Here is a 56,160-nt window from a genome sequence, read left to right as displayed (position 1 = left end):
CGCAGGGCGAGATTCAATGGCGTGGACTGTCCTGCGGACGTCTCTACCAACCCACGTTGCAGGCGCGCGCGCCGGATGGCCGCAGCGCCATCGAATTGACTCCCGGCGAGGCCTGGATCGGCAGCGGGCCCAATCCCTCAGTGCCGTGCCTGCGTGCGTCGTTCGCCAATACCGAAAGCTATCTGAAAGCCTGGGTAGGCAGACACCGGCCCGGCGCGCAGTGGCTCGACTACCGCATCCGGCCCGAACGCGGCCGGCCGCCCACGGACATGCCGTTCCCGGGCGGCGGCGGCACGCGCAGCTGGGCCGAAGTTGGCCAGGCGCTGATCGGCTATGAGCAGGGCGGCCAGGCGATACGCGAATCGCTTGCGGTCGCGATTTCGTTCAGCGTCACGCGGATGGCCCTGCCCGGCATGGCGCCGATACAGACGTCGCAGGGCGAATCGTTCGGCGTGCTCAGCTGGCGTGCGCCCGACGGCCAGCTCGATTTCCGCCAGTTCGATGCGATGTGGCAGACGCTGCGTAGCGACGCGGGCTGGCAGGCCCGCATCGACCAGGGAACGGAAGCCACCAACCAGGCCATCGCGCGCGACAACGCGATCACCGCCGGCAAGATCGCGGCGATCAATGCCGAGACCTCGCGCCAGACGCTGGCGGCGATCAAGCAGCGCGGCGAGATCGCCCGCCAGTCGCGCGAGGAGGTGGCCGCCATCAACAACGGCGTGGTGCGCGACCGTGCCGCCAGCATCGACCGCACCCACATCGCCAACGTGCGCAGCGTGCGCGAGGTCGAGCTGTACCGCGGAAGCAGCGTCGGCGGCAACGGCACGGTCGAGCTGCCGAACCACTACCAGCATGCCTGGCGGTTGCGCGACGGCACCTACGTCATGACCGACAGCCCGAACTTCGACCCCAATCGTGAGCTCGGCGTGCCCGGCGAGCAATTGCAGCGCACCCGATGAGGCAGGCCACGATGAGATTTCCTCTGCAAGCGCTTTGCCACTGCGTGCTGTTTGCGCTGGCGTCGCTCGCCGGCACGGCCGCGTCGGCGCAGAACAGCTTCGGCAGCGCCACGCCGCCGCCACCTCAGCCTTCGCCGAACAGGGTCGATCCTCGGCGCGCCGCCCCGGCCGCCGAAGGCCAGGCGGGCCTGCCGCGCACCGACCCGCAACGCCTGGCCCAGCTCGAAGGCAAGGAGCGCGCAGATCACGGCGTGCCGGCCAGCACTGCGTTGCACAGCGGCGCGATGCACGGCGCGACACCAGCTTCGATCCCGGGCGGTCAGGTTGTGACCACGCGCCAGCTCGTCGCCACTCTCGACGCTCGGCGCGAGGGCGGTGCGAATGCCCTGCCGCCGCTGCTGTTGTTCGACGTGCTGGGCGGCGTCGAACGCCTGCCCGGCGCGCTCAATGCCGTGCCTGCGCACCAGGCCGGCAGCTTCGACGACCATGTGCAGCGTGAGTTCGGCGCCTATCTCAAGCAAGTGACGCAGGGACGTCAGGACCTGCCGCTGGTGTTCTATTGCGCGAGCACGATGTGCTGGATGTCGTACAACGCGGCGCTGCGCGCGATCCGCATGGGCTACCAGAAGGTCGGCTGGTACCGTGGCGGCGTCGAGGCCTGGAAGGAGGCCGGACTGCCGATCGAGCGCGCCGGCGCGCCGGGCCAGCGGCCCGGCAACTGAGCGGGGCCGCGACCGGTGTCGCGTCCTTACACTGAACTGCGTCGTCCGCCCATTTCCGTTGGTGCAGCAACGGGCTTCCGACCCGTTGGGCGCGCCCCTCCAATGCTGTCGCCGTCCAGCTTCACTACTACCAAGGAACGACCATGACCAGTCCGATGTATACCTTCGCCGTTCCCGTCTTCAAGCAAATGCTGCTGGCGCTCAAAGCCGAACTGGCGCAGGCCAGTACGCACGCCTCGGCCCATTCGATTGAGCCCGACGCCTTGTTGCAGGCTCGCCTGTATCCGGACATGTTTGCGTTGGCCAAGCAGGTGCAGATCGCAGCCGACTTTGCGCGCGGCGTATCGGCACGCCTGGCGGGTATCGAGGTCCCCACCCAGGAGGGACAAGAGAAGAGCTTCGCTGATCTTGACGTGCTGTTGGCCCAGACAGTGAGCTTTCTGGATGGCCTGAGCGCATCGCAGTTCGAAGGCAGCGAAAGCAGAGAGATCATTCTGCGTCCCGGTACACCCAAGGAGAAGCGGCTGATCGGTCAAAGCTATCTGGCCAACTACGGCCTGCCGCAGTTCTTCTTTCATGTCACCACTGCCTATGCCATCCTGCGCCACAACGGGATCGCCATCGGCAAGCGTGACTACATGGGCGTGTATTGACCGGAGCTGCTACTGGGTCATGCTCCCTTGGTATGCACTGATCCTGGGCTATGCGCTGATCGGCAGCCGGCTCAGGAATTGGTGAGGCCCTGCAGCAGCGAGCCTATTGTTCCGATGATCCCTTGGCCAGCAAGGCCTTGATGACCACGGGGCGGGTCGACGAGGCGCTCGCCGTCATTTGAGATTTGCCCGCTCTCAAGGCCGCGCTGTCGGACATGATGTTGACGGCCTCGTTCAGGAGGACGTCGTTGACGGCGTCCCTGGCCTTTTCTGCGGCGAGATCCTTGCCGAGCTTGCGTTCATTGAACTGCAGGCCATCGTCTGCCAATGCACTGCCCGCGCCCGACGCAGCGCCGGTTCCGGCGCCGCCCGCCATCGCGGCCAAGCGCTTCTCCAAAGCGGCGCGTTCCTTGCGACGAACCCCTTCGTTGAGTGAAATGACATTGTTCTTGCGCAGGTCCCGTGCCTTTGCAACGTCCTCCAGCAGGCCCTGGTAGTCACGGTCGCCCCGGACGCGGCTCTCGTGCCATGCCAGCAGGCGTGGCAGCTGTGGGGTCATGTCGCCCACGGGCGTGTAGTCGGCCGCCTTGACGCGGGTCCACGGCAAGGCGTTGCCGTAGCTCGCCTCGCCGAACTGGTTGTCGTCGCCGGTGGTCGGGTAGCGGATGTCCGGCGTCACGCCACGCAGTTGCGTCGTCCCGCCGTTCACCCGGAAAAACTGCGCGATGGTCATCTTCAGGTCGCCAAACACCGGCGTGGCGTTCTTGGCGATTCTGTCGAGGCTGGCGACGGTCTGGACCGTGCCCTTGCCGAAGCTGGGCTCGCCGATGACCAGGCCGCGCCCATAGTCCTGAACCGCCGCCGCGAAGATTTCCGACGCTGAAGCCGACCCCCGGTTGATCAGCACGCCCAACGGTCCGTCCCAAGCCAGGCCGGTGTCGACGTTTGTCGCCACGCTGATCTCGCCTTTGGCATTGCGTGTCTGAACCACCGGCACCTTGCCGATGAACAGGCCCGTCAGGTCCACTGCTTCGCGCAGCGAGCCCCCGCCGTTGTTGCGCAGGTCCATCAACACGCCCTCCACCTTTTGGGCCTTCAAGTCCTGCAGCAGCCTGGCCACGTCGCGCGCCGCGCTGCGGTAGTCCTTGTCGCCCTTCTGCAGCGCGCCGACATCCTCGTAGAACGAGGGCAAGGTAATCACGCCCACCAGGCGTTTGCCCTCGCCCGTCGTCACCGAATAAACCTTGGCCTTGGCCGCGCTGTCCTGGATCGCGATGGTGTTGCGGACCAGGGTCACGGTCTTGATGGAGGGGTCAGGCCCGCTGTCGGCCGGCAGGATGTCCAGCCGAACCGTCGAAGCCATCGCGCCGCGAATCAATGCCACCACGTCGTCCAGGCGCCAGCCGACCACATCGTCCACCGGGCCCGCCGCGCCCTGGCCGACGCCCACGATACGGTCGCCCACCTTCAGTTGTCCCGACGCGATCGCGGGCCCGCCCGCCACCAGCTCCCGAATGGTGGTGTAGCCGTCAATCTCGGTCAGAAGTGCGCCGATACCCACCAGCGACAACCGCATCGCGATATCGAAGTTCTCTGCGGCGCGTGGCCCCATGTAGTTGGTTTTGGGGCTCGATCGCCATCGTGTAGGCGTTCATGAATGCCTGGAAGGCGTCGGCGCTGGAGATCTTGCCGATGCGCTTGGCGGTGCTGTCGTAGCGCTTGTCGAGCACCTTCCTGATGGCCGCGTCGTCCTGGCCCGCGAGCTTGAGCCGCAACCAATCATTCTTGACGCGCTTGCGCCAGAGGTCGAGCGACTCGGCTTCGGTAGCTGGCCAAGGCTGGTCCTTGCGGTCGATCATCAGCGTCTCGTCGCGCTCGAAGTCGAACCCCTTGGCCAGCAGGCTGCGGGCAAAAGCCATGCGCTCGACCGCCCGGCGTTCGTACAGGTTGAAGATCGCGAACGGCGCGCGCAGGTCCTCGGTCAGGATTGCATCGTCAAGCCGGCTGCGGTCCACCGCCAGGCGGTCGATGTCGGACTGCAGGAAGTACAGCTTCTCGGGGTCGAGCGACTTCAGGTACTGGTTGAACACCTTGCCCGACAAGGCATCGTCGAGGGGGACGGCCTTGTAGTGGTAGCGCGAAAGCAGTTCTGCAGCCAGGCGAGCCGCCTTGGCCTCCTGCGCCGTCGGCTGCAACAGCGGCGGATATGCAAGCTCCGTGTCCGCCTTGGCAACCTGCAGTGCGGCCGCCAGGACCCACACGAACCCGATCAGCTTCTGTCTCAATCTCACTCCACCACGGTTGAACGGCCCATGAATGCTGGGCAGGCGTGGATGGTGCCACGTCACGGGCCAAAGCCCGTCAGATGACTGCGGTGGGAGCCGAATGCCCGCGCCATCTGGTTCAGGCGCTCCTTGGCCTGGGCGGCCGTGACGGCCTGAGGCGCCGCGCGCAGCTCCGCCGGGAAGCGGCCCATGCCGGCAAACAGGCAATACCAGGACGGGCGCAGATACATCAGCCCGGCGCCATGGCGTTCCAGCTCGGCTTCGAAATCGCCGCCACGGTCCCAGACATCCAGCAGGCTGGCTAGACGGTCGGAGATGTTGCGGTTGGCGCGGTTGGCCCGCCAATAGTCGGTGTCGCGCCGCGTGTTGAGCTGGTAGTGGGCGACGACATAGTCGCGCACGCCTTCGAACATCGCGTTGACGCGCTCGTTGTAGGCCGCCTGGCGTGCGCGGCCGAAGCCGTCGCTTTCGCAGTCGGTGATGAACTGCTCGACGCTGAGCTGGATCAACATCAGCGCCGTCGCCTCCAACGGCTCGATGAAGCCCTGGGCCAGGCCGATGGCGACGCAGTTCTGGCGCCAGTGCTGCTTCACACGGCCGACGCGCATACGCAGCCGGCGCGCGGTTGCGCCTTCAGCTGCGGGGCCCAGCTGCTCGCGCAGTTCGCGCTCGGCCTCGTCGTCGCTGACGAAGTCCGAGCTGTAGACATAGCCATTGCCATAGCGCGTCGTCAGCGGGATCTGCCAGGCCCAGCCGTGGCGCAGCGCCGTCGACACGGTCTCGCAAGGGATGTCATCACCGTCGACCAGCGGCGTCGGGATGGCGATGGCGCGGTCGTTGAAAAGGTTGTCGCGATAGGCGTGGAAAGGCTCGCCGAGCGTCTCGGTGATCAGCAGGCCCTTGAAACCACTGCAGTCCACAAAGAGATCGGCATCGATGCGGGCGCCGCTCTTCAGGTGTACGGCCGCGATATCGCCGTTCTCGCGCTGTTCCACACGCGCCACCGTGTCGACGACGTGGCGCACACCCAAGCCGACGGCGTGCGCTCGCAGGAAGCTGCCCAGCTTGCCGGCGTCGAAGTGATAGGCGTAGTCCGTGCCCAGCGGCGCACGGCGCTGGCGGGCCAGCTCGGCCGCGAGGAAGAAGTCCTGCGGGTTGGCGTCCGCGGCCTGGCCACGTCGGCGCAGGCAGGCATTGGTGAAGAAGAGGTTGCCCAGCTCACGGTCCGCTTCGCTGAAGAAGGGGTGGACATAGCTCTCGTAGCCGGCCACGCTGCTCCAGCCGGGGAAGCGGATGCTGCTCTTGTAGGTCGCGTCGCAGGCCGGCATCCAGTCGCGCTCTTCAATGCCTAGCGTGCGGAAGAAGTGGCGCAGGAAGGGCGTCGAGCCCTCGCCGACACCGATGGTCCCGATATCGGCCGACTCGATCAACGTGACCTCGACGCCGAGCTTGGCCCAGCGGTGGCGAAGCAGATTGGCCGTCATCCAGCCGGCCGTGCCGCCGCCGACGATGGCGATGTGCTTCGGTGTGGTCATGCAGCGGGCAAAGCGAGGCGGACTTCAAAGCCGCCGTTGGGGTGATTCCGGAAGCGCACGCTGCCGCCATGGTCGGCGACGATCTCGCGCACGATGGAAAGGCCCAGGCCGAGGCCTTCCTTGCGCAGCGCGGCACCGTGGTCCAGGCGTGTGTAGGGCTGACCGAGCTTGGCGAGCGCACCCTCAGGCACGCCGGGTCCATGGTCGCGCACGGTCACCAGCACCAGGCCGTCCTCGTCACTGCCCACGCTCACTTCGACCGGCCGCTCGGCGTCGCCGTAAAACATCGCGTTGTCGAGCAGATTGCCGATGGCACGCTTGAGCGCCAGCGGCTTGCCGAACACGGTCAGCGGCTCGTTCTGCAGTTCGATCTTGTGCCCGCCCATGCGCGCGTCCCGCACCATCTTCTGCAGCACGAGATCGATGCGCAGCGGCGCGCGGTTCTCGTGGATATCGGTGTCCTTGACGATCTGCAGCGCCGTCTTCACCATCATGTCCAACTCGTCCAGGTCCTCGTGGAACTCGTCCTGCACGGCGGTGTCGTCCAGCAGTTCGCTGCGCAGCCGCAGCCGCGTGATCGGCGTTCTCAAATCATGAGAAATGGACGCGAACAGCCGCTCGCGGTCCCCTATGTAGCGGCGGATGCGCTCCTGCATGTCGTTGAAGGCCTCGATGGCCTGCCTGACCTCCTGCGTGCCGCTGACGCGCAGCGGCTTGGGCGCCACGCGCCTACCCACGCGCGCCGCCGCCTGGCTCAGGCCGGCCAGCGGCCGCGTGATGGCGCGCACGGCGATCAGCGTCAGCAGCACGGCCAGGCCCAGGGCCAGCAGTTGCGGCGTCAGGCGCTGCCAGGTGAAGAACTCCAGCTGCTCCAGGAAATAGGGGTCGGGCAGGGTGCTGCTGAGGTAGAGCCATTGGCCCGGTTCGGTCTCGGCCTGGATGACGAGGAAGGGTGCAGGCCGCTCGGCGGCGATCAGGGACGGCTCGACCCAGCTCTCGGGCAGATCGCTCAACAGCGCGCCGCCGGGTGACACGGCCAGGCCGATCGGCGAGGCAAGCACGACGCGCACCGTCGTTCCCTTGGGCAACTGGGCCGTCAGCTCCTGGGTGACCTGCTGCTCCAGCATGCGGGCCATCGGCTGGTCGGGCAGCGGCGCCACGGTCACGGCGGCGCCGTTGAAGAAGACGAGGAAGCGCGTGCCTCCCATGGTGCGAAGTTGCTCGATGAGCAGCGGTCGGTAGGCCGCCGGCAGCTCGCGCAGCGCGCGCACCGCGCCGATGGCGCCGCTGGCGACGTGGTGGGCCGCCAGCTCGGTCTGGCGCCGCACGCGCTGCTCTATCTGGCTGTACCAGACCAGGTTGACGGCGAGTTGGACGAGCGCCAGGCCGCCCAGCATGGCCAGCACGAAGCGGCCTTGCAGGCTGTCGAACAGGAAGCTGCCAAAACGCTGCGGCCAGCTGCGCATTCGCGCAGGCGGCCCCACGTCCTCGGCCACCTCAGAGAGCATGCCGCGGCGTCACGGTCGTGGAAAAAACATAGCCGGAGCCGCGCACGGTCTTGATCAGCGCCGGCTGTTTGCCGTCGTCCTGCAGGCGCTGGCGCAGGCGGCTGACCTGCACGTCCAGCGACCGGTCCAGCGGGCCGAGGTCGCGGCCGCGCGTGACCTCGGCGAGGCGGCTGCGGTCCAGCACCTCGCCGGGGTGCTCCACCAACAGCTTCAGCAGCTGGAAGTCCATGCCCGAGAGCGCCGTCGCCGTGCCGTCGGGGTCGATGAGGCTGCGCTCCAGCAGGTCCAGCGTGAAGCCGTTGAAGGCGTAGTAGCGCGGCTCCTTGGTCTTCTCCTGGCCGGTGCGGCGCGTGATGGCCTTGATGCGCGCCAGCAGCTCGCGCGGGTTGAAGGGTTTGCCGAGGTAGTCGTCGGCGCCCAGCTCCAGGCCGACGATGCGGTCGGTTTCATCGGCGCTCGCCGTCAGCATGATGACCGGCACCTCGGAGCGGCGGCGCACCGACTGGCACAGCGTGAAGCCCTCGGTGTCGGGCAGCATCACGTCGAGGATGCACAGGCTGATCTCGTCGCGGTGGCGCTCGAACTCGGCCATGAAGCTTGCGCCGTCGTGGGCCAGCAGCACCTCGTACTGGTTCTTCTCGAGGTAGGTCTTGAGCAGGCTGCGGATTTTCTGGTCGTCGTCGACGATCAGGATCTTGCGCGGGGTCATGGTGTGGCCTTGGAGTTCTTGGGGGCGAGGGCGCGCAACAGGCCCTGCAATTTGCGCTGGGCGGCGGCGGGCGTCTGGCTCGGGTCCAGCGCAAAGCGGTGGACGGTTTCGATGATGGCGTTCTTGCCGATCTCGCCAAAGGCCATGCGGTGCACGAGGCTGGGCACGCGCGGCGTGTTGGGGTTGGCGAAGAGATGGAAGGAGGCCTGCGCGCAGGGGTCCAGCTCGTCCACCGGCACGTCGCGGCGCACGGGGATGGAGCCCTTGATGCGGTTGTAGCCCAGCTGCAGCGTGGCGCTGCCGAGCAGCTCGGCCATCTTCTCCTGGTCGGCCTGGCTGCCGCCGTTGCCGGCCAGCATGGCCAGGGTGTCGATGCTGTAGAGATGGGCCTGGGCGGTGCCGGGCACGGCCTTGCAGCTGAAGTCGCGTTCGCCCTCCAGCCCCATGGCACCGAGCTCGCCGCGGGCCCAGTCGCCCATGATCATCATGGCGGCGCGCTCGTTGGCAAAGTCGGCGACGACGTCGGTCCAGGGGCGCTCGCCCGGTGCGGCGCCCCCTGCCGAGTTCGCGGGCAAGGCGAGATTGCGCCAGTTGCGCAGGCGCTTGAGTGCGCGCTCGAGCGCCGGGTCGTCGAAGGCGCTGAGGTCGCGCTGCTCAAGCATGCGGCGATACAAGGCCGGGCCGGCCTCGCTGAGCAGCATGGCCTCGAAGATGGTGGCCACCTGCCAGGGCTCGTCGCTGAAGGCCACCGGCGTGATGCCGGCCGCGCGCAGCTTGACGGCGGCGCGCTCCAGGCCGTCCCAGTCGTTCGGCGGCTCGATGCCGAGGCGCTTGAACAGCGCCTTGTTCAGGTAGAGGTTGTTGATGCGCTGGATGCCCAGCGGCGCGGCGACGATGTGGCCGTGCACGGTGACCTGGGCCATGACCTGCGGGAACATGACCTTGGACCAGTTGCGCCTGGCTGCGACGCCGTCGAGTTCGAGCAGCAGGCCCATGTCGGCCCACTCGTTCATGGACGCGCCATTGAGCTGGGCCACCTTGGGCGCCATGCGGCGCAGGATGCGTTCGTTCAGCACCTTGATGGCCGGGCCGCCGCCGCCGCCGGCCACGGCACCGTCCACCCACTTCAGGCCGTTCTCGGCCATGCGTGCGGCCACATGGTTGGCCGCGGCGCGTTCGCTCGCCGACGTCCACCAATGCAGCACATTCAACTCACCGGCGCCCTCGACCGCGGGCGTGGCCGCCGCTGGGCCGGCCGCCATGGCCGCACAACTCCAGGGCAAGACCGCCAACGCCAACATGCGACGCATCTTGCGGGCCGCCCGGCAGCGCCAACCTTGCGTTGTGTACGACTTCTGTAATGTTGTGTGACTCAAGGACAACCGCCACCTGCCGGGAGGCGGAGATTGTCTTGTTCAGCGTCGCAAAAGGCGATTGGGGCTTACCGTGACTCTCAGTTGTAAGCGAGGGCTTGCGCAGCCGGAATCCGCAGCGCGCGACGCGCAGGCAGGGCGCAGGCGATGAGCGAAATCAGCGCCATCAAGCCCAGCCATCCGAAGGCCACGCCAGCGCTCGGCACCAGCCGCCACGGCACGCTGAACATGATGCGGCCGAAGGCCACCTCGAGCAGGGCGCTGATGGGCAGGGCCAGGGGCAGCGATGTCAGCCAGGCGAGGGCGACCAGCGTGAGGCCTTCGACCTGCACCATGGCGAGGATGGCGCCATCGCGCGCGCCGATGGCACGCAGCACGCCGATCTCGCGGCGGCGCTCCAGCACGGCCAGGCCCATGGTCGAGGCCAGGCCCATGGCGCCGACGGCGATCATCACCAGGCCCATGGCGCCGAGGAAGTCGACGACCATCAGCAGGTGGTCCTCGACGACGCGGCGGCTCTCGGCCTGGGACTGTGTGGCGGCGACGCTGATGCCGGCTTCGGTGAAGGCCTCGCGCAGCTGGCGCGCGGCGTCGAGCAGGGCGACGGATGATTCGGGGCGGTCCAGGCGCAGCACAAGGCTGGTGGCGAGCTCATTGCCGGCCAGCGCATCCAGCGCGGCACGCGATGCATAGGCCAAGGCCTGCGGGCCGGCTTCGACAATACCGACGACGGTCCAGTCGCGCTCGGCGATGCGGTGATGACTGCCGACGCTCAATGCGGGCTGCTGCCTGAGCAGCAGGCGGCTGACGACGAGTTCCTGGGCGGCCCCGTCGCCCAGCCAGCGGCCTTCGACCAGGTGCGGTGCTAGCAGCCGGCCGGCGGACGGCACGCCGAGCAGCGTCAGGGGTTCGGCCCCCAGGCTGGTACGCAGACCGCGCCAGGCTTCGGCGCCTGCAATGCCGGGCACGTCGGCAGCCAAGGCCTCCAGCCGGGCCGCCGGCGTCGGCACGCCGACGCGCACCTGCAGCTGATAGCGCTGCGCATCGAAGAGATCGTCCACCGAGCCGCGCACGGCGCTGCGCAGATTGGCCGCACCCAGGTACACCGCGCCGCCGCTGGCCAGGGCCAGCATGGTCAGCAGCATGCGCTGGCGGCGGCGGAAGGCATTGCCGATCGACAACAGCAGCGGCCGCGCCCAGCCGCCCAGCAGCGGCACCATCCGGGCCGCGAGGGCGCCGCGCTTCAGACCCAGGGCCTGGCCTTCGCGGGTGATGCCGATGTCGCGCAGCGCCTCGCCCACGGGCCGGCGCAGGGCCGCGCGCACCGGCAGTGCGGCCGCCGCCAGCGGCAAACCGACGCCGACCACCAACTGCAGCGCGACCGCCCAGACGGGCGTCGCGACGCCGTCGAGCGGAAAGTTCAGCAGCTCGGCCTTGAGGCCGCCGTAGATGCGGCCGAGCCAGAGCGCGGTGGGCAGGGCGATGGCCGACGCCAGCAGACCCAGCGCCCCGGCCTGCGCCAGCACCATCGTGCCGATCTGCGCGGGCGAGCCGCCCAGCACCTTCATGACGCCGATCTCGCGCGTCTGCCCGGCCAGCATCGCGCTGACGAGGTTGACGACCAGGAAGCCGCAGGCCAGCAGCGCCAGCAGGCCGAAGGCGCCTTGCGTCATCAGCAGCGAGTCCATCTGCGCGGCGTGGATGTGCTGGCCGGGCTCTGGCACGTCGATGCTCTTGACCGTGTAGCCGCCTGCGGTCAGCGCGGCTTTCAAGGCATCGACGGCGCCACGCACCTCTGCGCGCGTGGCGTGCTCGTCGCGCACGCGGAACTGCAGTTCGTTGAAGCCGGCCGGCGCACCAAGCCGCGTTAGCACGGCCTCGCTGCCATAGAGATAGACGAGGTTCTCCATCCAGCCCGGCGCCTGGCTGACGTCGCGCACCAGGCCCTTGATGTCGACCGATGCGGTCTCGGCGCCGGCCAGGCGCAGCGACACCGGCTCGCCGACACTGGCACCCGAGAAGTCCAGCGAGGAGCGCTCTATCCAGAGCCCGCCGTCGGTCGGTGGCGTGTCGAGCTGCAGCCGCCCGATGTCGGCGCGCTGGAAGTCGTCCATGGCGATGACGACGGCGTTGCGCGAGCGGCCATTGGCCTGCACGGCCGCCATCACGCTGCGCCGCAGCCGCGCGGCGGCGACCTGGGGCAGTGCCTTGGCAAGGGCCAGGGCCTGCCCATCGGCTTTATCCAGCACCAGCGTGGCCGAGACCGGCATGCTGGCGCGATAGCCCTGGTCGGTGGCACGCTCAACCAGCGCCCAGGCGTTCAGGATGATGCCGGCAGCGGTCAGGCCGAGCGCGACTGCAAGCACGACGAGCAGGCTGCGTGCGCGGTGCTGCCAGAGGTCGCGCCAGCTCTTGAGCGCAGGGGAGCGCTGGATGAGTCTCCGCGATGCGGCGCGCCCCGGTTCGGGATGAGCTGCAAGGCGCAAACCGGAGTCATAGCTCTGGCTATGGCGAGGATTTGCAACGCGGCAGATCGCCCAAAGCAGGGATGCGCAGCGCGCGAGGGACTTGTTCAGCGCTTCCCTAGTCATGACGGCGGTCCTCGACGAGGCGGCCGTCGCGCAGGCGCAGGCTGCGCTGCACCTGGCCGAGTGCGGCGGCTTCATGCGTGACCATGACGATGGTGACGCCCTGTTCGCGCGCCAGCTCGGCCAGCAAGGTCAGCAGCGCCTCGGCGTTGACGGAGTCGAGGTTGCCGGTCGGTTCGTCGGCCAGGATCAGCGCCGGTGCGTTGGCCAGCGCCCGCGCCAAGGCCACGCGCTGCTGCTGGCCACCCGACAGGGCCGCCGGGAATTTGTCGGCCTGGTCGGCGACGCCCAGGCGCTCGAGCAGGGCCCGCGCCCGCTCGGGCCGCTCGGCGGCGGGCCATTGGTCGCAGAAGTCCATGGGCAGCATGACGTTCTCCAGCGCCGTCAGCGTGGGCAGCAGCTGGAAGAACTGGAAGACCACGCCGACGGCCTTGCCGCGCCAGCGTGACAGGGCCCGTTCGGGGAGGGCGCGCAGGTCCTGGCCGGCGACGCTGAGCTCGCCGCTGCCGGCGCGATCGATGCCGGCGAGCAGGTTGAGCAGGGTCGACTTGCCGCTGCCCGAGGGGCCGACGACGGCGACGAATTCGCCGCCCTGAATGTCGAGGTCGAGGCTGCTGAGGGCGTGGAATTCACCGCCCGCGACGGGGTAGCTCTTGCCGACGCCGCGCAGGCGGATGAGTGAGGTTGGGGTGTCCATGGCGGCCAATGTAGGAAGCGGTGGGGCCGGTGGCGCGCCGTTCGACGGCGTGGTTCTGCCACTCGGCGAATCGCCCCTCGCCAGGCGTCGCGCGTGTCGCGATGCTGGCGCCATCCCTTACCTGGAGACACCATGAAAGCCCTTGTTCTCTCGCTCGCCCTTGTCCTGACCGGCGTCGCCCATGCCCAGCATGGCGGTGGCGCGCCTGCCGTGACCGCCGCCGTGCCGGCCGAGGCCGCGCAGTTCGATTTCCTCGTCGGCCAGTGGGAGCTGGAGGTGAGCCCGAAGGTCAACGGCCTGGCCGCGATGATCCACGGGGCGCCGAAGCTGGTGGGCAGTTGGAAGGCCTGGAAGGCCTTCGACGGCTATGGCCTGGACGACGAGTTGCGCATCCTCGACGCCTCGGGCAACCCGGTGTCGCTGAACCACAGCCAGCGCATCTTCGACAGCAAGACCAAGCGCTGGCTGGTCAACGGCCTGGATGTCTATCGCGCCCGCTTCGGCAGCAGCACGGGCCAGTGGCAGGACGGTGAGATGCGCCTGGAGGGCAGCAGCCAGAACGCCGAGGGCAAGACGGTGACGACACGCACGCGCTACCTCGAGATCACGGCCGACCGCTTCAAGATGCGCCAGGACCGCTCCTATGACAATGGCGCAACTTGGGAGGAAGGGACGCTGACGGTGGTAGCCAAGCGAGTCTCACGCAAGGCAACTCGATAAGCGAAGCAAAGATGGGGCGAGCCTGGATCTGGGTGCAATGGCTGATCGGCTGGCTGCCGGTGGCCGCGCTGTTTGCGGTGCTGATGATGACGGTGCACGGCGCCGGCATTCATGAGGCGCTGCATTACTCGCTGCGGCTCATGGCGACGGCGGCCGTGCTCGGCCTCGTCGTGCACCGGGTCACCGCTCGCCTGCCCTGGCCGCATCCGATGCGGCTGGCCTTCCTGGCCAAGCATGCGCTGGGTGCAGCCCTGTACGCCGTGGCTTGGGTGCTGGCCAACAGCGCCGTCGAGAGCCTCATGGTGGGCCGCACCGTGCTGGTGATCGGGCCTGGCATCGCGGCCTACCTCGTCACCGGCGTGTGGTTCTACGTGATGATTGCCGGCGTTGCCTATGCCCAGCGCGCCGCCGCCCGCAATGCCGAGCTGGAGGCCCTGCAGGCGCGCAGCCAGCTCGCGGCGCTGCGGGCCCAGCTGCACCCGCATTTCCTGTTCAACGCCCTGCACACGGTGGTGCAGCTGATCCCGCTGGACCCCGAGCGCGCCACGCGCGCGGCCGAGCAGCTCGCGGCCCTGCTGAGGGCGAGCTTCGACAACCCGCGCGAGCTGGTCACGCTGCGCGAGGAATGGAAGGTCGTGCAGCTGTATCTGGACATCGAGGCGATCCGATTTGGCGAGCGCCTGCGCGTCGTCACCGAGTTCGAGGAGGCGGCGCTGAACGAGCTGCTGCCCAGCTTCGCGCTGCAGACGTTGGTGGAGAACGCGGTGCGCCATGGCGCCGCGCCGCGGGTGGAGGCGACAACGGTGCGGGTCAGTGCGCGTGTCGAAGGCGAAACCCTGAGGATCGTCACGGCGGATGACGGCATGGGCGCCGAGCCCGCCGCACTGGAGGCCGGCGGCACCGGCCTGCGCCGGCTGCGCGAGCGGCTGGGTTGGCTGTACGGTGCCAGCGCTTCGCTGACCGTGCAGACGGCGCCCGGCCAGGGTCTGCGCGCCGAGCTTTGCCTGCCGCTGAAGGACGAGGCGTGAGCGCCGCGTCGGGCCGCCCCAAGCAAGCTCGCTCCCGCTTGGCGGAACAGGCCGTAGGCCGAAGGGTGCGCCAATGAGCGAAGCCGCCGTCACCGCCCTGATCGCCGACGACGAACCCGTCGCCCGCGCCGGCCTGCGCCATCTGCTGCGTGGGCTGCCTTGGCTGCACTGCATCGGCGAGGCGGCCGATGGCCCGGCGGCCCTGGCCGAGATCCAGCGCTTGAAGCCCGAGCTGGTCTTCCTGGACATCCAGATGCCGGGTCTGCTGGGCACCGAGGTGTTGCGCCGCCTGGCCGAGTCCGGCACGCCGCCGCTGGTCATCTTCACGACGGCCCATGCCGAGCATGCGATCACGGCCTTCGAGCTGGGCGCGCTGGACTATCTGCTCAAGCCCTTTGGTGCCGAGCGCCTGAACGCCACCTTGGAGCGCGTGCGTGCGGCCCTGGGCGAGCCCGTCCCGCCGGCGCTGGAGCGTCTGGCCGAACTGCTGGGCCGTGGGCCGCTGACGCGGCTCTTCGTGCGCAGCGGCGCGGCCATCGTGCCGGTGGCGGTCAGCGAGGTCAGTCATTTCGAGGCCGTGGGCGACTACGTGGCCGTGCATGCCGGCGGCGCCGAGCATCTGCTGCACCTGGCGCTGGCGCGGCTGGAGGAGAGGCTGGACGCCGAGCGCTGGGTGCGCATCCACCGTGGCTGCATCGTCAACCTGGATGCGGTGGCGCGCTTCCGGCGCCTGGCCAACGGCCAGCTCAGCGCCGAGCTGAAGGACGGCCGGGCGCTGATGGTCAGCCGCAGCCGGTCCCAGGTCTTGCGCGGGCTGGCTGGCTGAATCAAACCGGGGCGCGGCTGGCCCGTTTCCGTGCGCCGACCCGATGCTGCAGTACACCAACGGTGCGAAATGCACCGTGACAGGGCTGTCATGGGCGGTAACCGTGCGACGGGGAGGGCGGTTGCGGGTGTGACGAAGTGCACAAAGCTGGCACGAGGCTTGCGCTCTTGCCTTCCGGCTACTCGACCCCCTCACCCCAAAACCCGGAGGACTCCCGATGCTTCGCCGTTCTGCCCTTGCGCTGGCCGCTGCCGCCAGCCTGTTCGCCCCCACCGCCTTTGCCGCCGACACCATCAAGGTGGGCGTGCTGCACTCGCTGTCCGGCACCATGGCCATCTCCGAGACGGTGTTGAAGGACACCGTGCTGATGGCCATCGACGAGATCAACGCCAAGGGCGGCCTGCTCGGCAAGAAGCTCGAGCCCGTCACCGTCGACCCAGCCTCCAACTGGCCGCTGTTCGCCGAGAAGGCCAAGCAGCTCATTTCGCAGGACAAGGTCGCCGTCGTGTTCGGCTGCTGGACCTCGGTGAGCCGCAAGTCGGTGCTGCCGGTGTTCGAGCAGACCAACTCCCTGCTGTTCTACCCGGTGCAGTACGAGGGCGAGGAGCTGAGCAAGAACGTCTTCTACACGGGTGCCGCGCCCAACCAGCAGGCCATCCCCGCCGTGGAATACCTGATGAGCAAGGACGGTGGCGGCGCCAAGCGCTTCGTGCTGCTGGGTACCGACTATGTGTACCCCCGCACCACCAACAAGATCCTGCGCGCCTTCCTGAAGAGCAAGGGCATCCCCGACGCCGACATCATGGAGGACTACACCCCCTTCGGCCATGCGGACTATCAAAGCATCATCGCCAAGATCAAGAAGTTCGCCGCCGAGGGCAAGAAGACGGCCGTCATCTCCACGATCAACGGCGACTCCAACGTGCCCTTCTACAAGGAACTGGGCAACCAGGGCCTGAAGGCGACCGACGTGCCGGTGGTGGCCTTCTCCGTGGGTGAGGAAGAGCTGCGCGGCGTGGACACCAAGCCGCTGCAAGGCCACCTGGCCGCGTGGAACTACTTCATGTCGATCAAGGCGCCGGCCAACGACGCCTTCATCAAGAAGTGGAGCGACTACGCCAAGGCCAAGGGCATCGCCGGCCACAAGGACAAGCCGCTGACCAACGACCCGATGGAAGCCACCTACATCGGCATCAACATGTGGGCGCAGGCCGTCAAGAAGGCCGGCAGCACCGACACCGACAAGGTCATCGCCGCCATGGCCGGCCAGACCTTCACGGCGCCGTCGGGCATCACGTCCAAGATGGACGAGAAGAACCACCACCTGCACAAGTCGGTCTTCATCGGCGAAGTGAAGGCGGACGGCCAGTTCAACGTGGTGTGGAAGACGCCCGGCCCGGTCAAGGCCCAGCCGTGGAGCCCCTACATCCCCGAGAACAAGGGCAAGAAGGACGAGCCCACGAAGTAAGCCGCAGCGAAGCTGCGGGGCGCCGCCCGACCGGCCAGGCCGGGTTGGGTGGTGCCCGCTGGAGAGGCGCGCGTGCTGTCGCACCGCGCTGGTTTTGACTCGGCTGGGCCTTCATGATCAAGCGACTTCTTTTCGGTTGGCTGCTGGCGCTGTCTGGCCTTCAAGCCTGGGCAGCGCTGCCCCCCGAGCTGCTCACGCGCATCGCAGCGGGCGAGGGCGACGAACGTGTCGCCGCCCTCAACGAGGCCGTGGCCCAGGCTGACCCGGCGCTGGCGGACTATCTGCATGCCCTGCTCGACGGCCGGGTGCGGCTGCGCGAGGGCAAGGCGGTCGTGGCCGCCGAGGGTGCCGCGCCACCTGACGGTGAGGAGCCCATGCTGAACAACCGCCTGCGCCGCGAGATCGACTCGGCGCTGGCGGGGCTGGCCTTGCTGTCCAAGGACCGCGATGCGCGCGCCAAGGCGCTGGTGACGCTGCGTGAAGACGCCAGCGCCGCCAAGCTGCCGCTGTACGAACGTGCGCTGGCTGCCGAGACCGATACGGAACTGCGCAGCCAGTTGAGCGCGCTGGTGGCCGGCGCCAAGCTGTCGTCCACCGATCCAGGTCAGCGCCGTGCCGCGGCGACCGAGCTGGCCGGCAGCGCGGACCCCGCGACGCGCGCCCTGCTGCTGGAAAGACTGGGCGCCGAGACCGACCCCGGCGCCAAGGCCGCGATGCAGTCGACGATAGCCGCGATCGGCGACCGCCTCGCCTGGGGCGAGCGCGCCCAGTTGCTGTTCTCGGGCCTGAGCCTGGGCTCGGTGCTGCTGCTGGTGGCCCTGGGCCTGGCCATCACCTACGGCCTGATGGGCGTCATCAACATGGCCCACGGCGAGCTGCTGATGGTGGGCGCCTACGCGACCTACTGCGTGCAGCAGGGCTTCCGCGCCTGGCTGCCGGCGGCCTTCGACTACTACCTGTGGATTGCGCTGCCGGCGAGCTTCGTCGCCGCCGCCCTGGTGGGTGCCGCCATGGAGCGCACCGTCATCCGCTGGCTCTACGGCCGGCCGCTGGAGACGCTGCTCGCGACCTGGGGCATTTCTCTGGTGCTGATGCAGGCCGTGCGCACGCTGTTCGGCGCGCAGAACGTGGCGGTGGAGAACCCCACCTGGCTGTCCGGTGGCTGGGCCCTGCTGCCCAATCTGACGCTGCCCTACAACCGCCTCGCCATCCTCGCCTTCGCGGCCCTGGTGCTGGGCGGCATGGCCCTGCTGCTGGCCAGGACGCGCCTGGGCCTGATGGTGCGCGGCGTGACGCAGAACCGCCGCATGGCCGCCTGCGTGGGCGTCAACACCGCCAAGGTTGACACGATGGCGTTTGCGCTCGGCTCAGGCATCGCGGGCTTGGCCGGCTGCGCGCTTAGCCAGATCGGCAACGTCGGCCCCGACCTGGGCCAGAGCTACATCGTCGATGCCTTCATGGTGGTCGTGCTCGGCGGTGTGGGCCAGCTTGCCGGCACCGTCTACGCCGGCCTGGGACTGGGGGTGCTGTCCAAGCTGCTGGAGGGCTGGCAGGGCGCGGTGCTGGCCAAGATCGCGCTGCTGATGCTGCTGGTGCTCGTCATCCAGAAGAAGCCGCAAGGCCTGTTCGCGCTGAAGGGCAGGTCGGTCGAATGAAGAAGCCTCTTCTCATCGCGGTGGCCGTCCTGCTGCTGCTCGTGCCGCTGCTGCACCTGGCCTTCCCGCCCGGCCATGCGCTGCATCTCAGCGAGTTCTACGTCGGCCTGCTCGGCAAGTTTCTTTGCTTTGCCATTTGTGCCCTGGCCTTGGACCTCATCTGGGGTTTCGGCGGCATCCTGTCGCTGGGCCATGGGCTTTTCTTTGCCCTTGGCGGCTATGGCATGGGCATGTATCTGATGCGCCAGATCGGCCGCGAAGGTCAGTACCAGTCGGACCTGCCGGACTTCATGGTCTTCCTGAACTGGAAGGAGCTGCCCTGGCACTGGGCGCTCAGCGATTCGCTGGTCGGCCAGATCTTCCTGGCGCTCGCGGTGCCCGGCCTGCTGGCCGCGGTGTTCGGCTACTTCGCCTTCCGTTCGCGCATCCAGGGCGTCTACTTTTCCATCATCACGCAGGCGCTGACGGTGGCGGCCATGCTGCTCTTCTTCCGCAACGAGACCGGCTTTGGCGGCAACAACGGTTTTACCGACTTCAAGCGGCTCGCGGGCATGCCGCTGAACACGCCGGGCATGAAGGTGGGCCTGTGCGTGGCCAGTGGTGTGGCGCTGATCGTTTGCTACCTGATTGCCCGCGCGCTGACGCAAAGCCGCTGGGGCCGCATCCTGCAGGCCATCCGCGACGCCGAAGGCCGCGTGCGCTTCCTCGGCTATGACCCGGTCGCGTTCAAGCTCAGTGCCTACGTCATCTCCGCGCTGATGTGCGCCCTGGCCGGCATCCTCTATGTGCCTCAGGTCGGCATCATCAACCCGGGYGAAATGAGCCCGGCGGCCAGCATCGAGATGGCCATCTGGGCGGCCGTGGGCGGCCGCGGCACGCTGATCGGGCCGGTGCTGGGCGCCTTCTTCGTCAACGGCACCAAATCGGTCTTCACGGCCTGGTGGCCAGAGGGCTGGCTCTACATCCTCGGCGGCCTCTTCATCGCGGTGACGCTGTTCCTGCCGCAGGGCTTGATGGGCTTGGCGCGGAGGTTCAAGAAATGACGCCAGAACTTCTCGAAGCCGGTTCCGAGGCGCGCTCGCGCGCGCTGACGCGCATCGCCACGGCCGGCGAGCCCATCTTCAACCAGGGCGTGGCCCTCTACGTCGAAGACCTGAAGGTCGCCTTCGACGGCTTCCAGGCGCTGGGCGGCCTGTCGTTCACGGTCGGCGTGGGCGAGCTGCGCTGCGTCATCGGCCCCAATGGCGCCGGCAAGACGACAACGATGGACTGCCTGACCGGCAAGACGCGGCCCGACAGCGGCCGCATCTTCTTCGGCAGCAACCTCAACCTGCGCCTGATGAGCGAGCAGCAGATTGCCCGCGCGGGCATAGGCCGCAAGTTCCAGAAGCCGACGGTGTTCGAGGCGCTCACGGTGACGGAGAACCTCGAGCTGGCGCTGGCAGGGGACCGTCGCGCGCGCTTCGCGATGCGTGCCAGGCTGAACGGAGAGCAGCGCGACAGGTTGGATGAGCTGCTGAAGACCGTTCACCTCGCCGAGGAAAGCGGCCGCGTTGCCGGACTGCTGTCGCACGGCCAGAAGCAGTGGCTGGAGATCGGCATGCTGCTGGCCCAGAACCCCAAGCTGTTGCTGCTCGACGAACCCGTGGCTGGCATGACCGACGAGGAAACCGAGCGCACCGCCGAACTCTTCCTGAGCCTGGAAGGCAAGCATTCCCTCGTGGTCGTCGAACACGACATGCTTTTCGTCGCGACGCTGGCCGGCGCGCATCGCACGGTCACCGTGCTGCACGAAGGCCAGACGCTCGCCGAAGGCACCATGGTGGCCGTCCAGTCGGATGAAAAAGTGATCGAGGTCTACCTTGGCCGATGAAATTCTTCGCGTCGAGTCGCTTCACCAGCACTACGGCGGCTCCAACATCCTGCGTGGCCTGAGCTTCGACTTGAAGCCCGGCGAGATCACCGTCGTGCTGGGCCGCAACGGCGTCGGCAAGACGACGCTGCTGAAGAGCCTGATGGGTGTCGTGCCCGTTACCTCAGGCAGCATCACGTTGGCCGGCGAGCCCATCAACAAGCTCAAGACCCACCAGCGCGTGCGCGCCGGCCTCGGCTACGTGCCGCAAGGCCGAGAGATCTTCGGCCGGCTGTCGGTCATCGAGAACCTGCAGATGGGTTTGAGCAGCCAACCCGCCGGCACACCACTCTCGCCCGAGCTGTTCGAACTTTTCCCCGTGCTCGCGAAGATGCGCTCACGCCGCGGCGGCGACCTGTCGGGCGGCCAGCAACAGCAGCTCGCCATCGCCCGCGCGCTGGCACCGGGGCCGAAGGTGCTGCTGCTGGACGAACCGACCGAGGGCATCCAGCCCAACGTCATCCAGGACATCGGCCGCGTCATCAAGCACCTGGCCCACGACAAGGGACTGTCGGTGGTGCTRGTCGAGCAGTTCTACGACTTTGCCGAAGAGCTGGCCGACCAGTATTTGCTGATGCAGCGGGGCGAGATCGTCATGCGCGGGCGGGGCAAGGACATGGCGGCGGATGGGGTGAGGGAGAGGTTGGCGATCTGATGCTGGCCGATGCGTGCCAGGTTCAGGCAGGTGTCACACGCTCGGTGGAACCCTGTGATTGCCTACCCCGATATTGCGCTCGGTTCGCCCACAATTCGGTCTGAACAAGTAGGCGTCGACCTGAGTTGACCGAAGCGGGAGGAGCGCAATGTCTGAAGAGAATGGCACGGTGGCATCGCCAGCGGAGATCACCAAACCTCTGGCGGTCTCGGACGCGGAGTTGCCTGGCGCCAACACAGCGCTGAATCACGCCCGGAACTGTTTTGCGGCATGCCTTGTCAGCTACTTCGGTGCTGCCTTTGTCGGGGCTGGTTGGGCTGCGCTGGTGCCGATCGTCATCTTGGTGTTGCTGGTGTTGGCCTATGTCTTCCTCGGCGTGGCGGCTGCACGCGCCGGGAAAAGTTGGGTTGTTTACGCCATCCTGCCGCTGCTGGTTCCAGGCCTCGGTGGACTCATTTCATTCGGCGTCTTGCGCAGCAAGGTGCCGCATGTTGACGACTGATCAAAGGCAGCCCGGCGCGACGTGAGATCGTCATGCGCAGGGCTAGCATGGCCACTGATGGCATGCGGCGGGGCCGGCGATCTGAGCATCGCCGCCAGTGAGCCCCCGCGGGATGTCCTGCAACTCAGAGGTGCCATGCGAATCACTGCTGCGACCCCGTCCGACATCGAGCCCGCCGTGAGCTGCCTGGCCACGGCCTTTGCGGACGACCCGATCACTGGTTTTCTGCTCCAGACGGGGGCGGGCTATCACGAGCGCGTGAGCTGGTTCTTCGCGCTGCTGATGGGGGCGCGCCTCGCTCTCGGCATGCCGGTGCTCATGGCGCGAGATTCGATCGGCATTCACGGCGCGGCGATGGGCTACACCACAGCCCGGCCCGAATGGCCGAAGCGCTTTGCGGATGACTGGGACCGTTTCGAGAACACTATTCCCGGCCTGAGCGAGCGCATGGCAATCTACGACGAGATCGCCGACAAGAGCAAGCCGACCGTGCCCCACTACTACCTCGGCGTGCTCGGCCTGGACCCGGCCCTGCAGGGGCGAGGCGTCGGGATGCAGTTGCTGCGGTCCTTCTGCGAACTCTCGGCTGCGGACCCGCTGTCTGCCGGCGTCTACCTGGAGACGGCAAATCCAACGAATGTCAGCTTCTACGAACGCGCTGGCTTTGAGCAGACCGGCCGAGGCCGCCTGGGTGACGCGACGTTGTGGTGCATGTTCCTGCGCCACAACGTCTAGGCGCTCTATTCGCCGCCTTGCGCCGCCTCCAGCCACAGCACCRCAAACCACCCGTTCGCGTCTGTCCACACCTTGCCCGGCCTGAAGCCCGCGCGTTCGGCCAGGGCCTGGAAGCCTGACACGGTGTATTTGTGCGAATGTTCGGTATGCAGGGTCTCGCCCTCGCTGAACGCGTAGACCTCATCACCCAGCCGCAGCTCCAGCGGCCGGGTCGCGCGCAGATGCATCTCGATGCGGCGGTAGGCGGGGTTGTAGAAGGCCAGGTGCTCGAAGCCGTCGGGCGGGTACTCGGCGCCCAGTTCCTGGCGGGCACGCTTCAATACATTGAGGTTGAAGGCCGCCGTGACACCCGCTGCGTCGTTGTAGGCCGCGTGCAGCACATCGTGGTCCTTCACGAGATCGACGCCTATCAGCAGGCCGCCACCGGCCAGCTCGCCGGCGGCCAGGCGCAGGAAGGCGTCGGCCTCGGCCGGTGTGAAATTGCCGATGCTGGAGCCCGGGAAGAAGCCGACGCGGCGGCTGCCGTCGGGGCAGGGCGGCAGCGTGTGTGGCCGCGTGAAGTCGGCCACCAGCGGCTGGATGGCCAGGCCCGGGTAGTCGCCCGCCAGGCCGTCGCAGGCGGCCAGCAAATGCGGGCCGGAAATGTCCACGGGCACGAACTGCACGCTGTCGCGCGGGATGGCGTCCAGCAGCAGGCGCACCTTGCGCAGCGCGCCGGCACCGTATTCGACGAGCTGCACCTGGCCGCCCATCTGCGCGGCCATGTCGGCGGCATGTGCCTGCAGCAGCGACAGCTCGGTGCGCGTCGGGTAGTACTCGGGCAGGTCGCAGATCTGCTCGAAGAGTTTGGAGCCAGTCTCGTCGTAGAAGTATTTGGGCGAGATCGCCTTGGGCGCGCGGCTCAGCGCCGCATGCAGGTCGTCTGCAAACTGTTCGTTGTCGGCCGCCGCTCGCGGCTGGCGCCATTCGATTCCTGGTTTCATCTTGCGAGCCTCAATCCACTGAATTGCCAGCGCGCGGCTGGCGGAAAGAAATTGCGGTAACTCGGCCGCGCATGGCCGGTTGGCGTGGCGAGGCTGCCGCCGCGCAGCACCTGCTGGCCGACCATGAACTTGCCGTTGTATTCACCCACCGCGCCTGCCGCCGGCTTGAAGCCGGGGTAGGGCGCATAGCTGGAGCGCGTCCATTGCCAAGCTCCCCAGGCTTGGTCGGCCGCCTGGTGGAAACCTTGCAGGGCCGATGCGGCCTCCCACTCGAACTCGGTCGGCAGCCGTGCGCCAGCCCATTCGGCAAAGGCACAGGCCTCGTAGAAGCTGAGCTGCATGACGGGCGCGCCCGGGTCCAGGGGCTGCACGCCATGCAGGCCGAAGACGCTGCCGTCTTCCTGCCAGTAGGCCGGCCGCTGCCAGCCCTGGGCCTGTACGGTGGCCCAGCCGTCGGACAGCCACAGCAGGGGCTCGCGGTAGCCGCCGCTGGCGATGAAGTCGGCGTATTCGCCGCAGGTCACGAGGCGGTTGCTGATCTCAAAGGGCGTCACCAGGGCTTGGTGGCGAGGGCCCTCGTTGTCGAAGGCGAAGCCGTCGCCCCCATGGCCGACGTCGACGATGCCGCCTGCGTGCTTCAGCCAGACCTGATCCGGCGCTATCGCTTTCTGCGGCGCTGAGGCGTCATAGGCCGGCRGCAGCGGGTTGCAGGAAAAGGCATGCAGGATGTCGGTCAGCAACAGCTCCTGGTGCTGCTGCTCGTGGTGACAGCCCAATTCGATGAGGCGGCGGGCCTCGTCGGCGGCCGAATTTTTCAATTGAGGCAGCAGATCGGCCAGCGCCGCATCGACATGGGCGCGATACGCCTTCACTTCATCCAGCGACGGCCGGCTCAGCAGGCCGCGCTGCGGGCGGGCATGGCGCGGGCCCAGGCTCTCGTAATAGGAGTTGAACAGGCACGGCCAGCGCTCGTCGAAGACTTCGTAGTCGGGCAGATACGGCAGCAGCACCAGGGTCTCGAAAAACCAGGTCGTGTGCGCCAGATGCCATTTGGCGGGGCTCGCGTCGGGCATGGACTGCAGCTGAGCATCCTCGTCGGACAGCGGCGCGGCCAGTGCCAACGACTGGGCGCGGGTGGCGCGGAGAAGGTCGGACAACATGGGTGGAACCGTATCGCAAGCTGCTGCCAACGGTATGTCAGTGCAGGGGCTTTGGCTGTAGGACGAGGCCGGTGCCCCCCACGTTCGGCCTAGGGTGGCTGCGGAGGGCTCGGCGTTTTCACATCCCCTAGGATGAAGGCACACAACAAGGAGACCGGGCATGAAAGCAATCGCCTTCATCGCCGGCCTGCTGGCCGCGACCGCGGTGCAGGCCAACGAGCCGATCACGCTCAAGGTGCATCACTTCTGGCCGCCTGGCGCCATGCCACCGACACAGATCCTGGCGCCCTGGTGCGACAAGATCGCCGCCGACTCGGGCAATCGCCTCAAATGCCAGGTCTACCCGGCCATGCAGCTGGGCGGCACGCCGGCCCAGCTCATCGACCAGGTCAAGGATGGTGTCGTCGACATCGCCTTCACGCTGCCGGGCTACACGGCCGGGCGTTTCCCCATCATGGAGGTGTTCGAGCTGCCCTTCATGACGAACTCGGCCGAGGCCGCCTCGCGCGCGGCCTGGGATTTCTACGGCAAATACGCCGTCAAGGAGTTCGCGACCGTCAAGCCGCTGATGTTCGCCACGCATGACGAGGGCTATCTGCACACGCGGGAACGCCAGATCAAGACCCTGGCCGACTTCAAGGGGCTGAAGCTGCGCGCGCCGACGCGCCAGACCAACAAGCTGCTCAGCAGCCTGGGCGCCTCGCCCGTGGGCATGCCGCTGCCCGCCGTGGCCGATGCCGTCAGCAAGGGCACCATCGACGGCTTTGCGCTGCCCTGGGAGGTCATCCCATCGGTCAAGCTGCACGAGATGGTCAAGTACCACACCGAGACCGACCCCAGCCGGCCGGCCCTGTACAGCGCGGTCTTCGTGCTGGCCATGAACCCGGCGCGCTACGACAGCCTGCCGGCCGACCTGAAAGCCGTCATCGACAGGAACTCCGGCGCCGCGCTGTCGCAGGCCGCGGGCCGCACCTGGGACGCCAGCCAGGCGCCCGGTCGCAAGCCGGCGGTAGACCGCGGCAATGTCTTCTACACGGTGCCTGCCGCCGAGGTGGACAACTGGATCAAGGCCAGCCACCCGCTCTACGACGACTGGGCCGCCGACATGGACAAGCGCGGCCTGCCCGGCAAGCAGATGTTGAGCGAGGCCCAGGCGCTGTTGGCCAAGTACAAGAAGTGAAATGGCTTGAGAAGCTGGCGGCGGCCTTCGCGCTGCTGGGCGGCCTGTGCGCGCTGCTGGTGGCGGGCATGACGCTGTGGAGCGTCATCGGCCGCAACCTGTTCGCGCATCCCATCCCGGGCGACATCGAGCTGAGCCAGATCGGCGTCGCGCTGGCCATCGCGCTATGCCTGCCCTGGTGCCAGTTCAGGCGCGGCAACATCATCGTGGACTTCTTCACCCAGGCCGCGCCCGAGCGCGTCAACGGGGGGCTGGACCGCTTCGGCGCGCTGCTGCTGGCCGTCATGCTGGGCCTGCTGGCCTGGCGCACCGGCATGGGCGCCGTGGCCATCGACGAGGCCGGCGAGCAGACCATGATCCTGGGCCTGCCGATGTGGTGGGCCTATGCCATCCTGGCGCCGGGGCTGGCGTTGACGGCGGTGATCGCGGTGGCGCAGGCGGTGAGGCGATGACCCTCGGGCTCGTCATCTTCGGCCTGATGCTCGCGCTGATGGCCCTGCGCGTGCCCATCGCCGCGGCCATGTTCATTCCCGGCGCGCTGGGCTATGCCTGGATGAGCAGCGACGCGGCCCTGCTCAACCTCATCAAGGGCTCGGCCGTCGCCCGCCTGACGGTCTATGAGCTGTCCGTCATCCCGCTCTTCCTGCTGATGGGCCAGTTCGCGACGCAAGGTGGGCTGTCGAAGGCGCTGTTCCGCGCCGCGGCGGCCTGGGTCGGGCATTGGCGCGGCGGCCTGGCCTTCGCCGCCATCCTGGCTTCGGCCGCCTTCGGCTCGGTCTGCGGCTCGTCGGTGGCCACCTGCGCCACCATCACCCAGGTGGCCTATGGCGAGATGAAGGCGGCCGGCTATCACGGGCGGCTGTCGACCGCCGTGCTCGCCACCGGCGGCACGCTCGGCATCCTGATCCCGCCCTCGGTGCCGCTGATCGTCTATGCCATCCTGACCGAGCAGAACATCGCCAAGCTGTTCGCCGCGGCCTTCATCCCGGGCCTGATCGCAACGGCGGGTTATCTCGCCGTCATCGCCATCACCTGCCGGTTGCGGCCCCACCTGGCCGTGCCGGGGCCGCGCCACAGCTGGAGCGAACGCTGGCGGGCTCTGCTGGGCGTGTGGCCGCTGCTGGCCATCTTCGTCGTCGTCTTCGGTGGCATTTATGGCGGCCTGTTCAGCCCGACCGAGGGCGCGTCCATCGGCGCGCTGGCGACGCTGACGAGCGGCCTGCTGTCGGGCGAGCTGCGCGGCGAAGGGCTCAAGCGTGCGCTGCTCGGCACGGCCGAGACGACGGCCATGGTCTTCATGATCTTCCTCGGCGCCGACATGATGAATTCGGCCCTGGCCCTGACGCAGATGCCRACGCATCTGGCGCAATGGGTGGGCGGCCTGCCGGTGCCGCCGCTGGCCATCGTGGCCGGCGTGCTGGCCTTCTACGTCGTGCTCGGCTGCGTGATGGACGAACTGTCCATGTTGCTGCTGACCATCCCCGTCATCTTCCCGACCATCATGGGCCTGGACCTCTGGGGCCTGGCGGCCGAGCCCAAGGCGATCTGGTTCGGCATCCTGGTGCTGATGACGGTCGGCATCGGCATGCTGGCGCCGCCGGTGGGGCTGAACGTCTATGTCGTCAACGGCATGGCGCGCGAGGTGCCCATGAACGAGACCTACAAGGGCGTCATGCCCTTCCTGGCCAGCGACGTGCTGAGGCTGCTGCTGCTGCTCTTCGTGCCCGCCGTCAGCGTCGGCGTGCTGCGCTGGCTGTGACGAACCAGGCCACGGCCAGGCCGAGGGCAATGCCGACGCTGTCGGCCACCACGTCGTGCCAATCGGCCTCGCGCGGCGGCAGAAAGCTCTGCGCGATCTCGATGGCGATGCCGTAGCCGACCAGCGCAATCGCCAGCCAGATCCACTGCCGCGGCCGCTGCCACAGCGCCCAGACGCTGCTGAAGGCCAGCGCGGCGAAGGCGAGGGCGTGGTTGGACTTGTCCCAGCCGGTGGTGAGGGTCTTGGGTGGCACCGGGCTCAGGGCCAGCCAGGTGATGACGATGAGCAGCACGGCGAGCAGGGCGCGCCACAGAACGCGGTGCTCGGGGGCGGTGCAGAGATTCAGGATCAGCTTGGGCATGGCGGGCGGCATTGTGGCGTGCCCGCCTGCGGCCCTCACTTCATTTGCAGCATCCAGGCCTTGGCCTGGCGCAGGTGGGCCGCCAGCTGGGCCTGGGCCGCACCGACGCCCGGGTCCGTCGGGTTGAGTTTCTCCATCAGGGCCGCGTCGATCAGTGCACGCGAGTCCGAGTTCAGCATCCAGTTCATCGAGGGCTGGCGCTGGCTCGGCACGGCGGGCAGGCGCAACTCCGCCACCTGGCCGCAGCCGCCGATGCGCTTGATGAGCTCGACGGTCGAATCCCGGCCGCGGGCGCCGTTGCTGTTCAGGATGCCTTGGGCCGGTGCGACGACCTCGTTCAGGCCCATATGCGTCGCGCGGTAGCGGCGCCCGTCCAGCGGCTGGGCATCGGCGGCCGTGGGCGCGTCACGGCACAGCCAGTCGTCGACCAGGGCCGGCGTGTTGCCCAGCAGCAGCAGGCGCAGCCGCGAGCGGTCCAGGATGCCCTGGCGGGCGCAGTCGTCCTCGGGCTTGCAGACCTTGAGCCGGCCGCTGGCCTCCAGGTCGCGCAAGAGATCGGAGAGGGTCAGTGTCGCGCTGGCCTCCACATAGCCGCCGTCACCCAGGCGGTCCCAGACGCGGCCGACATCGCCGTTCTCTTCGTCCTTGTGCGCCTCCTTGAAGATCACAGCCGCTGCCGGGCTGATGTAGGGGAAGCGCGCGCTGTTGTGCACGGCCTGGGCCAGCGTCATGCGGTCTACATCCAGGCCGAGCGAGGGGTCGAGCAGGTCGATGCCGTCGCCATTGGCCAGCAGGAAGTCGGATTGGTAGACACGCTGGCCGCGCGACAGGGCCGTCGTGTTCAGGGCCAGCAGCGGCAGCCATTCGGCCGGGGTGGCACGGCCGTGCAGGGCCGTCACCGGCTCGGCCCAGGGGTTGGGGCGGGCCGTCGGGCGCAGTGGGCATTGGCGGGCCAGGCTCTGCGGCCAGTCACGCGTCCAGGCACGCTCCAGGCCGAGTGAGCGGTCCGCACCGGCAACGGCCACGGGCAGGAAGCGCTGCACGAGGTCGGGGTAGAGCATGTCGCCCACCGGCGTGGCGAGGTGATCGCGACCCGTGAAGTCGCGCACCAGCTTCCAGGGCGTGCATTGAGCGGCGTCGATGGCCTGGCGGCGCGCGTCCACGGCGGCGACGAAGCTGGCCGCACCCAGGGCCCCGCCGGAGGTGCCGCTGATGGCGAAGACGGAGTCGGCGAAGTTGACGCCTTGCAGTTCGCCCAGCTCCTGCAGGCGCGCCAGCGAGGCGCTGCCCCAGTACGCGGCACGCGAGGCGCCGCCGGCCACGGCGACGAGCACGAGGGGGCGTTTGCCGTCGGCACCGACGCTGCTCATCCAGGCCTGCAGCCAGGCGTCGGCCGGCTGACGGGGCGCGACGGCGCTGCGCGCACTGCGGTCGGGGTCGGCCACGCGGTGGTTGTCGTTCAGCGGCGCGAAGGCCACGAAGAGCAGCACCGGCAGGGCGGTGAGCGGCATGCGGATCAGCGCCTTGGGCACATAGGTCAGCAGGATGCCGCCGAAGACGATCCAACTGCCCATGGCCAGCAGCACCAGGGCCGGCGAGCCGATGGCGCGCGCCGTGGCCTCGGGCCAGGTCACGAGGGCGGCGAACAGGCCCCATTGCAGCAGCAGCACCAAGGCGATGAGGACGCGCGACGGCGTGCCCATGCGGTCCTCGCGCTCCAGCAGGGCGATGGCCTCGCGCCGGCCGTCGAGTGCGAGGAGGCGCGCCAGCCGCGAGCCCGTGCCGAGCTTGAGCAGCCAGGCACGGCGCTTCCAGACGAAAAGATAGAGGGCCAGCGTCACCGCCAACAGGCCGACGCCGATGAGGCGTTCACGCTCCTGCATCAGGAAGAAGGCCGCGATGGGCAGGCCGCCGCCGAGGATGAGCCCGCGTGGCAGCCAGCGGCGCAGGCGTTCGGCAAAGCGCGGGTTCATGCACTCGCCGAGCGTGTCGGGCTTGAAGCGGCGGTCCAGCAGCAGCCGGCTCACATACCAGGCCAGCAGCAGCCACAGGCCGAAGGCGAAGACGAGAACGGCCGTCTGCGCGCTGCCCACCTCCAGCGACAGCAGCGTCTCGCGGGCCTGCTCCAGCCCCAGCAGCACGGCGATGCCGGCGATGACGATGCCGACCGGGAAGGCGCACAGCCCCAGCACGCGCAGCAGATACAGCATCCACGGCACATCGCCCTCGGCTGCGGGCGCGGCGGAGGGCGGTTCGGGCGGAGGAGGGGGCGTGGGTTCCTCGGACYTTGGCGGCGGCGGCGGGGAAAACTGGGGCGGCGGCGCGGGATCGCGGGGTGGGTAGACGACCGGAATCAGCATGGCCCGCACTCTAGCCGCGGGGCGCATGCCGTCCAAGGCCGGCGCGGTACCGTGGTGCCCCCTGGGAAACCCTGGCTGGCAGGCGCTGCGCCCGCAGACCGATACAGTCCTGGGGGACAACGGTGTCGGGGAGAGAAAACATGGACAACGGTCAACTGTTGCAGCTGGTGGGCAGCGTCGTCGTGGGCGGCGTGCTGGGCGGGGGCGCTGTCTACGCCTGGGCAGCCAAGCGACTCAAGCGTGAGCACGAGCGCGTGACGCATGTGGAGCAGTCCCGCCAGCTCGGCGCCCAGCAGCTCACGCAGGCGCGCAAGCAGGTCGAACAGCTGCAGCGCGAATGCCACGAGCTGCGCCTGGCCGTGCGGCCAGGGGCACGCCCGGCGCCTGCACCGGAAGTGCCACCGGCGGTGGACCCCGCCGTGGCTGCGCGCCTCTATGCCGAGTCCAAGCTGCAGCCGCCTGCCGCGCCGGATGCGCCCAAGCCCTTCAAGGACACGGTAGTGATGCCACGCTCCCAATACTAGGGAAGCGCTGAGCACACCCCGCGCAGGGCCTTGTCACTGCCGGGACAAGACTGCTGCGAGCACGCTGCCTAGAATCGAACGGTCGTTCTATTCTGGGCCGGCTGCAGCAGACGCAGTGGGCCCGCCAACCGAGGTCGTGCCCATGACAGCCCATTACGAAGTTCGCGGCAGTGTTGCCGTGATCACGCTCGACAACCCGCCGGTCAACGGTCTGGGTTTCGCCACCCGCGCCGCCGTCGCCGCTGGCGTCGAGCGCGCCGAAGCCGATCCGGCCATCACGTCGCTCGTCATCACCGGGGCCGGCAAGGCCTTCTCGGGTGGTGCCGACATCAAGGAGTTCGGCTCGCCCAAGGCTCTGGCCGAACCCAATCTGCTGAGCCTCATCTCGGTGGTCGAGAACTGCAGCAAGCCCGTCGTCGCCGCCATCCACAGCGTCTGCATGGGCGGTGGCCTGGAGCTGTCCCTGGGCTGCCACTACCGCGTCGCGCAGACCGGCACCAAGGTCGCGCTGCCCGAAGTGAAGCTGGGCCTGCTGCCTGGCGCCGGCGGCACGCAGCGCCTGCCGCGCGCCCTGGGCGTGGAGCCCGCGCTGAACATGATCGTCAGCGGCGAGCCGGTGGAGGCCCAGATGCTGGCCATGGTCCCGGGCCAGAAGCTGTTCGACAAGATCGTCGACGCCGACGTGGTCGATGCCGCCGTCAAGTTCGCCGAAGAGGTTTCCGAGAAGCGCCCGCTGCCCAAGGTGCGTGAGCTCAAGGCCCGCCACCCCAACGCCGAGGCCTATTTCCAGTTCGCCCGCAACATGGTGGGCGGCATGAGCAAGAACTTCCCGGCGCCGCTGCGCTGCCTGGAAGCCGTGGCCGGTGCCGTCAACCTGAAGTTCGACGACGGCATGCGCGCCGAGCGCGAGGGCTTCGCGGCGCTGATGATGACACCCGAGTCCAAGGCGCTGCGCCATCTGTTCTTCGCTGAGCGCGTCGCCAGCAAGATCGCCGACGTGCCCGAAGACACGCCGCTGCGCACCATCGCCAAGGTCGGCGTCATCGGCGCCGGCACCATGGGCGGCGGCATCTCGATGAACTTCCTGAACGCCGGCATCCCGGTCACCATCCTGGAGACCAAGCAGGAAGCCCTGGACCGCGGCGTCGCGACGATCAAGAAGAACTACGAGGCCCAGGTCAAGAAGGGCAAGCTCAAGGAAGACAAGTACGCCCAGCGCGTGGCGCTGCTGAGCACCACGCTGAGCTACGACGACCTGAAGGACTGCGACCTCATCATCGAGGCGGTGTTCGAGGAGATCGGCGTCAAGGAGGCCGTGTTCAAGCAACTGGACGCCGTCGCCAAGCCCGGCGCCATCCTGGCATCCAACACCTCCACGCTGGACGTCGACAAGATCGCCTCCTTCACCAAGCGCCCGCAGGACGTGGTGGGCATGCACTTCTTCAGCCCGGCCAACGTGATGAAGCTGCTTGAGGTCGTGCGCGGCAAGGAAACCGCCAAGGACGTGCTGGCCACGGTGATGGCCATTGGCAAGAAGATCAAGAAGACGGCCGTCGTGTCGGGCGTCTGCGATGGCTTCATCGGCAACCGCATGATCGAGCAGTACAGCCGCCAGGCCGGCTTCCTGCTGGACGAGGGCTGCAGCCCGCAACAGGTCGACAAGGCGGTCGAGAAGTTCGGCTTTGCCATGGGCCCGTTCCGCATGGGCGACCTGGCCGGCAACGACATCGGCTGGGCGATTCGCAAGCGTCGCGCCGTCGAGCGCGCCAACATGAAGTATTCGGCCAGCGCCGACCGCCTGTGCGAACTGGGCCGCTTCGGCCAGAAGACGGGCGCCGGCTGGTACGACTACCTGCCCGGCAAGCGCGACGCCATCCCGTCGCCTGTGGTCGAGGAGATGCTGGCCAAGCACCGCGAAGCCATTGGCGCCAAGAAGCGCGACATCAGCGACGAAGAGATCGTGCATCGCCTGGTGTTCTCGCTTGTCAACGAGGCGGCGCATCTGCTGGAAGAAGGCATCGCCCAGCGCGCATCCGACGTGGACATGGTCTACCTGACCGGCTATGGCTTCCCCATCTTCCGTGGTGGCCCGATGTGCTACGCCGACACGCTGGGCCTCTTCAACGTCGTGCAGGCGATGAAGCGCTTTGCCAAGAACCCGATGGACGACGGCGCGTTCTGGACGCCCGCCCCCTTGCTCGCGCGCCTGGTCGCCGAAGGCAAGAGCTTCACCTGATCAAGGACACGACATGAGCAACGCACTGATTGTTTCCACTGCCCGCACCCCGCTGACCAAGAGCTGGAAGGGCGCGTTCAACATGACCCATGGCGCGACGCTGGGCGGCCACGCCGTCAAGGCCGCCGTCGAGCGCGCCGGCATCGATGGCGGCGCCATCGAAGACGTGCTGATGGGCTGCGCCAACCCGGAAGGCGCCACCGGCGCCAACATCGCGCGCCAGATCGCGCTGAAGGCCGGCCTGCCGGTCACGGTGAGCGGCGTCACCATCAACCGCTTCTGCTCCAGCGGCCTGCAGACCATCGCGATGGCCGCGCAGCGCATCATCGCGGGCGAAGGCGACGTGTACGTCGCTGGCGGCGTGGAAAGCATCTCCTGCGTGCAGCAGGAAATGAACAAGCACATGCTGGCCGACCCGGCCCTGCTGAAGCTCAAGCCCGAGATCTACTGGAGCATGCTGCAGACCGCCGAGAACGTGGCCAAGCGCTACAACATCTCGCGTGAGCGCATGGACCAGTACGGTGCCGGCAGCCAGCAGAAGGCCTGCGCCGCGCAAGCTGCCGGCCTGTTCAACGCCGAGATGGTTTCGGTGACGACGACCATGGGCGTGGCCGACAAGGTCATGGGCCTGATGAGCAAGGAAGTCACCGTCAACGCCGACGAAGGCCTGCGCGAAGGCACCACCTACGACAGCATCAAGGACCTGCGCACGGCCCTGCCGGGCGGCGTCATCAGCGCCGGCAATGCCAGCCAGTTCAGCGACGGCGCCGGCGCCTGCGCGCTGGTCAGCGAGCAATACGCCTCCACCCACAACCTCAAGCCCATCGGCCGCTTCCTCGGCTTCGCTGTGGCCGGCTGCGAGCCCGATGAAATGGGCGTCGGCCCCGTGTTCGCGGTCCCCAAGGTGCTGAAGAAGCTGGGCCTGACGGTCGCCGACATCGACCTGTGGGAACTGAACGAAGCCTTCGCCGTGCAGGTGCTGTACTGCGCCGACACGCTGGGCATCCCGATGGACCGCCTGAACGTGAATGGCGGCGCGATTGCCGTCGGCCACCCCTACGGCGTGTCGGGCCAGCGCCTGACGGGCCATGCCCTCATCGAAGGCAAGCGCCGTGGCGCCAAGCGGGTGTGCGTGACGATGTGCATTGGTGGCGGCATGGGCGCTGCGGGCGTGTTCGAAGTCCTCTGATGAGCGTCTCGCCTGAGGTCTTTCTGGCGATGGGCCGCGAGGTCCTCGCCCAGCAGCCGTTCAGCGTGCTGCTCGGTTCGGAACTCGAGGCGCTGTCACCGGGCCAGGTCGATCTGCAACTCGCGCTCAAGCCTGAGCACCTGCAACAGAACGGCTTTGCGCACGGCGGCATCGTCAGCTACCTGGCCGACAACGCGCTGACCTATGCCGGCGGTACCGCGATGCAGGTGCCCGTCGTGACCTCGGAGTTCAAGATCAACTACGTGCGCCCCGCAGTGGGCGAGCGGCTGATTGCCCGCGCCAGCGCGGATGCCGTCAGCAAGACGCAGGCGGTGTGCCGCTGCGAGGTCTTCGCCGTCAAGGACGGCGCCGAGAAGCTCTGCGCACTGGCGCAGGGCACCATCGTTCGTCTTTCCCAGGACTGAGATGCAGGTCGACCTCGACACGCTGCGCGGTTTTTTCCGCTCGGCGCCCTTCATGGTCGACCTGGGCGTGGAGCCGACGGCGGTCGAGCCGGGGCGCGTCAGCACCCAGCTCGTCATTGCCAAGCGGCATTGCCAGCACACCGGCGTTGTCCACGCTGGCGTCGTCGCGGCGCTGGCCGACCACTCGATGGGTGCCGCGGCACAAACTATGGCTGCTGAAGGCCACTGGGTGCTGACGGCTGAATTCAAGACCAGCCTGCTGCGCGGCGCGAGCGGCGAGCGGCTGGAATGCGAGGCCTGGGTCATCAAGCCCGGCCGACAAGTCTCTTTTACCGAGGCCGAGGTGTATGCGGTGGCGACGGGCGGCGAGCGCAGGCTCGTGGCCAAGGCCAGCGGCACCATGGCCGTCACGAAACAGGATTAGCAGCAATGCGCGAGACCCTGGACTTCCTGCTCTACGACTGGCTGCACGCCGCCGACCTGACGGCCCGCGAGCGCTTCAGCGACCATTCCCGCGAGACCTTCGGCGCGGTGCTGGACACCTGCGAGCGCATCGCCCGCGAGAAGTTCGCGCCCAGCTACCGGCTGATGGACACCGAGGAGCCGCGCTTCGATGGCGAGCGGGTGCACCTGCCGGCGGCGACGCTGGAGGCGGTCGATGCGCTGGTCGAGTCCGGCATGCTGGCCGCGACCCACGACTACGACGTGGGCGGCATGCAACTGCCCTGCCTCGTCGAGACGGCCGCCAATACCTTTGTCAGCAAGGCCAATGTCCACGCCGGCTCCTACGCCGTGCTGACGACCTGCAACGCCAATCTGCTGATGGAGCATGGCAGCGAACGCCAGCGCGAGGTCTTCGCCAAGACGCTGCTGGCCGGCCAGTGGTTCGGCACCATGTGCCTGTCGGAGCCGCAGGCGGGCTCGTCGCTGTCCGATGTGGTCACGCGCGCCGAGCTGGAGGACGAGAACGACGTCCTCGGCCCGCGCTACCGGCTGCGCGGCAACAAGATGTGGATCTCGGGCGGCGAGCATGAGCTGCGCGAGAACATCGTCCACCTGGTGCTGGCCAAGGTGCCGGGCCCGGACGGCAAGCTGATCCCCGGCACCAAGGGCATCTCCCTCTTCATCGTGCCCAAGCAGATGGTGGGTGCCGATGGCCGGCTGACCGGCGAGCGCAACGACATCGCGCTGGCGGGGCTCAACCACAAGCTCGGCCACCGTGGCACCACCAACTGCCTGCTGAACTTCGGCGAGGGCAAGTTCCAGCCGGGTGGCAAGTCCGGTGCAGTCGGCTATCTGGTCGGCAAGCCCGGCGAGGGCCTGCGCTGCATGTTCTTCATGATGAACGAGATGCGCATCGGTGTCGGTCTCGGTGCCGTCATGCTGGGCTATGCCGGCTACGAAGCCAGCCTCGAATACGCCAAGCAGCGCCCGCAGGGCCGGCCCATGACGGCGGCCGGCAAGGACGCCGCCAGCCCGCAGCGGCCCATCATCGAACACGCCGATGTGCGCCGCATGCTGCTGGCGCAGAAGAGCTATGTCGAAGGCGGCCTGGCGCTGGAGCTGTACTGCGCCCGCCTTGTCGACGAGCTCAATACGGGCGACGCCAAGGCCGAGGCGCAGGCTCTGCTGGACGTGCTCATCCCCATCGCCAAGAGCTGGCCGAGCGAGTGGTGCCTGGAGTCGAACTCGCTGGCCATTCAGGTGCTGGGCGGCTATGGCTACACACGCGACTTTCCCGTCGAGCAGCTCTGGCGCGACCAGCGGCTGAACATGATCCACGAGGGGACCCACGGCATCCAGGCGCTGGACCTGCTGGGTCGCAAGGTGGTGCAGCAGGGCGGGGCGTCGCTGGCGGCTTTGGCCGCCCGCGTGCAGCAGACGATCGAGCGCGCCATGGAGACCGATTGGGCGCCGCAGGCCAACCAGTTGGCTGCTGCATTGGCCCAAGTCGGCGGCGCTACCAAGAAGGCCTGGAGCACTGGCGAGCCCGAGGAGGCCCTGGCCAATGCCACGCCCTATCTGCAGGCCTTCGGCCACACCGTGCTGGCCTGGATCTGGCTGGACGTGATGTTGGCCGTCAACGGCGACAGCGACTTCGCCCAGGGCAAGCGCGCCGCCGCCCGCTATTTCTTTGCCTACGAGCTGCCCAAGATTGGCGCCTGGCTGGACGTCGTCGCACGACGCGAGCCGCTGTGCCGCGAGATGAAGCCTGAGTATTTCTAAGGAGACTTTTGATGAGCACCAAGGTTCAAGACCTTTTCGACCTCAGCGGCCAAGTGGCCCTCGTTACCGGCGGCTCGCGCGGCCTGGGCCTGCAGATCGCCGAGGCGCTCGGTGAAGCCGGCGCCAGGATCATGCTGACCTCGCGCAAGGCGGCCGACCTGGAAGAGGCTGCTGCCCATCTGCAGGCACGCGGCATCGACACCCGCTGGATCGCGGCCGACGCGGCCAAGGAAGAAGACGCGCAGCGCGTCGTCATGGAAACGATGGAGCGCCTCGGCCAGATCGACATCCTCGTCAACAACGCCGGCGCCAGCTGGGGCGCGCCTGCCGAGGAGCACCCGATCGAGGCCTGGGACAAGGTCATGGACCTGAACATCCGCAGCCTCTTCGTCTTCGCGCAGGCGGTGGCCAAGGCCAGCATGATCCCGCGCAAGTCGGGCCGCATCATCAACGTGGCCTCCATCGCGGGTCTCGGCGGCAACTCGGCCGTCATGAAGACCATCGCCTACAACACCAGCAAGGGCGCGGCCGTGAACTTCACGCGCGCGCTGGCCGGCGAGTGGGGCCAGTACGGCATCACCGTCAACGCGCTGGCGCCGGGCTTCTTCCCGAGCAAGATGACCAAGGGCCTGCTGGCCGCCGTCGGCGAGGAAAAGATGGCCGCCCACGCGCCACTGAACCGCATCGGCGACGACGACGACCTGAAGGGCGCGGCCCTGCTGTTCGCGTCGCGCGCCGGCAAGCACATCACCGGCCAGATCCTGGCCGTCGACGGCGGCGTGTCCGCCATTCACGGGGGATGATCGGGCGATGGAGTTCCCGGTCCACATTCCTTTCGTCCAGCAACTCGGCTTCACGCTGCATTCGGTCGGCGACGGCGAGGCCGAGCTGCGGCTGACGATCAGCGAACAGCACCTGAACTCCTGGCGCGTGGCCCATGGCGGCGTCGTGATGACGCTGCTGGATGTGGCCATGGCGCACGCGGCGCGCAGCGTGAACCGGCACCTGCCTGATTTGGGGCCGGGCGTCGTCACGGTGGAGATGAAGACCAGCTTCATGCGCCCCGGCGAAGGCGAACTGCGCGCGGTGGGCAAGCTGCTGCACCGCTCGACGACCATGGCCTTCTGCGAGGGCTCGGTCTTCGGCGCGGACGACAAGCTCTGTGCCCATGCCACCGGCACCTTCAAATACTTGCGGGCCTTGCCGGCTGGCCGGCAGCTGAAGCCGCTGGGTGGGGAAGGCGACTGACAGAGCCCCCGCGCTGCGCTTGGGTTTGAGCGGTGTTTTCTGAAACGCCGTTCCAATATTTGGCACAATAGCGCCAGCGTCTGCATCCCACCCCGGGGTGCGCGGTTGGCCAGGTGGACGCGGACCATGCAGTCCCACCCCGATCACCTGGCATGACGGCCCCCCGCTCAAGGCCCCTCTGGCCGGAGCGAAGAGCCCCTGCACCGGGCGGTCCCCGAGCCGCCTGCGCCCTCATTCCGCCCGAAAGCCACCCGCCATGAAGATCGCCCTCATCATCGAGAACAGCCAGGCTGCCAAGTCCGAGATCGTCCACAACGCCCTCAAGACCGTCGCCGAGCCGCTGGGCCACAGCGTGCATCACTACGGCATGTACACGCCGGAAGACAAGGCCTCGCTGACCTATGTGATGAACGGCCTGCTGGCCGGCATCCTGCTGAACTCCAAGGCCGCCGACTTCGTCGTCACCGGCTGCGGCACCGGCATGGGCTCCATGCTGGCCTGCAATTCCATGCCCGGCGTGTTCTGCGGCCTCGTCATCGACCCGACCGACGCCTTCCTGTTCGGCCAGATCAATGACGGCAATTGCATGTCCATGCCCTATGCCAAGGGCTTCGGCTGGGCCGCCGAGCTGAACCTGCAGGACTGCTACCGCAAGCTGCTCGAGAACGAGCGCGGCGCCGGCTACCCCAAGGAGCGCGCCGCCATCATGGCCAAGAACCGCGGCATCCTGAAGGACCTGAAGGCTGCTTCCTGCAAGGACATGCTGACGACGCTGAAGGCCGTCGACCAGGACCTGCTGAAGGCCGCCGTGTCGGGCGAGAAGTTCCAGGAGCTGTTCTTCACGAACTGCCAGGACGACGCCATCGCCAGCCACATCAAGGCTGTCCTGGCCTCCTGATCTCGGCTGCGACAGTCTCGCGGGCTGCGAGACTGTCGCGATGTCTGTTGCACCACCCCACCTCACGCTGCGCACGCTGACGCGCGGCGACGGCCTGCTCGGCCTGCGCCCGCGCGGCCCCCTCGGCCCGCGCGGCGAGCAGGTGACGGTGGCTATGCTGGCTTCGGCTAATGCCCAAGCCGAGCAGGCGCTGCTGACGCGGGGCCTCGTCCCGCTGGACCCCGCCCTGCTGCAGTGGCGCGGTGCGCCCCAGCCCCTGGGGCCTTCGCTGTGGACCCTGGTCCAGGAAGAGTTCTTCGGCGACTTTCATGTCGAGAAGGTGCCCGAGCTGCAGGCCCTGGGCTGGCAGGTCACGACCGAGCCAGGCTTTGCCCACCACAGCCAGTTCGTCAGTGGCTGGCAGCTCGGCCTCACGGAAGAAGAAGCTGCACCCGAGGCGCCCAAGCCCGGCCGCCGCGTCGAAGGCCTGGGCCTGGAGCGCCGCACCGGCGCCTGGCTGGTCAGCCTCGGCATGGAGGTCGACGGCAAGCAGATTGACCTCGCGCCGCTGATCGCCAACCTGCTGCGCCGTGACAAGCGCTGGCTGGATGCCGTGGCCATCGCGGCCATCGAGGACGACGCCATCGTCTCGCTGCGTGCGCCCGGGGGGCGGCGTTATCACGCCGTCGCCGCGCCGCTGAAGGCCATCATGCTGGCCTTGCTGGACCTGCTCAAGCCCGTGGAGCTCGAGAAGGGCAAGCCGCTCAAGCTCAATGAGTGGGACGCCGACCGCATCCGCTGCATCGAGGACGAGTCGCGCGGTCGTTGGCAGATCCATGGCGATGAAGGCCTGAGGGCCTTGGGCCGGCGCCTGCTCGCGGCCGGCACGCCAGCTTCGACACCGCAGCCCGAAGGTCTCGGCCTGCCACTGCGCCCCTACCAACTGCACGGCCTGGCCTGGCTGCAATACCTGCGCGAGCAGAACCTCGCAGGCATCCTGGCCGACGACATGGGCCTGGGCAAGACGGCGCAGGCGCTGGCCCACATCTGGACTGAGAAGCAGGCCGGGCGCCTGGACCGGCCGGCCCTCGTCATCATGCCGACCTCGCTGCTCTTCAACTGGCAGCAGGAGGCCGCCCGCATCGCGCCCGGGCTCAAGGTCATGACCTGGCACGGCGCCGATCGCGAGGCCTCGCAGCTCAGCGACGTCGACGTCGTGCTCAGCACCTACAACCTCGTCTGGCGCGACCTGCGCACCTTGTCGGCCCAAGCCTGGCATCTGCTCATCCTCGACGAGGCCCAGGCCGTCAAGAACGCTCAGGCCCGCGCCGGGCGTGCGCTGCGCCGGCTCGACACCCGTCACCGCCTCGCGCTGACCGGTACGCCGCTGGAGAACCACCTGGGCGAGCTCTGGTCGCTGTTCGACCTGCTGATGCCGGGCTTCCTCGGCGACTCGCGCAACTTCGCGCGCCACTGGCGCAAGCCCATCGAGGTGAATCGCGACGGGCCACGCGCCCGGCTGCTGGCGGCGCGTGTGAGGCCCTTCATCCTGCGGCGGCTCAAGACCGAAGTCGCGACCGAGCTGCCGCCGCTGACCGAGCTGGTCAAGCGCGTCACGCTGGTGGGCCAGCAGAAGCGGCTCTATGAGAGCGTGCGCGTTGCGGCCGACCACATGGTGAGGYGCATCCTGGCGCGCGACGGCTTCACGCCCACCAGCCTCATCAGCGTGCTGGATGCCATGCTCAAGCTGCGCCAGGTCTGCTGCGACCCGCTGCTGCTGAAGGCCGTGGAGATGCCGCACGGTCTCGAGCGCGCCAAGCTGGAATGGCTGCGCGAGCATCTGCCCGACTTCGTCGCCCAGGGCCGGCGCCTGCTGGTGTTCTCGCAGTTCACCGAGATGCTGGACCTGATCGCCGCGGAGCTGGATGCCTTGCAGCTGCCGCATCTGCGCCTCACCGGCCAGACGCCGGCTGCCCAGCGCGGCGAGGTCGTGCGCCGCTTCCAGGCGCGCGAGGAACCCATCCTGCTCGCCAGCCTCAAGGCCGGCGGCGTCGGGCTCAACCTGACCGCGGCCGACACCGTCATCCATGTCGACCCCTGGTGGAACCCGGCCGTGCAGGCCCAGGCCAGCGCACGCGCCCACCGCATCGGCCAGGACCAGCCCGTCTTCGTCTACCAGCTCGTCGCCCAGGGCAGCATCGAGGAGCGCATGCTGGAGCTGCAGGCGCGCAAGCGGGCGCTGGCCGACGGCCTGCTGGGCAGCGACGACGGCGGCGCCCTGAGCAAGTTCAGCGCGCCCGAACTGAATCTGCTGCTGGCACCGCTGGAGGAGGCCGAGCTTCCCCATTCCTACGGATGACCGCGCCGCGGTCCAGCGGCCTACTCATGCCGCGTCCATCGCCATCGACCAGGAGACTGCCATGACCACCCGAGAACACGTCATCACCAACATCAAGGTCGACCTTGTCGTGAACACCAAGGACGATCTGCGCCGCATCGTGTTCGGGCTGGAGAAGGTCAGCGACGACAACGGCCTGCCGACCTGGACCATCCACTTCAAGCTGTTCCGCCGCGACGACAAGGCCGTGGCCTATGGCGACGCACGCGTCAGCCTGGACGTGGTGGTGGACAAGGAGCTGCACAGCAAGGCCGCCGCCACCGCCACCAACGGCCTGAGCGCCACGCAGGCGGCCTTCCTGGCCGGCCCGGCAGCCAACGCCGCCCTCGCTAGCCAGCAGCCGGGTGGCCAGCCGGCCGACGCCACCATCCAGCGCACCTTGCTCAAGCGGTGAACCCCTCGCTGCTGGCGGCGAGCTGGGCGCTGGCCTTGCTGGTGCCCGCAGTCGCCGCCGCCGACCCGCAGGCCGGGCGCAATGAGGTGGTCGCCGCCGACGCTGCCTGCCCGGCCAACGGCGCCTGGGGCGGGTTGGTCATCCGTTCCGTGGACGTGAGGACGCCGCTGGCCTTCCTGCCCTGGATACGTGCGGACCTGGACAAGGCCAAGGCCCTGGCCGCGCCGCTGCTCGGCACACCGTACAGCGCCAGCCAGGTCACGGCAGTCTGGAACCAGATCGCGGCGCTGCCCTTTGCCGCCATGGATCTCGAAGCGCGCGTCGGCGGCCGCGTGTTGCCGCTGACGGTGAGCTGCACGCCGCAGGGTCTGGAGCTGGTGTTCTTCGTCTACGCGATGAAGGCCTCCACCTCGGTGGGCCTGAGCTGGGAGTCGCGGCAGCGCGAGACGGCGGCGCCCGAGCAGCAGTCCGGCCAGGAAGCCCTGCGCCAAGGCCTGCGCCTGCAGCCGCGCCTGGGCTACCAGGCCGGCGAGGGCATGGGCGGGGGCGCGTCGGCGCTGTACAAGCGCAGCGGTGGGGGCGCCGACGCCTACTGGAGCTCGCTCGCCGTCGACGGCTATGCCAGCGACCGCTTGCACGACCTGGCGATGGCGCTGCAGGGCGGGCGTGAACACAGCGGCGGCACCTGGGCCCACACGGCCTGGCGGCTGGCCTATGCCGACCAATCGGCTCCCGCCAAGGCCGTGTCGCGGCTGGGCCAGAGCCGTGTCGAAGGGCTGCTGATCGCCCAGACCCGTCCCTTGGGCAACTGGGGCCTGCCGCTGCGCGTGGGCGCCGCGCTGGATGCCGGCGAGCACCGCAGCGGCGGCCAGGACGACTTCGCCGCCGGCCTGGTGTCGGACCAGCACTACCAGTCCCTCAAGCTGATGGCCGGCACCACGGCGCGGCTGGCGCGGCAGAGCCTGGCCATGAGCTATGCGGTCGAGTGGGGCGCCGGCAGCGGCGGTGCGGGCCTGGACTGGGTCAAGCAGATCGTCGACATCGCGCACGAGGGCCGCTGGCCCGTGGCCGACCACCGCAGCCTGTCGCTGGACACGCGGCTCAGCTTCGGCCATCTGCGCGAGCCGGGCGTGGTGCCGCACAGCGTGCGCTTCTTTGCCGGCGGGCGCGAGCAGCGCTTCACCGGCGGCGAGGAATGGCAGATCCGTGCGGCGCCGCTGCTGCGCAGCCTGGGCACCAATGCGCTGGCCGGCAGCAGCGCCCACCCCGGCTACCGGCGCTTCGCGGCGCTGAGCCTGACGGCGGCGCTGCCGGTCTACAACCGCCCGCTGGTGCCCGCCGAGGCCTACCACGACGCCCAGGTTCGCGCTGCGCTGAGTGGCCAGCTGGATTCCGCCGTGGGTGCCTTGGCGGCGGACAACCGCACGACGCTGCCCACCTATCTGCAGGCCATCGCCCATCTGCCACAGGTGCAGCAGGCGCTGACCGCACTCGGCGGCGCCGTCGCCGCGGCCGAGCCCGCGGCGGGCAGCACGGGTGCCGATGCCTTCGCCAGCTGCAAGGGCCAGCTGGCGCAGGCGCAGAACGAAGTCGCCCAGGTGCTGCAGGAATCCAGCCTCGCGCAACTGGGCCTGTTCACCGAGCTGCTGCCCGGCGAAGACACCGCCAACACGCTGGGGCAGGTGGTGGCGCTGTGCGCCGGGCTGGGCGCGCCTGAGATCGCGCGGCAAGCGGCGGCGCTGCAGGCCTCCGTCGCACGGCTGGTGCAATGGTTCGCCGCGGCCGACCCCAAGCTGGCCGAGCAGGCCGCGCGCCGCGAGATCGAGCCGGTGCGCCACATCGTGGACACGCTGATGGACGAGGTCAACGCCATCGCCGTGAGCCCGCTGCTGCTGCTCGACGCCGTGAACCTCGGCCCGCGCCAGGCGGGCCCGCGCACGCGCATCGGCGTGGGTACCGGGCTGCGCGTGACGCTGGTCGACAGCGTGGACTTCAGCCTGGGCTATATGGTCAACCTGCGCCGCCAGGCCGGCGAGGCGCGCGGCGCCTTCTTCCTGACGATGGAGTTCAAGGACCCGTTCTGAGCGCCAGCCCTCGCAGGCCCAGGTCGACATGTCGGCGGCACATCAGCGGCGAGGTCGGAGATGCCCGTCGGCGTGGGCAGGGTGATGACTTCCTGGGGGATGAAACTCACGCTCGAGCCGCTGTCGCTCAGCGTGGTCGTCGTCATCGAGCTGACCGGCGTATCGCCTTGGTAGGTGACCGAGATGTTCACGTCCGGAGCGCCGTCGACGCCGGAGTAGCTGTAATCCCAGGTCTCGGTCTCGTTGCCGCCACCGAATCCACCGGCACCAAAGCCACCAAAGCCCCCACCGCGGCTGCCTCCGGCGGAGGAGTCGCGGCTGCCCATGGCCTCGATGCGGGCAAAGGTTGCGGCGTCGATGCCGGGTCCAGGGCTGGGTGCGGCGCTGGGCAGACTCATGCCTTGCCAACTGGGGGCGGCCGGCGCTTCGGCGGCATTGGCCAGGGGCTTGACGCGGGCGTCCGCGTCTTCGGCGCCAGGCTGCTGCCGCGGCGTGTCGGCAAGCCTGGCCTCAGGCGGGACGGGCGCCGGCGGTGGCGTCAGCGTGACCACTGGCGGCTGTTGCGCCATCTCGCTCAGCAGGGTGCTGGGTGCTGGGTGCTTCAGGCTCCGGCGCGGGCTCGACCGCGGGCGCGGCAGTGGCCGCCATCGGTTCGTCGGCGACCCCGACGTCCTCGAAGCTGGCGACGTTGTAGTTTTCAAGCCTCATTGGGCGCTCCCTGAAGAATCCATTGCAGCGGATTCATGGGAGCGACCGCGCCCCTCCCGGGGCAATTGCGGCTGGTCCTAAAAACAGCGAGGGCGGCGCTAGGGCCGCCCGCAGTCGTCTCAGCGACGACGCATGAGCTTCATCGCCCGCGGCAGCACCAGCACCACCACCAGCAGCACCAGCAGGCCAACGGACAGCGGCCTCTCGATGAAGACGCTCCAGTGCCCGCTGCCGATGGACAGGGCGTTGCGGCCCTGGGCCTCGGCCAGCGGCCCAAGGATCATGCCGACGACGACGGGTGCGGTCGGGAAGTCGAAGCGCCGCATGACGACGCCCATCAGCCCCAGGCTCAGCATGAGGAAGAGGTCGAAGGCGCTTTGGCGCATGCCGTAGACGCCGACGGTGGCGAAGATCAGGATGCCCGCATACAGCTGCGGCCGCGGGATCTTCAGCAGCTTGACCCACAGGCCCACCAGCGGCAGGTTCAGCACCAGCAGCATGACGTTGCCGATGTACAGCGAAGCGATCAGCGCCCACACCAGGGTCGACGAGGTGGTGAACAGCTGCGGGCCGGCCTGGATGCCGTAGTTCTGCAGCGCGCTGAGCAGGATGGCCGCCGTGACCGAGGTCGGGATGCCGAGCGTGAGCAGCGGCACGAGGGTGGCCGTCACCGCTGCGTTGTTGGCGGCCTCGGGGCCGGCCACGCCCTCGATGGCGCCGCTGGTGCCGAACTCCTCCTGGTGCTTGCTGAGCTTGCGTTCCGTGGCGTAGCTGAGGAAGGTCGGGATCTCGGAGCCGCCCGCGGGAATGGTGCCGAAGGGGAAGCCGATGAGCGTGCCGCGCAGCCAGGCGGGCCAGGAACGCTTCCATTCCTGGCGCGTCATGTGCACGCTGCCGAGCTTGTTCAGATCCTGCGTGCTGCGGCCTTCGTAGAGCGCCATGTAGAGCGTTTCGCCCACGGCGAACAGGCCGACCGCGACGAGCACGGTCTCGATACCGTCCATGAACTCGGGCACGCCGCCGGTGTAGCGCACCTGGCCAGTGATCTGGTCCAGGCCGATGAGCCCCAGTGCCAGGCCGATGAAGAGCGAGGTCATGCCGCGCAGCGTGCTCTTGCCCAGCACCGCACTGACCGTCGTGAAGGCCAGCAGCATCAGCAAAAAGTACTCCGGCGGGCCGAGCGTGACGGCGAAGTCCGCGACGATGGGCGCGAACAACGTGACCAGCACCGTCGCGATGGTGCCGGCCACGAAGGAGCCGATGGCTGCGGTAGCCAGGGCCGCACCGGCGCGGCCGCTCTTGGCCATCTTGAAGCCCTCCAGCGCCGTCACCATGGTGCCGGTCTCGCCGGGGGTGTTGAGCAGGATGGAGGTTGTCGAGCCGCCGTACATCGCACCGTAGTAGATGCCGGCGAAGAAGATCAATGAGGCCGTCGGTTCGACCTGCGTGGTGATGGGCAGCAGCATGGCCACCGTCACCGCCGGGCCCAGGCCGGGCAGCACGCCGATGGCCGTGCCGATGACACAGCCGAGGAAGGCCCACATCAGGTTGATGGGCGTGCCGGCGGTGGCGAAGCCGCCGAGCAGTTGGGTCCAGAGATCCATCATGGCGTCCTCCTTACAGCCAGCCGCTGGCCGTCAGGCCGGGCAGGTTGATCGCCAGCAGCTTGGTGAAGAGCCAGAACACCGGCGCTGAGATGCAGATGCCAGTGACGAGGTCGAGCAGGCTGCTCTTCAGCGCGCCGCCCGGCTTGCCTTCCGAGATGCGCAGGCCGCGCACGGCCAGTGCGAAGCACAGTGCGCAGGACAGGATGAAGCCCAGCGTGGTGATCAGGCTGGCATTGGCGATTACACCCGCCACCACCCAGGCGGCGGCATGCCAGTCGGCACGTTCGGCGCCCGAGGGCGCCTCCATCTCGCGAAAGCCGCCGCTGCGCGCCTCCCAGACCAGCCAGCCGCCGCAGATCATCAGTACCACCGACACCAGCCAGGGCAGGGCGTTGGGCCCGACGCCGGCATAGCCAGCCTCCGACGAGATGAAGGTGGCGCCATAGGCCATCACGGCGCCGACGATCAGGGCGCCGACGCCGACGAGCGTCTGGCCGTTCATGGAAGGGTTGCTGCTCATGAGGATCGCCTTTGTGACTTGAGTATTGCGGGCCGAGCGCCGGGCCGCTCCCTAGCCGGCCCGCCTTTGGCGATGTGCTCGCGGCTCGATGCCGCGAGCATCGCCGTCCCCTCGGGGGACCGGCTGGACACGCGCGCGTTCAGCGCAGCGTGGCCAGACGAGGGGCTTCAAATCATTCCAGACTTGACCATGATGGCGCGCAGCGTCGCGAACTCGCGATCGACGAAGGCGTCGAACTCGGGGCCGGTCATCAGGGCGGGCGTCCAGGCGTTCTTCTCGATGGATTCGGCCCAGCTCTTGCTCTTGGTGGCCTGCACGACCATGTCGGTCAGGGCCTTGCGCTGTTCGGCGCTGATGCCGGGCGGTGCATAGAGGCCGCGCCAGTTGCCGATCTCGACATTGATGCCCAGCTCCTTCAGCGTCGGCGCATCCACGCCCTTGATGCGCTGCGGCGACGTGACGGCGATGGCGCGCATCTTGCCGCTCTCCAGATAGGGCTGGAACTCGCTGAAGCCGCTGCCGCCGACGGTCACGTTGCCGCCCAGGATGGCAGCCACCGCTTCACCGCCGCCGCGGAAGGGCACGTAGTTGATCTTGGCCGCATCGACGCCGACATCGCGCGCGATCATGGCCGCGGCGACGTGCTCGGTGGAACCACGCGAGCCGCCGCCCCACTTCACGCTGCCCGGGTCCTTCTTGAGCTGGTCGATGACGTCCTTCATCGCCTTCAGCGGCGAGGCGGCKTGGACGACGAAGACGTTGTATTCGCTGATCAGCCGCGCGACGGGCGTGGCCTGCGACAGGTTGACCGGCGGCTTGCCCGTGATGATGCCGCCCAGCATGACGGCGCCCATGACGAGCAGGGCATGCGGGTCGCCCTTGCTGGCGTTGACGAACTGGGCCAGGCCCAGGGCGCCGGCCGCACCGCCCTTGTTTTCAAACTGCACGGATGACGCGAGGCCCGCGTCCTGCAGCGCCTTGCCGAAGGCACGGCCGGTGGTGTCCCAGCCGCCGCCGGGGTTGGCGGGAATCATCATCTTCATGGGCACGCCGGCCGCGTTGGCCGACAGCGGCCATGCGCCGGCGGCGGCCAGGGCCGCCAGGGACTTGAGAAAGGTATCGCGACGCATTGCTTGTCTCCTTGTCGTCTCGGGGCGAATCTCGCCCCGACATGATGGCCGAGCCGCTCGCGATGAGGAAGCGGCCGGTTTTTGTTTTACAGGTGGCATGTTTGACAGAGAGGCTGTCAATCCGCTGTCCATCGGCTCGGGGTAAACCTCAACCCTGTCTCCATCGGATTGCAGTGCTAGCCTGCCGGCCCATGAAGCTGCTGGTGATCGAGGACAACGTCGCGATGCAGACGACGCTGCAGCGCTCCTTCGAGCGGCGCGGGTTTAAGGTCGTCATCTGCGACGACGGCGCGAAGGCGTTGAGCCGCTGGCGCGCCAGCGTGCCCGACGTCGTGCTGCTGGACCTGTCCCTGCCCGGCCTGGACGGCCTGGACGTGCTCGCCCAGGCGCGCGCCGAAGGGCTGACGACGCCCGTCATCATCATTACGGCGCGCGGCACGCTGGGCGACAAGATCCTGGGCCTGAACACCGGCGCCGACGACTACCTGCCCAAGCCCTTCGACCTCGACGAGCTGGAGGCCCGCATCCGCGCGCTGGTGCGCCGCCAGGGCCAGGCCAGCGAGGCCCGTCCACTGGACGCGCCGACCTTCTGCGGCCTGCGCGCCGATGCTGCGAGCGGCGCCGTCTACCACCAGGGTCAGCCGCTGGACCTGGCACCGCGCGAGGCTGCACTGCTGCGCGCATTGCTCGTGCGGCCGGGCCAGGCGGTGGCCAAGGACAAGCTCTTCGAGCTGGTGTTTGCAGACGCGGCGGACGCGCAGCAAGACGCCATCGAGGTGGTGGCCTACCGGCTGCGCAAGCGGTTGCCAGCGGGCAGCGCCAAGCTCGTGACGCTGCGCGGTCTGGGCTACCTGCTTCAGTCGGACGACTGAGCTGCACCCGATGAAGCGCCTCGCCGCCCTCTCCATGCGCGCCCGTCTGCTGTGGGGCATCCTGCTGCCCGTGGGCCTGCTGGTGGCCGTCAACACGGTGAGCCTGTACCGCGAGACGCTGGCCGCCGCTGACACTGCCTACGATCGCACGCTGCTGGCCTCGGCCAAGGCCATCGGCGAACTGCTCGGCGTGGCGGGCAGCGGTGAGCAGGCGCGGCTGCTGGCGCCGGTGCCTTATTCGGCACTGGAGGCCTTCGAGACCGATGGCCGCAGCCGGCTCTACTTCAAGGTGCGCGGCTTCAAGGGCGAGCTGGTGTCTGGCGACGCGGACCTGCCCGACTGGACGGGCAAGCTGCCGGACCAGGGCGCTTACCAGGCGCTGGTGGACTTCTACGACGCGCGCTTCCGCGGCGAGCCGGTGCGCATGGCCGTGCTGTTGCAGCCGGTGTCCGGCCAGACCGGCATGGGCCTGGCCACCATTCAGGTCGCCGAGACGTTGCACCTGCGCCGTGGCCTCGCGCGTCAGATCCTGCTGGACACGCTGTGGCGCCAGGCGGCGCTGCTGGGCGTCATCGCCATCGTCGTCTGGACAGTGGTGCAGCGCGCCACCCGGCCGGTGCGTGAACTCAGTGCCGCCCTGCGCGCCCGCGACGCCGACGATCTCAGCCCGCTGCAGGCGCCTGACCTTCCCATCGAGCTGACGCCGCTGATAGTCGCCACCAACGACGCGCTGACCCGCCAGTCCCGCCTGCTGGAGCACCAGAAACGTTTTGTGCGCGACGCCTCGCATCAGCTGCGCACGCCGCTGGCCGTGCTGAAGGTGCAGGTGCAGTCGGCCCGCCAGGGCGATGTGGAGCCCCTGCAGGCCCTCGCCGAAATCGACACGACGGTGAACCGCGCCACCCAGCTTGCCAACCAGATGCTGGCGCTGGCGCGCGCCGAGCAGATGCGCCAGCCCGGCGAGGCAATGCCGACGCAGGACTGGGCCGAGATCACACGCGCCGTGGCGCTGGACCTGGCGCCGCTGATCGCCAAGCAGGGCCTGGACTTCGATATCCACACCGAGCCGGCCGCCGTCGACAGCCACGAGTGGGCGCTGCGGGAGCTGACGCGCAATCTGCTGCACAACGCCATCCAGCACACCGGCAGTGGTGGGCGGCTGTCCATTGCACTGTCGGTCGACTCCGCATGGGCGCAGCTGCTGATTGCCGATGGCGGGCCGGGGCTGACGCAGCAGCAGCAGGAGCGGCTGTTCCTGCCCTTTGCCGTTGGCGACGCCGGCAAGGGTTCGGGCCTGGGGCTGGCGATCTGCCAGGCCCTGGTGCATTCGCTGGGCGGGCAGATCGAACTGAGCAACCGCATGGAGGGCCCCCGCGTGTCGGGTCTGGATGCCCGCGTACGGTTGCCTTTGTCGGTAGCGCCGAGCATTCCTCACGGTTGAGCCGGGCCGCTGCCGCCGGTTTCCGTGCCCCCCCCCACAGCGGCGGTCCAGAACTCCCCACAGCATGCCTGGGTGGTGATCCCTAGAGTGGCGTTCAACGGACGCAGGGTGCATTCCGCTTGTCGCGGGCTCCCGTTTCGTCGCGTCATGAACTGAAAGTCGAGCGATGCTGAACCATCTGCGCCTGAGGACCAAGCTGATGCTTGGGTTTGCTTCCCTGGCGGCCGTCGTGCTGCTGGTGTCGGGCCTGGCCCTGAATTCGCTGAGCCGCTCGAACGGGCGCTTCACCGGCTACCTCGAGGGCGTTGGCGAGCGTGAGCGCATGGCCAACGACGTGCGCGACGCCGCCTCGCGGCGCGCCATCGCGGCCCGCAATCTGGTGCTGGTGATGACAGCGGCAGATCGCGACGTCGAAAAAGTGGCCGTCACCAAGGCCCACGAGGACATGCAGCAGTCCCTCGCCAAGCTCAAGCAGGCGCTGGCCAAGGCCGGCGACCTGGGCGACCGCGACGCCGCTCTGGTGGGCGAGATGGAGCGCGTCGAGGCCCAGTACGGACCGGTGGCCCTGTCCATTGTCGGCATGGCCTTGAACGATAAGCGTGACGACGCCATCGCCAAGATGAATGCCGAATGCCGGCCGCTGCTCGCGGCGCTGCTGAAGGCCACCGGCGATTTCATCGCCTATGAGGAGCAGTCGGCCATCGCGCGCGTGCAGCAGGCCGAGAGCGCCTATGACCGCGACCGTCTGGTGATGCTGCTCGTCAGCGCTGCCACCGTGGCCGCCGCCGTGCTGCTGGGTCTGGCGTTGAGCAATGCCGTTACGCGGCCGCTGGAGCGCGCCGTGCGCCTGGCCGAGGCCGTCGCCTCGGGCGACCTGAGCTCCGACATCGTCGTCGACCGCCAGGACGAGACCGGCCAGCTGCTGGCGGCGCTCAAGCGCATGAACGACGGCCTGGTCGACATGGTGGGCCGCGTGCGCCAGTCGGCCGACAGCATCGCCACGGCCTCGCAGGAGATCGCCAGCGGCAACCATGACCTGTCCAGCCGCACCGAGCAGCAGGCCAGCTCGCTGCAGCAGACCGCAGCGTCCATGCAGCAGATGACCTCCATCGTGCAGCAGACGGCCGAGAGCTCACGCCAGGCCAGCCAGTTGGCCAGCGCAGCCACCGAGGTGGCCGGACGCGGTGGCGACGTCGTGCAGCGTGTCGTGACGACCATGGGCGAGATCAGCGCGTCCAGCCGCAAGATCGCCGACATCATCGGCACCATCGACGGCATCGCCTTCCAGACCAACATCCTGGCGCTGAACGCGGCCGTGGAAGCGGCGCGCGCCGGCGAGCAGGGCCGCGGCTTCGCCGTCGTGGCGGGCGAGGTGCGGGCCCTGGCCCAGCGCAGCGCCCAGGCGGCGCGCGAGATCAAGGGCTTGATCGGCGCCAGCGTCGAGAAGGTGGAGGCGGGCAGCCAGTTGGTGGGCGAGGCCGGCACGACGATGAGCGACATCGTCAGCCAGGTGCGCCGCATGACCGACCTGATGGCCGAGATCAACGCCTCGGCCACCGAGCAGAGCAGCGGCATCGGCCAGGTCAACCAGGCCGTCGCCTCCATCGACCAGGGCACGCAGCAGAACGCGGCGCTGGTGGAGCAGAGTGCCGCCGCGGCCGAAAGCCTGCAGCAGCAGGCCTCGGGGCTGCTGGGCGTGATCGGGCAGTTCAAGACCGCCCACGCCTGATGGCCGGCCAGAATGAAAAACGGGTTAGCGGCCTGAGCTGCTATCCCGTTGATCTACTCAATAAAAATGGTCGGGACGGCGGGATTCGAACTCGCTACCAACCCATGGCGGCCGCAGGCCCAAGCGTCGCGGGCGTCAGCAAAGTGATCAAACGGAAGTACCCAGTTCATCGTGCTGTGGCAGTCCAGCCAACGATTTGACTGTGCTTGCGGTGGGGCTGCTGCTCCGCTGCCTCGATCCTCGTCAACTTCGCGATCCCCACTGCAACCGTCGGACCGGTCGTTGAGGCATCACGCCAGTTCTTGTAGGCTGGCAAGCCTCAAAGTGAACGACATGCCGGACACGCCGCGCGAGCCGCCGCCCCTCACGCCACCGTTGCGCAGCTTCCTGCTCGATGGCGTCTTGCAGTTCACGGGCCAAGTGTGCCGCTTGCCGGGCGTGCTTCGCATCGCGCTGATTGGTTCATTGACCACACCCAAGCTGAACCCCAAAGATGCCGACGTGCTGGTCACGGTTGAGCCGTTGATGGATTTGACCGACTTGGCTCGGCTGGGTCGCCAGCTCAAGGGCAGGGGCCAGACCCGCAACAGCGGTGCCGACATCTTCTTGGCCCACCCCGACCCGCGATACATCGGACGCATTTGCAGTTGGCGTGAATGTCGATTCGGTCTGCGCCTGTCGTGTCGAGCCCGGCATTGTGGTCAGCGGGAATACCTCAACGACGACCTGCACGTTGTCAAACTCGACACCCCGTTGCTTGTGCGGCCGCCCGTCGTGCTCTGGCCTGCGGTGGTCGCCCACCAAGACCTGCCCGCCGACGTGACCGAGCGCTTGCTGCGCCCCCTGGAAGAACTACAGAACCGCCCGGCGCCGCCATGAGTATTCGTGGCCCGCAACGAGCCACGGCGCAGCGACCGTGGCCAGGAGTTCAAGAGCAACGTGACCGACCCCGACAGCGCCAAGATGGCCACAGGCAAAGGCGTGATGCAGGGCTACGCCGCGCAGGCGGCGGTGGACAGCGAGAACCAGATCATCGTGGCCGCCGAGGTGACGGGATCAGGCTCAGAACAGAACATGCTGCTGCCCATGATCGAAGCGACGGCCGCAGTGCGCGCGCCCGACACCTTGATCACCGCAGACGCCGGCTACCACTCCAACGACAACGTCCAGGCCTTGTGGGAGGCCGCCATCCCGGCCCTCGTGGCCGACAACGCGATGCGCCAGCGCGACGAGCTTCGCCGAGCAGGCCAAGCACAAGGCCAAGGGCGAAGTGCTCGCCGACAAGCGATCGCGAGGCGAAAGTCCCAATCCGAAGGTCAAGGGCTTCTTCGGCACAGGCGACTTCGTCTTCCACGGCGACAACACCTGCACCTGCCCGGCGGGCTGCACGCTGCGAAGCAGTGGCGCGCTGTACAAAGTGGGGCTGTACCTGCGGCAGGACTTCAAGGCCAGCGCCAGCGATTGCAAGAGCTGCGCGCAGCGCGCTCAATGCATCCGCAAGCCAGACGCCACGTGCAAAACGGTGGCGCTGCACACTCGAATGCCTGACGATCCTCAAGACCCGCTGCACCACATGCGCAAGGCCATCGACAGCCCCCGAGGTCGCCGGCTCTACAGCCAGCGCATCGCCACCGTCGAGCCGATGTTAGCCAACCTGCGCCATAACAAGCGGCTGAGCCGCTTCACGCTGCGCGGCAAGGACAAGGTCGGCACGCAGTGGCGGCTGTTCTGCCTGGTGCACAACATCGAGAAAATCGCCAACAGAGGCGAACGCTCATGAGGAATGCGAAAGATGCGCAACGCGAGCAAGGCACCAGAAGCGCCACACAGGGCATTCACAAGGTCCAATCCAATCGGGCCGGCGGCTCGATGCATCAAACGATGAAGAAATCTTCAGCATCTACGGTGATCAGCCGCTGCGGGCATCGCGGAAATCGGGTTATTGCCCAGCCTCGTTAGGCGGCATGTGACTGCGATCAACCTCTCATCCAAGCGCGCGATCCTCACATTCATTGCGTTGCCGGTGGCGTTCTTCGCCGCAATCATGCTGTTTGCCTCCCAGCCAAGGCATTCCTTCTCCCAGGTGCAGAAAGCTGAGATTGAGCTCATTGCGAAGCGCATCTGTTCCGGAGCTTCCGCCAGTGCATGTCCCATTGAATGGAGCGGCAAGCACAAGTGGTTCGCAAACCTGCCGCGCCAAGGCCTTCTATCGGTAGCATCAATAGAGAATCTCAGCAAAGCGTTGCCAGAGCCCGAGTGGTCAGCGTCTGTCAGCCCGCAAGAACACCAGTTCACCAATGGCAGGCACACCGTGAGCTACAACAAGCAAAGCGGCAACATTGTGATTACCTCGGTCGAGTAGTCATGTTGCTCTCGTTCAAAGTTCCGCATAACCCTTCAATCAACCGGGCATGTCCCGGCAAGCCGGGTCATGCCGGTTATCTCAAACGTTATGGCTCAAATGGCACTGCTTGATGCTGCAGAAGTCTGGATCACCCGCGCTTAGCGCGAGATGGGCGCATCAGTAGACGCGCACGATGTTCCAGTTGCGCTGTTCCGCCTCTTTGATATTGATGATTTGGGGCACCCCTTCAAGACTGAGCCGCTCGCAACTTGGAGTCTCGTGAACGGCCAGCTGGTTCCTGATCTGAAAGTTGAACTTCATCGCGTTCCGTACATTGCGTTTTGCCTCAGCGAAGAGAAGCTGGAAATGGGTATACAAGTGCAATGGGCGTCCCGCTGCGGCTACGGATACTGGCCGACAACGGGCGATCGGGCGGCTGCGAACGTTGTTCGGACAAAGTGAGACAACACTCTGAGGCTGGAAGCTCCTACGTAGGAATTCCAGATGTCTTGACAACAGTTGCCAAAGGGCTCAAGCTTCCCTCATGAGTACCGGCACCATGAACATCGCCCTCCCGGACGCCCTGCGCGCTTTCGTCGCCCGGCGGGTCGAGTCCGGCGAGTACGGCAACACCAGTGAGTACGTGCGCGAACTGATTCGAAAGGACCAGCGCGAGCAACGACTCCAGCGACTGCGCGCCCTGGTCGAGGACGGCCTAGCCAGCGGCCCGGGAACGGCGGACACGCGCGACGACTGGGCTGAACTGAACGCCATCGCCGACGGCCGAGGCAATTGAAGCCTGCACGTCTGACGCCGACGGCCAAGCAAGACCGCCGCGACGAAGTTCTGTACTACCGCACCGAAGCCGGGGCGCGGGTCGCGAAGAAACTGGTCGACGCCATGAAGAAGGCGCTGCATGCGCTCGAGCAACAGCCTGGGATGGGCTCACCGGCCATCGGCCAAGACCTCAACATCGATGGGCTGCGCGCTTGGCGCTTGGACGGCTTTCCACTTTCGCTCTGGTACTTCGAGCGCGCAGATTACGTGCTCGTCGTCCGCTTGGTTGGGCAGCGACAAGACCCCGAATACATCGCAGTCGTGGACGACTGAGCCCGACCATTGACTTTGCAGTCCCCACTTCCCGCCACAACTGCAGAGTCGTTCCCGCCGCGGGAATCACGTGTGCATAGAACGACGTCGTTTCGCCGGCGATCTGCTCAATCGGCGGAACCGCATTTCGCTCGTGTAAGCCGGAGAAAACCCGCACGACCGCCGAACCTAGCTGCGTCGTGTCGTTGAGGAGGTGCTGCATGAAACAGACCCACGCATCGCCGCACGAGGTCTCGAAGACATCGCCGATCCCGTTGCCAACTTCACTTTCGAGGTAGAGGCGGTCTGTCGCGTCACTATGTGGCGCGGTATCTCCAGCGCCGAAGAGCCGATGCAAGATCTTCATTTGGCTCCATGACGTGTGCTATTCCTCTACTGCAGCTCACTGCTCCGAAGGACACACCCGGCGCTCTTGAACGCGTTCAGAGAACCTACATGGTGATGCTGAAGGGCAAGCGCGGTGCAAAGGTCGCGTCCTGGACGAGGGCGCATAGGACGCTTTGGGCCGATGCGAGCTGCTCGCGTCCCGGGTCAGGCTCTCACAACCTGCAAGCCCGGCGCCGGTGTACCCCTGGGTGTACCCCTGGAGCCCAAATCTGCGGCCAGAAGGACAAACGGCTTAGCTGCCGAAGCTGCTAAGCCGTTGATCTACTTCAATAAAAATGGTCGGGACGGCGGGATTCGAACTCGCGACCCCTTGCACCCCATGCAAGTGCGCTACCAGGCTGCGCTACGCCCCGACTGAGCCAAGCAGTATAGCCG

The 56,160-nt window shown here is 68.0% G+C and carries 53 protein-coding genes, 1 tRNA gene and 1 pseudogene (1 of these 55 only partly in view); 37 read left to right on the top strand and 18 right to left on the bottom strand.

Going from position 1 to position 56,160, the window contains the following annotated elements:
* From AC1DW3_RS21750 to AC1DW3_RS21740, 3 genes are all read left to right on the top strand, one after another.
* Nucleotides 1–962 carry the 3' portion of a hypothetical protein gene (locus tag AC1DW3_RS21750; protein ID WP_477934777.1) on the top strand. 40 nt of this gene lie to the left of the window's left edge, so the window shows 962 of its 1,002 coding nt (coding positions 41–1,002); its start codon lies off the left edge, out of view; its stop codon occupies nt 960–962.
* An 11-nt stretch (nt 963–973) separates the two neighbouring features.
* Nucleotides 974–1,684: a rhodanese-like domain-containing protein gene (locus tag AC1DW3_RS21745; RefSeq protein WP_477934775.1), complete on the top strand. Its 711-nt coding sequence runs from the start codon at nt 974–976 to the stop codon at nt 1,682–1,684.
* Between the two features lie 143 nt (nt 1,685–1,827).
* Nucleotides 1,828–2,337, top strand: coding sequence for a DUF1993 domain-containing protein (locus AC1DW3_RS21740; RefSeq protein WP_477934773.1), 510 nt, complete (start codon nt 1,828–1,830; stop codon nt 2,335–2,337).
* A 103-nt stretch (nt 2,338–2,440) separates the two neighbouring features.
* Here AC1DW3_RS21740 and AC1DW3_RS21735 read toward each other — a convergent pair whose 3' ends face one another.
* From AC1DW3_RS21735 to AC1DW3_RS21700, 8 genes are all read right to left on the bottom strand, one after another.
* Complete coding sequence (locus tag AC1DW3_RS21735) at nt 2,441–3,913, bottom strand: carboxy terminal-processing peptidase (RefSeq protein WP_477934771.1); 1,473 nt, start codon at nt 3,911–3,913, stop codon at nt 2,441–2,443.
* Nucleotides 3,867–4,622 carry a hypothetical protein gene (locus AC1DW3_RS21730; protein WP_477934769.1) on the bottom strand — a complete coding sequence of 252 codons (756 nt, stop codon included), beginning with the start codon at nt 4,620–4,622 and terminating at the stop codon, nt 3,867–3,869. The genes AC1DW3_RS21735 and AC1DW3_RS21730 overlap by 47 nt, the downstream gene beginning before the upstream one ends.
* 59 nt (nt 4,623–4,681) lie before the next feature.
* Nucleotides 4,682–6,157: a tryptophan halogenase family protein gene (locus tag AC1DW3_RS21725; RefSeq protein WP_477934767.1), complete on the bottom strand. Its 1,476-nt coding sequence runs from the start codon at nt 6,155–6,157 to the stop codon at nt 4,682–4,684.
* Nucleotides 6,154–7,665: an ATP-binding protein gene (locus tag AC1DW3_RS21720; RefSeq protein WP_477934765.1), complete on the bottom strand. Its 1,512-nt coding sequence runs from the start codon at nt 7,663–7,665 to the stop codon at nt 6,154–6,156. Before AC1DW3_RS21720 ends, AC1DW3_RS21725 begins: the two co-directional genes overlap by 4 nt.
* Nucleotides 7,655–8,374: a response regulator gene (locus AC1DW3_RS21715; protein WP_477934763.1), complete on the bottom strand. Its 720-nt coding sequence runs from the start codon at nt 8,372–8,374 to the stop codon at nt 7,655–7,657. The genes AC1DW3_RS21720 and AC1DW3_RS21715 overlap by 11 nt, the downstream gene beginning before the upstream one ends.
* Entirely contained in the window at nt 8,371–9,636 is a 1,266-nt protein-coding gene (locus tag AC1DW3_RS21710) for an ABC transporter substrate-binding protein (protein WP_477934761.1), read from the bottom strand. The genes AC1DW3_RS21715 and AC1DW3_RS21710 overlap by 4 nt, the downstream gene beginning before the upstream one ends.
* 191 nt (nt 9,637–9,827) lie before the next feature.
* Entirely contained in the window at nt 9,828–12,233 is a 2,406-nt protein-coding gene (locus AC1DW3_RS21705; protein WP_477934759.1) for an ABC transporter permease, read from the bottom strand.
* 97 nt (nt 12,234–12,330) lie between these two features.
* A complete protein-coding gene (locus AC1DW3_RS21700) occupies nt 12,331–13,032 on the bottom strand; it encodes an ABC transporter ATP-binding protein (protein ID WP_477934757.1) in 702 nt (233 codons plus the stop codon).
* Between the two features lie 132 nt (nt 13,033–13,164).
* Between AC1DW3_RS21700 and AC1DW3_RS21695 the strand changes: the two genes are divergently transcribed.
* From AC1DW3_RS21695 to AC1DW3_RS21650, 10 genes are all read left to right on the top strand, one after another.
* Nucleotides 13,165–13,752 (top strand): hypothetical protein, encoded by a 588-nt coding sequence (locus AC1DW3_RS21695; RefSeq protein ID WP_477934755.1) that lies wholly within the window; start codon nt 13,165–13,167, stop codon nt 13,750–13,752.
* Nucleotides 13,753–13,763: 11 nt separating this feature from the next.
* Nucleotides 13,764–14,780 (top strand): sensor histidine kinase, encoded by a 1,017-nt coding sequence (locus AC1DW3_RS21690; RefSeq protein WP_477934753.1) that lies wholly within the window; start codon nt 13,764–13,766, stop codon nt 14,778–14,780.
* Between the two features lie 73 nt (nt 14,781–14,853).
* Entirely contained in the window at nt 14,854–15,606 is a 753-nt protein-coding gene (locus AC1DW3_RS21685; protein WP_477934751.1) for a LytR/AlgR family response regulator transcription factor, read from the top strand.
* A 217-nt stretch (nt 15,607–15,823) separates the two neighbouring features.
* Nucleotides 15,824–17,074, top strand: a complete 1,251-nt coding sequence (urtA, locus tag AC1DW3_RS21680; RefSeq protein WP_477934749.1) for an urea ABC transporter substrate-binding protein — start codon at nt 15,824–15,826, stop codon at nt 17,072–17,074.
* 113 nt (nt 17,075–17,187) lie between these two features.
* Nucleotides 17,188–18,729 carry an urea ABC transporter permease subunit UrtB gene (gene urtB / locus AC1DW3_RS21675; RefSeq protein ID WP_477934747.1) on the top strand — a complete coding sequence of 514 codons (1,542 nt, stop codon included), beginning with the start codon at nt 17,188–17,190 and terminating at the stop codon, nt 18,727–18,729.
* Entirely contained in the window at nt 18,726–19,772 is a 1,047-nt protein-coding gene (gene urtC / locus AC1DW3_RS21670) for an urea ABC transporter permease subunit UrtC (protein ID WP_477934745.1), read from the top strand. Before urtB ends, urtC begins: the two co-directional genes overlap by 4 nt.
* Nucleotides 19,769–20,602: an urea ABC transporter ATP-binding protein UrtD gene (urtD, locus tag AC1DW3_RS21665; RefSeq protein WP_477934743.1), complete on the top strand. Its 834-nt coding sequence runs from the start codon at nt 19,769–19,771 to the stop codon at nt 20,600–20,602. Before urtC ends, urtD begins: the two co-directional genes overlap by 4 nt.
* A gap of 1 nt (nt 20,603) precedes the next feature.
* Nucleotides 20,604–21,296, top strand: coding sequence for an urea ABC transporter ATP-binding subunit UrtE (gene urtE / locus AC1DW3_RS21660; protein WP_477934821.1), 693 nt, complete (start codon nt 20,604–20,606; stop codon nt 21,294–21,296).
* A gap of 148 nt (nt 21,297–21,444) precedes the next feature.
* Nucleotides 21,445–21,798, top strand: coding sequence for a hypothetical protein (locus tag AC1DW3_RS21655; RefSeq protein WP_477934741.1), 354 nt, complete (start codon nt 21,445–21,447; stop codon nt 21,796–21,798).
* A gap of 177 nt (nt 21,799–21,975) precedes the next feature.
* The gene (locus AC1DW3_RS21650) at nt 21,976–22,533 is read left to right on the top strand and encodes a GNAT family N-acetyltransferase (RefSeq protein ID WP_477934739.1); all 558 of its coding nucleotides are present in this window, start codon (nt 21,976–21,978) and stop codon (nt 22,531–22,533) included.
* Nucleotides 22,534–22,538: 5 nt separating this feature from the next.
* Here AC1DW3_RS21650 and egtD read toward each other — a convergent pair whose 3' ends face one another.
* Both egtD and egtB read right to left on the bottom strand, forming a co-directional pair.
* Nucleotides 22,539–23,516, bottom strand: coding sequence for an L-histidine N(alpha)-methyltransferase (gene egtD, locus AC1DW3_RS21645; RefSeq protein WP_477934737.1), 978 nt, complete (start codon nt 23,514–23,516; stop codon nt 22,539–22,541).
* Nucleotides 23,513–24,676 (bottom strand): ergothioneine biosynthesis protein EgtB, encoded by a 1,164-nt coding sequence (gene egtB / locus AC1DW3_RS21640; RefSeq protein ID WP_477934735.1) that lies wholly within the window; start codon nt 24,674–24,676, stop codon nt 23,513–23,515. Before egtB ends, egtD begins: the two co-directional genes overlap by 4 nt.
* Before the next feature lie 160 nt (nt 24,677–24,836).
* On the opposite strand from egtB, the gene AC1DW3_RS21635 reads away from it, so the two are divergent.
* From AC1DW3_RS21635 to AC1DW3_RS21625, 3 genes are read left to right on the top strand one after another with little or no spacing between them, the layout of a single operon-like run.
* Nucleotides 24,837–25,856, top strand: coding sequence for a TRAP transporter substrate-binding protein (locus tag AC1DW3_RS21635; protein WP_477934733.1), 1,020 nt, complete (start codon nt 24,837–24,839; stop codon nt 25,854–25,856).
* Entirely contained in the window at nt 25,853–26,308 is a 456-nt protein-coding gene (locus AC1DW3_RS21630; RefSeq protein ID WP_477934731.1) for a TRAP transporter small permease, read from the top strand. Before AC1DW3_RS21635 ends, AC1DW3_RS21630 begins: the two co-directional genes overlap by 4 nt.
* The gene (locus tag AC1DW3_RS21625) at nt 26,305–27,615 is read left to right on the top strand and encodes a TRAP transporter large permease (protein WP_477934729.1); all 1,311 of its coding nucleotides are present in this window, start codon (nt 26,305–26,307) and stop codon (nt 27,613–27,615) included. The genes AC1DW3_RS21630 and AC1DW3_RS21625 overlap by 4 nt, the downstream gene beginning before the upstream one ends.
* A gap of 61 nt (nt 27,616–27,676) precedes the next feature.
* On the opposite strand, the pseudogene AC1DW3_RS21620 reads toward AC1DW3_RS21625, so the two are convergent.
* Both AC1DW3_RS21620 and AC1DW3_RS21615 read right to left on the bottom strand, forming a co-directional pair.
* A pseudogene (locus AC1DW3_RS21620) lies at nt 27,677–27,976 on the bottom strand (VanZ family protein); the annotation flags it as partial.
* 35 nt (nt 27,977–28,011) lie between these two features.
* A complete protein-coding gene (locus tag AC1DW3_RS21615) occupies nt 28,012–30,186 on the bottom strand; it encodes a hypothetical protein (RefSeq protein WP_477934727.1) in 2,175 nt (724 codons plus the stop codon).
* A gap of 290 nt (nt 30,187–30,476) precedes the next feature.
* Here AC1DW3_RS21615 and AC1DW3_RS21610 point away from each other — a divergent pair, with 290 nt between their 5' ends.
* The 12 genes from AC1DW3_RS21610 (at nt 30,477) to AC1DW3_RS21555 (ending at nt 43,937) form a co-directional block, all read left to right on the top strand.
* A complete protein-coding gene (locus AC1DW3_RS21610; protein WP_477934725.1) occupies nt 30,477–30,860 on the top strand; it encodes a hypothetical protein in 384 nt (127 codons plus the stop codon).
* Between the two features lie 142 nt (nt 30,861–31,002).
* The gene (locus tag AC1DW3_RS21605) at nt 31,003–33,096 is read left to right on the top strand and encodes a 3-hydroxyacyl-CoA dehydrogenase NAD-binding domain-containing protein (protein WP_477934723.1); all 2,094 of its coding nucleotides are present in this window, start codon (nt 31,003–31,005) and stop codon (nt 33,094–33,096) included.
* 13 nt (nt 33,097–33,109) lie between these two features.
* A complete protein-coding gene (locus AC1DW3_RS21600) occupies nt 33,110–34,285 on the top strand; it encodes an acetyl-CoA C-acyltransferase (RefSeq protein ID WP_477934721.1) in 1,176 nt (391 codons plus the stop codon).
* Nucleotides 34,285–34,710 (top strand): PaaI family thioesterase, encoded by a 426-nt coding sequence (locus AC1DW3_RS21595; protein ID WP_477934719.1) that lies wholly within the window; start codon nt 34,285–34,287, stop codon nt 34,708–34,710. Before AC1DW3_RS21600 ends, AC1DW3_RS21595 begins: the two co-directional genes overlap by 1 nt.
* Before the next feature lies 1 nt (nt 34,711).
* Entirely contained in the window at nt 34,712–35,134 is a 423-nt protein-coding gene (locus AC1DW3_RS21590) for a PaaI family thioesterase (RefSeq protein WP_477934717.1), read from the top strand.
* A gap of 5 nt (nt 35,135–35,139) precedes the next feature.
* A complete protein-coding gene (locus AC1DW3_RS21585; RefSeq protein WP_477934715.1) occupies nt 35,140–36,936 on the top strand; it encodes an acyl-CoA dehydrogenase in 1,797 nt (598 codons plus the stop codon).
* Nucleotides 36,937–36,947: 11 nt separating this feature from the next.
* The gene (locus tag AC1DW3_RS21580; RefSeq protein ID WP_477934713.1) at nt 36,948–37,739 is read left to right on the top strand and encodes an SDR family oxidoreductase; all 792 of its coding nucleotides are present in this window, start codon (nt 36,948–36,950) and stop codon (nt 37,737–37,739) included.
* Nucleotides 37,740–37,746: 7 nt separating this feature from the next.
* Nucleotides 37,747–38,184 carry a PaaI family thioesterase gene (locus tag AC1DW3_RS21575; RefSeq protein WP_477934711.1) on the top strand — a complete coding sequence of 146 codons (438 nt, stop codon included), beginning with the start codon at nt 37,747–37,749 and terminating at the stop codon, nt 38,182–38,184.
* A 256-nt stretch (nt 38,185–38,440) separates the two neighbouring features.
* Nucleotides 38,441–39,082: an RpiB/LacA/LacB family sugar-phosphate isomerase gene (locus AC1DW3_RS21570; RefSeq protein ID WP_477934709.1), complete on the top strand. Its 642-nt coding sequence runs from the start codon at nt 38,441–38,443 to the stop codon at nt 39,080–39,082.
* A 40-nt stretch (nt 39,083–39,122) separates the two neighbouring features.
* Nucleotides 39,123–41,420, top strand: coding sequence for a DEAD/DEAH box helicase (locus tag AC1DW3_RS21565; RefSeq protein WP_477934707.1), 2,298 nt, complete (start codon nt 39,123–39,125; stop codon nt 41,418–41,420).
* Between the two features lie 61 nt (nt 41,421–41,481).
* Complete coding sequence (locus AC1DW3_RS21560) at nt 41,482–41,853, top strand: hypothetical protein (RefSeq protein ID WP_477934705.1); 372 nt, start codon at nt 41,482–41,484, stop codon at nt 41,851–41,853.
* The gene (locus AC1DW3_RS21555) at nt 41,850–43,937 is read left to right on the top strand and encodes a hypothetical protein (RefSeq protein WP_477934703.1); all 2,088 of its coding nucleotides are present in this window, start codon (nt 41,850–41,852) and stop codon (nt 43,935–43,937) included. The genes AC1DW3_RS21560 and AC1DW3_RS21555 overlap by 4 nt, the downstream gene beginning before the upstream one ends.
* On the opposite strand, the gene AC1DW3_RS21550 is transcribed toward AC1DW3_RS21555, so the two are convergent.
* The 4 genes from AC1DW3_RS21550 to AC1DW3_RS21535 form a co-directional block, all read right to left on the bottom strand.
* Nucleotides 43,856–44,506, bottom strand: coding sequence for a hypothetical protein (locus AC1DW3_RS21550; protein ID WP_477934701.1), 651 nt, complete (start codon nt 44,504–44,506; stop codon nt 43,856–43,858). The two genes, AC1DW3_RS21555 and AC1DW3_RS21550, sit on opposite strands and share 82 nt — an antisense overlap.
* 258 nt (nt 44,507–44,764) lie before the next feature.
* Entirely contained in the window at nt 44,765–46,249 is a 1,485-nt protein-coding gene (locus AC1DW3_RS21545) for a tripartite tricarboxylate transporter permease (protein ID WP_477934819.1), read from the bottom strand.
* Nucleotides 46,250–46,262: 13 nt separating this feature from the next.
* The gene (locus tag AC1DW3_RS21540) at nt 46,263–46,772 is read right to left on the bottom strand and encodes a tripartite tricarboxylate transporter TctB family protein (RefSeq protein WP_477934699.1); all 510 of its coding nucleotides are present in this window, start codon (nt 46,770–46,772) and stop codon (nt 46,263–46,265) included.
* Between the two features lie 167 nt (nt 46,773–46,939).
* Entirely contained in the window at nt 46,940–47,902 is a 963-nt protein-coding gene (locus AC1DW3_RS21535; protein WP_477934697.1) for a Bug family tripartite tricarboxylate transporter substrate binding protein, read from the bottom strand.
* Nucleotides 47,903–48,093: 191 nt separating this feature from the next.
* On the opposite strand from AC1DW3_RS21535, the gene AC1DW3_RS21530 reads away from it, so the two are divergent.
* From AC1DW3_RS21530 to AC1DW3_RS21500, 7 genes are all read left to right on the top strand, one after another.
* Entirely contained in the window at nt 48,094–48,774 is a 681-nt protein-coding gene (locus AC1DW3_RS21530) for a response regulator transcription factor (RefSeq protein WP_477934695.1), read from the top strand.
* A 10-nt stretch (nt 48,775–48,784) separates the two neighbouring features.
* Nucleotides 48,785–50,215 (top strand): sensor histidine kinase, encoded by a 1,431-nt coding sequence (locus AC1DW3_RS21525; RefSeq protein ID WP_477934693.1) that lies wholly within the window; start codon nt 48,785–48,787, stop codon nt 50,213–50,215.
* A gap of 166 nt (nt 50,216–50,381) precedes the next feature.
* On the top strand, nt 50,382–51,944 hold the full coding sequence (locus AC1DW3_RS21520) for a methyl-accepting chemotaxis protein (protein ID WP_477934691.1): 1,563 nt from the start codon (nt 50,382–50,384) through the stop codon (nt 51,942–51,944).
* A 333-nt stretch (nt 51,945–52,277) separates the two neighbouring features.
* Nucleotides 52,278–52,823: a hypothetical protein gene (locus tag AC1DW3_RS21515; protein ID WP_477934689.1), complete on the top strand. Its 546-nt coding sequence runs from the start codon at nt 52,278–52,280 to the stop codon at nt 52,821–52,823.
* Between the two features lie 6 nt (nt 52,824–52,829).
* Nucleotides 52,830–53,492: a transposase gene (locus tag AC1DW3_RS21510; protein ID WP_477934687.1), complete on the top strand. Its 663-nt coding sequence runs from the start codon at nt 52,830–52,832 to the stop codon at nt 53,490–53,492.
* Entirely contained in the window at nt 53,374–53,724 is a 351-nt protein-coding gene (locus AC1DW3_RS21505; protein WP_477934817.1) for a transposase, read from the top strand. The genes AC1DW3_RS21510 and AC1DW3_RS21505 overlap by 119 nt, the downstream gene beginning before the upstream one ends.
* A gap of 186 nt (nt 53,725–53,910) precedes the next feature.
* On the top strand, nt 53,911–54,306 hold the full coding sequence (locus tag AC1DW3_RS21500; protein ID WP_477934685.1) for a hypothetical protein: 396 nt from the start codon (nt 53,911–53,913) through the stop codon (nt 54,304–54,306).
* A 159-nt stretch (nt 54,307–54,465) separates the two neighbouring features.
* On the opposite strand, the gene AC1DW3_RS21495 is transcribed toward AC1DW3_RS21500, so the two are convergent.
* Nucleotides 54,466–54,609 carry a hypothetical protein gene (locus tag AC1DW3_RS21495; protein WP_477934683.1) on the bottom strand — a complete coding sequence of 48 codons (144 nt, stop codon included), beginning with the start codon at nt 54,607–54,609 and terminating at the stop codon, nt 54,466–54,468.
* Nucleotides 54,610–54,847: 238 nt separating this feature from the next.
* On the opposite strand from AC1DW3_RS21495, the gene AC1DW3_RS21490 reads away from it, so the two are divergent.
* Together AC1DW3_RS21490 and AC1DW3_RS21485 are read left to right on the top strand one after the other, a co-directional pair.
* Entirely contained in the window at nt 54,848–55,084 is a 237-nt protein-coding gene (locus AC1DW3_RS21490; protein ID WP_477934681.1) for a type II toxin-antitoxin system ParD family antitoxin, read from the top strand.
* Nucleotides 55,081–55,398 (top strand): type II toxin-antitoxin system RelE/ParE family toxin, encoded by a 318-nt coding sequence (locus tag AC1DW3_RS21485; protein ID WP_477934679.1) that lies wholly within the window; start codon nt 55,081–55,083, stop codon nt 55,396–55,398. The genes AC1DW3_RS21490 and AC1DW3_RS21485 overlap by 4 nt, the downstream gene beginning before the upstream one ends.
* 663 nt (nt 55,399–56,061) lie before the next feature.
* Here the strand turns inward: AC1DW3_RS21485 and AC1DW3_RS21480 are convergent.
* A tRNA-Pro gene (locus tag AC1DW3_RS21480) sits at nt 56,062–56,138 on the bottom strand.
* Nucleotides 56,139–56,160 lie beyond the last annotated feature (22 nt).

This window comes from Roseateles sp. P2_H4 (assembly GCF_056403315.1).
This window is presented reverse-complemented; position numbering and strand designations above follow the sequence as displayed.

Bases quoted from the DNA above. Each gene is read 5' to 3' on its own strand.
- AC1DW3_RS21745 (WP_477934775.1), top strand. From the start codon at position 974: ATGAGATTTCCTCTGCAAGCGCTTTGCCACTGCGTGCTGTTTGCGCTG.
- AC1DW3_RS21740 (WP_477934773.1), top strand. From the start codon at position 1,828: ATGACCAGTCCGATGTATACCTTCGCCGTTCCCGTCTTCAAGCAAATG.
- AC1DW3_RS21735 (WP_477934771.1), bottom strand. From the start codon at position 3,913: ATGCGGTTGTCGCTGGTGGGTATCGGCGCACTTCTGACCGAGATTGAC.
- AC1DW3_RS21725 (WP_477934767.1), bottom strand. From the start codon at position 6,157: ATGACCACACCGAAGCACATCGCCATCGTCGGCGGCGGCACGGCCGGC.
- AC1DW3_RS21720 (WP_477934765.1), bottom strand. From the start codon at position 7,665: ATGCTCTCTGAGGTGGCCGAGGACGTGGGGCCGCCTGCGCGAATGCGC.
- AC1DW3_RS21715 (WP_477934763.1), bottom strand. From the start codon at position 8,374: ATGACCCCGCGCAAGATCCTGATCGTCGACGACGACCAGAAAATCCGC.
- AC1DW3_RS21710 (WP_477934761.1), bottom strand. From the start codon at position 9,636: ATGGCGGCCGGCCCAGCGGCGGCCACGCCCGCGGTCGAGGGCGCCGGT.
- AC1DW3_RS21700 (WP_477934757.1), bottom strand. From the start codon at position 13,032: ATGGACACCCCAACCTCACTCATCCGCCTGCGCGGCGTCGGCAAGAGC.
- AC1DW3_RS21695 (WP_477934755.1), top strand. From the start codon at position 13,165: ATGAAAGCCCTTGTTCTCTCGCTCGCCCTTGTCCTGACCGGCGTCGCC.
- AC1DW3_RS21690 (WP_477934753.1), top strand. From the start codon at position 13,764: ATGGGGCGAGCCTGGATCTGGGTGCAATGGCTGATCGGCTGGCTGCCG.
- AC1DW3_RS21685 (WP_477934751.1), top strand. From the start codon at position 14,854: ATGAGCGAAGCCGCCGTCACCGCCCTGATCGCCGACGACGAACCCGTC.
- urtA (WP_477934749.1), top strand. From the start codon at position 15,824: ATGCTTCGCCGTTCTGCCCTTGCGCTGGCCGCTGCCGCCAGCCTGTTC.
- urtB (WP_477934747.1), top strand. From the start codon at position 17,188: ATGATCAAGCGACTTCTTTTCGGTTGGCTGCTGGCGCTGTCTGGCCTT.
- urtD (WP_477934743.1), top strand. From the start codon at position 19,769: ATGACGCCAGAACTTCTCGAAGCCGGTTCCGAGGCGCGCTCGCGCGCG.
- AC1DW3_RS21655 (WP_477934741.1), top strand. From the start codon at position 21,445: ATGTCTGAAGAGAATGGCACGGTGGCATCGCCAGCGGAGATCACCAAA.
- AC1DW3_RS21635 (WP_477934733.1), top strand. From the start codon at position 24,837: ATGAAAGCAATCGCCTTCATCGCCGGCCTGCTGGCCGCGACCGCGGTG.
- AC1DW3_RS21615 (WP_477934727.1), bottom strand. From the start codon at position 30,186: ATGCTGTATCTGCTGCGCGTGCTGGGGCTGTGCGCCTTCCCGGTCGGC.
- AC1DW3_RS21610 (WP_477934725.1), top strand. From the start codon at position 30,477: ATGGACAACGGTCAACTGTTGCAGCTGGTGGGCAGCGTCGTCGTGGGC.
- AC1DW3_RS21605 (WP_477934723.1), top strand. From the start codon at position 31,003: ATGACAGCCCATTACGAAGTTCGCGGCAGTGTTGCCGTGATCACGCTC.
- AC1DW3_RS21600 (WP_477934721.1), top strand. From the start codon at position 33,110: ATGAGCAACGCACTGATTGTTTCCACTGCCCGCACCCCGCTGACCAAG.
- AC1DW3_RS21595 (WP_477934719.1), top strand. From the start codon at position 34,285: ATGAGCGTCTCGCCTGAGGTCTTTCTGGCGATGGGCCGCGAGGTCCTC.
- AC1DW3_RS21590 (WP_477934717.1), top strand. From the start codon at position 34,712: ATGCAGGTCGACCTCGACACGCTGCGCGGTTTTTTCCGCTCGGCGCCC.
- AC1DW3_RS21585 (WP_477934715.1), top strand. From the start codon at position 35,140: ATGCGCGAGACCCTGGACTTCCTGCTCTACGACTGGCTGCACGCCGCC.
- AC1DW3_RS21580 (WP_477934713.1), top strand. From the start codon at position 36,948: ATGAGCACCAAGGTTCAAGACCTTTTCGACCTCAGCGGCCAAGTGGCC.
- AC1DW3_RS21575 (WP_477934711.1), top strand. From the start codon at position 37,747: ATGGAGTTCCCGGTCCACATTCCTTTCGTCCAGCAACTCGGCTTCACG.
- AC1DW3_RS21570 (WP_477934709.1), top strand. From the start codon at position 38,441: ATGAAGATCGCCCTCATCATCGAGAACAGCCAGGCTGCCAAGTCCGAG.
- AC1DW3_RS21560 (WP_477934705.1), top strand. From the start codon at position 41,482: ATGACCACCCGAGAACACGTCATCACCAACATCAAGGTCGACCTTGTC.
- AC1DW3_RS21550 (WP_477934701.1), bottom strand. From the start codon at position 44,506: ATGGCGCAACAGCCGCCAGTGGTCACGCTGACGCCACCGCCGGCGCCC.
- AC1DW3_RS21545 (WP_477934819.1), bottom strand. From the start codon at position 46,249: ATGGATCTCTGGACCCAACTGCTCGGCGGCTTCGCCACCGCCGGCACG.
- AC1DW3_RS21540 (WP_477934699.1), bottom strand. From the start codon at position 46,772: ATGAGCAGCAACCCTTCCATGAACGGCCAGACGCTCGTCGGCGTCGGC.
- AC1DW3_RS21530 (WP_477934695.1), top strand. From the start codon at position 48,094: ATGAAGCTGCTGGTGATCGAGGACAACGTCGCGATGCAGACGACGCTG.
- AC1DW3_RS21525 (WP_477934693.1), top strand. From the start codon at position 48,785: ATGAAGCGCCTCGCCGCCCTCTCCATGCGCGCCCGTCTGCTGTGGGGC.
- AC1DW3_RS21520 (WP_477934691.1), top strand. From the start codon at position 50,382: ATGCTGAACCATCTGCGCCTGAGGACCAAGCTGATGCTTGGGTTTGCT.
- AC1DW3_RS21515 (WP_477934689.1), top strand. From the start codon at position 52,278: ATGCCGGACACGCCGCGCGAGCCGCCGCCCCTCACGCCACCGTTGCGC.
- AC1DW3_RS21495 (WP_477934683.1), bottom strand. From the start codon at position 54,609: ATGAAGTTCAACTTTCAGATCAGGAACCAGCTGGCCGTTCACGAGACT.
- AC1DW3_RS21490 (WP_477934681.1), top strand. From the start codon at position 54,848: ATGAACATCGCCCTCCCGGACGCCCTGCGCGCTTTCGTCGCCCGGCGG.